At 50.4% G+C, this 56,704-nt stretch carries 58 protein-coding genes (1 of these 58 running past the window's edge); 27 read left to right on the forward strand and 31 right to left on the reverse strand.

Annotation, left to right across the window (positions count from 1 at the left end; translation table 11 throughout):
- A protein-coding gene (gene bioH, locus V7P87_RS08840; RefSeq protein ID WP_333797108.1) for a pimeloyl-ACP methyl ester esterase BioH crosses the window boundary here: on the reverse strand, positions 1-303 show its 5' portion. It extends 474 nt beyond the left edge of the window; the window shows 303 of its 777 coding nt (coding positions 1-303); it begins with the start codon at positions 301-303; its stop codon lies off the left edge, out of view.
- Between the two features lie 108 nt (positions 304-411).
- Here bioH and V7P87_RS08845 point away from each other — a divergent pair, with 108 nt between their 5' ends.
- Positions 412-1,101: a ComF family protein gene (locus tag V7P87_RS08845; protein ID WP_333797109.1), complete on the forward strand. Its 690-nt coding sequence runs from the start codon at positions 412-414 to the stop codon at positions 1,099-1,101.
- Here V7P87_RS08845 and V7P87_RS08850 read toward each other — a convergent pair.
- Positions 1,044-3,602, reverse strand: a complete 2,559-nt coding sequence (locus tag V7P87_RS08850) for a M14 metallopeptidase family protein (protein WP_333797110.1) — start codon at positions 3,600-3,602, stop codon at positions 1,044-1,046. The two genes, V7P87_RS08845 and V7P87_RS08850, sit on opposite strands and share 58 nt — an antisense overlap.
- Positions 3,603-3,727: 125 nt before the next feature.
- Between V7P87_RS08850 and nfuA the strand changes: the two genes are divergently transcribed.
- The 3 genes from nfuA to V7P87_RS08865 all read left to right on the forward strand — a co-directional run bounded on the left by nfuA (position 3,728) and on the right by V7P87_RS08865 (position 5,606).
- Positions 3,728-4,306, forward strand: a complete 579-nt coding sequence (gene nfuA / locus V7P87_RS08855; RefSeq protein WP_333797111.1) for a Fe-S biogenesis protein NfuA — start codon at positions 3,728-3,730, stop codon at positions 4,304-4,306.
- A 69-nt stretch (positions 4,307-4,375) separates the two neighbouring features.
- Complete coding sequence (locus V7P87_RS08860) at positions 4,376-4,543, forward strand: hypothetical protein (protein ID WP_333797112.1); 168 nt, start codon at positions 4,376-4,378, stop codon at positions 4,541-4,543.
- 16 nt (positions 4,544-4,559) lie between these two features.
- Positions 4,560-5,606, forward strand: a complete 1,047-nt coding sequence (locus V7P87_RS08865; RefSeq protein WP_333797113.1) for a polysaccharide deacetylase family protein — start codon at positions 4,560-4,562, stop codon at positions 5,604-5,606.
- Positions 5,607-5,633: 27 nt separating this feature from the next.
- Here the strand turns inward: V7P87_RS08865 and V7P87_RS08870 are convergent, their stop codons facing one another.
- From V7P87_RS08870 to V7P87_RS08890, 5 genes are read right to left on the reverse strand one after another with little or no spacing between them, the layout of a single operon-like run.
- A complete protein-coding gene (locus tag V7P87_RS08870) occupies positions 5,634-6,278 on the reverse strand; it encodes an SCO family protein (RefSeq protein ID WP_333797114.1) in 645 nt (214 codons plus the stop codon).
- A gap of 16 nt (positions 6,279-6,294) precedes the next feature.
- Complete coding sequence (gene cyoE / locus V7P87_RS08875; RefSeq protein ID WP_333797115.1) at positions 6,295-7,218, reverse strand: heme o synthase; 924 nt, start codon at positions 7,216-7,218, stop codon at positions 6,295-6,297.
- Complete coding sequence (locus V7P87_RS08880) at positions 7,215-8,213, reverse strand: COX15/CtaA family protein (RefSeq protein WP_333797116.1); 999 nt, start codon at positions 8,211-8,213, stop codon at positions 7,215-7,217. Before V7P87_RS08880 ends, cyoE begins: the two co-directional genes overlap by 4 nt.
- Complete coding sequence (locus V7P87_RS08885) at positions 8,210-8,731, reverse strand: hypothetical protein (protein WP_333797117.1); 522 nt, start codon at positions 8,729-8,731, stop codon at positions 8,210-8,212. Before V7P87_RS08885 ends, V7P87_RS08880 begins: the two co-directional genes overlap by 4 nt.
- Entirely contained in the window at positions 8,732-9,448 is a 717-nt protein-coding gene (locus V7P87_RS08890) for an SURF1 family protein (RefSeq protein WP_333797118.1), read from the reverse strand.
- A 26-nt stretch (positions 9,449-9,474) separates the two neighbouring features.
- On the opposite strand from V7P87_RS08890, the gene V7P87_RS08895 reads away from it, so the two are divergent.
- Positions 9,475-9,684 (forward strand): DUF2909 domain-containing protein, encoded by a 210-nt coding sequence (locus V7P87_RS08895; protein ID WP_296298066.1) that lies wholly within the window; start codon positions 9,475-9,477, stop codon positions 9,682-9,684.
- 87 nt (positions 9,685-9,771) lie between these two features.
- Here V7P87_RS08895 and V7P87_RS08900 read toward each other — a convergent pair whose 3' ends face one another.
- The 5 genes from V7P87_RS08900 to lexA all read right to left on the reverse strand — a co-directional run bounded on the left by V7P87_RS08900 (position 9,772) and on the right by lexA (position 14,901).
- Positions 9,772-10,653: a cytochrome c oxidase subunit 3 gene (locus tag V7P87_RS08900; protein WP_333797119.1), complete on the reverse strand. Its 882-nt coding sequence runs from the start codon at positions 10,651-10,653 to the stop codon at positions 9,772-9,774.
- Complete coding sequence (locus V7P87_RS08905; protein WP_333797120.1) at positions 10,646-11,224, reverse strand: cytochrome c oxidase assembly protein; 579 nt, start codon at positions 11,222-11,224, stop codon at positions 10,646-10,648. The genes V7P87_RS08900 and V7P87_RS08905 overlap by 8 nt, the downstream gene beginning before the upstream one ends.
- Positions 11,225-11,234: 10 nt before the next feature.
- Positions 11,235-12,830, reverse strand: a complete 1,596-nt coding sequence (gene ctaD, locus V7P87_RS08910; protein WP_333797121.1) for a cytochrome c oxidase subunit I — start codon at positions 12,828-12,830, stop codon at positions 11,235-11,237.
- A 3-nt stretch (positions 12,831-12,833) separates the two neighbouring features.
- Positions 12,834-13,982: a cytochrome c oxidase subunit II gene (gene coxB / locus V7P87_RS08915; RefSeq protein ID WP_333797122.1), complete on the reverse strand. Its 1,149-nt coding sequence runs from the start codon at positions 13,980-13,982 to the stop codon at positions 12,834-12,836.
- 289 nt (positions 13,983-14,271) lie between these two features.
- A complete protein-coding gene (gene lexA / locus V7P87_RS08920; RefSeq protein ID WP_296298072.1) occupies positions 14,272-14,901 on the reverse strand; it encodes a transcriptional repressor LexA in 630 nt (209 codons plus the stop codon).
- 155 nt (positions 14,902-15,056) lie between these two features.
- Here lexA and plsB point away from each other — a divergent pair, with 155 nt between their 5' ends.
- Positions 15,057-17,501, forward strand: a complete 2,445-nt coding sequence (gene plsB / locus V7P87_RS08925) for a glycerol-3-phosphate 1-O-acyltransferase PlsB (RefSeq protein ID WP_333797123.1) — start codon at positions 15,057-15,059, stop codon at positions 17,499-17,501.
- A 17-nt stretch (positions 17,502-17,518) separates the two neighbouring features.
- On the opposite strand, the gene tesB is transcribed toward plsB, so the two are convergent.
- Positions 17,519-18,394: an acyl-CoA thioesterase II gene (gene tesB, locus V7P87_RS08930; protein ID WP_333797124.1), complete on the reverse strand. Its 876-nt coding sequence runs from the start codon at positions 18,392-18,394 to the stop codon at positions 17,519-17,521.
- Between the two features lie 188 nt (positions 18,395-18,582).
- On the opposite strand from tesB, the gene V7P87_RS08935 reads away from it, so the two are divergent.
- Both V7P87_RS08935 and V7P87_RS08940 read left to right on the forward strand, forming a co-directional pair.
- The gene (locus tag V7P87_RS08935) at positions 18,583-19,041 is read left to right on the forward strand and encodes an EVE domain-containing protein (RefSeq protein WP_333797125.1); all 459 of its coding nucleotides are present in this window, start codon (positions 18,583-18,585) and stop codon (positions 19,039-19,041) included.
- Between the two features lie 58 nt (positions 19,042-19,099).
- Positions 19,100-19,339 carry a hypothetical protein gene (locus tag V7P87_RS08940; protein WP_260658111.1) on the forward strand — a complete coding sequence of 80 codons (240 nt, stop codon included), beginning with the start codon at positions 19,100-19,102 and terminating at the stop codon, positions 19,337-19,339.
- Positions 19,340-19,359: 20 nt separating this feature from the next.
- Here V7P87_RS08940 and V7P87_RS08945 read toward each other — a convergent pair whose 3' ends face one another.
- Positions 19,360-19,869: a hypothetical protein gene (locus V7P87_RS08945; RefSeq protein WP_333797126.1), complete on the reverse strand. Its 510-nt coding sequence runs from the start codon at positions 19,867-19,869 to the stop codon at positions 19,360-19,362.
- 162 nt (positions 19,870-20,031) lie between these two features.
- The gene (locus V7P87_RS08950; protein WP_333797127.1) at positions 20,032-21,759 is read right to left on the reverse strand and encodes a DUF885 domain-containing protein; all 1,728 of its coding nucleotides are present in this window, start codon (positions 21,757-21,759) and stop codon (positions 20,032-20,034) included.
- Between the two features lie 328 nt (positions 21,760-22,087).
- On the opposite strand from V7P87_RS08950, the gene V7P87_RS08955 reads away from it, so the two are divergent.
- The 12 genes from V7P87_RS08955 to hemB all read left to right on the forward strand — a co-directional run bounded on the left by V7P87_RS08955 (position 22,088) and on the right by hemB (position 32,055).
- A complete protein-coding gene (locus V7P87_RS08955; RefSeq protein WP_333797128.1) occupies positions 22,088-23,104 on the forward strand; it encodes a GGDEF domain-containing protein in 1,017 nt (338 codons plus the stop codon).
- 5 nt (positions 23,105-23,109) lie between these two features.
- Complete coding sequence (locus tag V7P87_RS08960; RefSeq protein WP_333797129.1) at positions 23,110-24,195, forward strand: DNA alkylation repair protein; 1,086 nt, start codon at positions 23,110-23,112, stop codon at positions 24,193-24,195.
- A gap of 85 nt (positions 24,196-24,280) precedes the next feature.
- A complete protein-coding gene (ubiE, locus tag V7P87_RS08965; protein ID WP_333797130.1) occupies positions 24,281-25,060 on the forward strand; it encodes a bifunctional demethylmenaquinone methyltransferase/2-methoxy-6-polyprenyl-1,4-benzoquinol methylase UbiE in 780 nt (259 codons plus the stop codon).
- A gap of 13 nt (positions 25,061-25,073) precedes the next feature.
- Complete coding sequence (locus tag V7P87_RS08970; protein ID WP_333797131.1) at positions 25,074-25,709, forward strand: ubiquinone biosynthesis accessory factor UbiJ; 636 nt, start codon at positions 25,074-25,076, stop codon at positions 25,707-25,709.
- Positions 25,710-27,338 carry a ubiquinone biosynthesis regulatory protein kinase UbiB gene (gene ubiB / locus V7P87_RS08975; RefSeq protein ID WP_333797132.1) on the forward strand — a complete coding sequence of 543 codons (1,629 nt, stop codon included), beginning with the start codon at positions 25,710-25,712 and terminating at the stop codon, positions 27,336-27,338. It abuts the gene before it with no gap.
- A gap of 92 nt (positions 27,339-27,430) precedes the next feature.
- Complete coding sequence (tatA, locus tag V7P87_RS08980) at positions 27,431-27,760, forward strand: twin-arginine translocase TatA/TatE family subunit (RefSeq protein WP_333797133.1); 330 nt, start codon at positions 27,431-27,433, stop codon at positions 27,758-27,760.
- Positions 27,760-28,149: a Sec-independent protein translocase protein TatB gene (gene tatB / locus V7P87_RS08985; RefSeq protein ID WP_333797134.1), complete on the forward strand. Its 390-nt coding sequence runs from the start codon at positions 27,760-27,762 to the stop codon at positions 28,147-28,149. Before tatA ends, tatB begins: the two co-directional genes overlap by 1 nt.
- Positions 28,115-28,894 (forward strand): twin-arginine translocase subunit TatC, encoded by a 780-nt coding sequence (tatC, locus tag V7P87_RS08990; protein ID WP_333797135.1) that lies wholly within the window; start codon positions 28,115-28,117, stop codon positions 28,892-28,894. Before tatB ends, tatC begins: the two co-directional genes overlap by 35 nt.
- Positions 28,895-28,907: 13 nt before the next feature.
- Complete coding sequence (locus tag V7P87_RS08995; RefSeq protein ID WP_333797136.1) at positions 28,908-29,474, forward strand: hypothetical protein; 567 nt, start codon at positions 28,908-28,910, stop codon at positions 29,472-29,474.
- Positions 29,464-30,267: a TatD family hydrolase gene (locus V7P87_RS09000; RefSeq protein ID WP_333797137.1), complete on the forward strand. Its 804-nt coding sequence runs from the start codon at positions 29,464-29,466 to the stop codon at positions 30,265-30,267. The genes V7P87_RS08995 and V7P87_RS09000 overlap by 11 nt, the downstream gene beginning before the upstream one ends.
- A complete protein-coding gene (locus tag V7P87_RS09005) occupies positions 30,264-31,067 on the forward strand; it encodes a GGDEF domain-containing protein (RefSeq protein WP_333797138.1) in 804 nt (267 codons plus the stop codon). Before V7P87_RS09000 ends, V7P87_RS09005 begins: the two co-directional genes overlap by 4 nt.
- Complete coding sequence (hemB, locus tag V7P87_RS09010; protein ID WP_333797139.1) at positions 31,051-32,055, forward strand: porphobilinogen synthase; 1,005 nt, start codon at positions 31,051-31,053, stop codon at positions 32,053-32,055. Before V7P87_RS09005 ends, hemB begins: the two co-directional genes overlap by 17 nt.
- Positions 32,056-32,108: 53 nt before the next feature.
- Here hemB and gppA read toward each other — a convergent pair whose 3' ends face one another.
- Positions 32,109-33,653, reverse strand: a complete 1,545-nt coding sequence (gene gppA / locus V7P87_RS09015; protein WP_333797140.1) for a guanosine-5'-triphosphate,3'-diphosphate diphosphatase — start codon at positions 33,651-33,653, stop codon at positions 32,109-32,111.
- The gene (gene rhlB, locus V7P87_RS09020; protein WP_260658127.1) at positions 33,619-34,890 is read right to left on the reverse strand and encodes an ATP-dependent RNA helicase RhlB; all 1,272 of its coding nucleotides are present in this window, start codon (positions 34,888-34,890) and stop codon (positions 33,619-33,621) included. Before rhlB ends, gppA begins: the two co-directional genes overlap by 35 nt.
- A gap of 185 nt (positions 34,891-35,075) precedes the next feature.
- On the opposite strand from rhlB, the gene trxA reads away from it, so the two are divergent.
- The 3 genes from trxA (at position 35,076) to V7P87_RS09035 (ending at position 38,337) form a co-directional block, all read left to right on the forward strand.
- Positions 35,076-35,402 carry a thioredoxin TrxA gene (gene trxA, locus V7P87_RS09025; protein ID WP_296298106.1) on the forward strand — a complete coding sequence of 109 codons (327 nt, stop codon included), beginning with the start codon at positions 35,076-35,078 and terminating at the stop codon, positions 35,400-35,402.
- Between the two features lie 201 nt (positions 35,403-35,603).
- Complete coding sequence (gene rho, locus V7P87_RS09030; RefSeq protein ID WP_260658129.1) at positions 35,604-36,872, forward strand: transcription termination factor Rho; 1,269 nt, start codon at positions 35,604-35,606, stop codon at positions 36,870-36,872.
- Between the two features lie 169 nt (positions 36,873-37,041).
- The gene (locus V7P87_RS09035) at positions 37,042-38,337 is read left to right on the forward strand and encodes an NAD(P)/FAD-dependent oxidoreductase (protein WP_333797141.1); all 1,296 of its coding nucleotides are present in this window, start codon (positions 37,042-37,044) and stop codon (positions 38,335-38,337) included.
- Between the two features lie 93 nt (positions 38,338-38,430).
- Here the strand turns inward: V7P87_RS09035 and V7P87_RS09040 are convergent, their stop codons facing one another.
- The 3 genes from V7P87_RS09040 to V7P87_RS09050 are packed head-to-tail and all read right to left on the reverse strand — an operon-like array spanning position 38,431 to position 43,033.
- Positions 38,431-38,730 (reverse strand): hypothetical protein, encoded by a 300-nt coding sequence (locus tag V7P87_RS09040; protein ID WP_333797142.1) that lies wholly within the window; start codon positions 38,728-38,730, stop codon positions 38,431-38,433.
- Entirely contained in the window at positions 38,730-41,903 is a 3,174-nt protein-coding gene (locus tag V7P87_RS09045; protein WP_333797143.1) for an efflux RND transporter permease subunit, read from the reverse strand. Before V7P87_RS09045 ends, V7P87_RS09040 begins: the two co-directional genes overlap by 1 nt.
- Positions 41,900-43,033, reverse strand: coding sequence for an efflux RND transporter periplasmic adaptor subunit (locus V7P87_RS09050; RefSeq protein ID WP_333797144.1), 1,134 nt, complete (start codon positions 43,031-43,033; stop codon positions 41,900-41,902). The genes V7P87_RS09045 and V7P87_RS09050 overlap by 4 nt, the downstream gene beginning before the upstream one ends.
- Before the next feature lie 366 nt (positions 43,034-43,399).
- On the opposite strand from V7P87_RS09050, the gene V7P87_RS09055 reads away from it, so the two are divergent.
- Positions 43,400-44,464, forward strand: a complete 1,065-nt coding sequence (locus tag V7P87_RS09055) for a DUF3083 family protein (protein ID WP_333797145.1) — start codon at positions 43,400-43,402, stop codon at positions 44,462-44,464.
- Between the two features lie 110 nt (positions 44,465-44,574).
- Here V7P87_RS09055 and thpR read toward each other — a convergent pair whose 3' ends face one another.
- The 5 genes from thpR to V7P87_RS09080 form a co-directional block, all read right to left on the reverse strand.
- Positions 44,575-45,162, reverse strand: a complete 588-nt coding sequence (gene thpR, locus V7P87_RS09060; RefSeq protein WP_333797146.1) for an RNA 2',3'-cyclic phosphodiesterase — start codon at positions 45,160-45,162, stop codon at positions 44,575-44,577.
- Positions 45,152-45,922, reverse strand: coding sequence for a 23S rRNA pseudouridine(2604) synthase RluF (rluF, locus tag V7P87_RS09065; protein WP_333797147.1), 771 nt, complete (start codon positions 45,920-45,922; stop codon positions 45,152-45,154). Before rluF ends, thpR begins: the two co-directional genes overlap by 11 nt.
- A 125-nt stretch (positions 45,923-46,047) precedes the next feature.
- Positions 46,048-46,851, reverse strand: a complete 804-nt coding sequence (locus tag V7P87_RS09070; protein ID WP_333797148.1) for a PhzF family phenazine biosynthesis protein — start codon at positions 46,849-46,851, stop codon at positions 46,048-46,050.
- Positions 46,852-46,853: 2 nt separating this feature from the next.
- Entirely contained in the window at positions 46,854-47,204 is a 351-nt protein-coding gene (locus V7P87_RS09075; protein WP_333797149.1) for a VOC family protein, read from the reverse strand.
- A 109-nt stretch (positions 47,205-47,313) separates the two neighbouring features.
- Positions 47,314-47,541: a ribosome alternative rescue factor ArfA gene (locus V7P87_RS09080; RefSeq protein ID WP_333797150.1), complete on the reverse strand. Its 228-nt coding sequence runs from the start codon at positions 47,539-47,541 to the stop codon at positions 47,314-47,316.
- 164 nt (positions 47,542-47,705) lie between these two features.
- Here V7P87_RS09080 and yjjG point away from each other — a divergent pair, with 164 nt between their 5' ends.
- On the forward strand, positions 47,706-48,380 hold the full coding sequence (gene yjjG / locus V7P87_RS09085; RefSeq protein ID WP_333797151.1) for a pyrimidine 5'-nucleotidase: 675 nt from the start codon (positions 47,706-47,708) through the stop codon (positions 48,378-48,380).
- Here the strand turns inward: yjjG and V7P87_RS09090 are convergent.
- Both V7P87_RS09090 and V7P87_RS09095 read right to left on the reverse strand, forming a co-directional pair.
- Positions 48,366-48,806 carry a hypothetical protein gene (locus V7P87_RS09090; protein WP_333797152.1) on the reverse strand — a complete coding sequence of 147 codons (441 nt, stop codon included), beginning with the start codon at positions 48,804-48,806 and terminating at the stop codon, positions 48,366-48,368. The genes yjjG and V7P87_RS09090 overlap by 15 nt on opposite strands.
- Before the next feature lie 132 nt (positions 48,807-48,938).
- Entirely contained in the window at positions 48,939-49,475 is a 537-nt protein-coding gene (locus tag V7P87_RS09095; RefSeq protein WP_333797153.1) for a lipocalin family protein, read from the reverse strand.
- Positions 49,476-49,657: 182 nt separating this feature from the next.
- Between V7P87_RS09095 and V7P87_RS09100 the strand changes: the two genes are divergently transcribed.
- Positions 49,658-49,963, forward strand: a complete 306-nt coding sequence (locus V7P87_RS09100) for an ArsR/SmtB family transcription factor (protein ID WP_333797154.1) — start codon at positions 49,658-49,660, stop codon at positions 49,961-49,963.
- A gap of 19 nt (positions 49,964-49,982) precedes the next feature.
- Entirely contained in the window at positions 49,983-51,047 is a 1,065-nt protein-coding gene (locus V7P87_RS09105; protein WP_333797155.1) for an alkene reductase, read from the forward strand.
- 148 nt (positions 51,048-51,195) lie between these two features.
- On the opposite strand, the gene V7P87_RS09110 is transcribed toward V7P87_RS09105, so the two are convergent.
- The 4 genes from V7P87_RS09110 to V7P87_RS09125 are packed head-to-tail and all read right to left on the reverse strand — an operon-like array spanning position 51,196 to position 56,581.
- A complete protein-coding gene (locus tag V7P87_RS09110; protein ID WP_333797156.1) occupies positions 51,196-51,723 on the reverse strand; it encodes a hypothetical protein in 528 nt (175 codons plus the stop codon).
- Positions 51,724-51,771: 48 nt separating this feature from the next.
- Positions 51,772-54,879, reverse strand: coding sequence for an efflux RND transporter permease subunit (locus V7P87_RS09115; RefSeq protein ID WP_333797157.1), 3,108 nt, complete (start codon positions 54,877-54,879; stop codon positions 51,772-51,774).
- Positions 54,880-54,881: 2 nt separating this feature from the next.
- Positions 54,882-56,039 (reverse strand): efflux RND transporter periplasmic adaptor subunit, encoded by a 1,158-nt coding sequence (locus V7P87_RS09120; protein ID WP_333797158.1) that lies wholly within the window; start codon positions 56,037-56,039, stop codon positions 54,882-54,884.
- Positions 56,036-56,581 (reverse strand): hypothetical protein, encoded by a 546-nt coding sequence (locus V7P87_RS09125; RefSeq protein WP_333797159.1) that lies wholly within the window; start codon positions 56,579-56,581, stop codon positions 56,036-56,038. The genes V7P87_RS09120 and V7P87_RS09125 overlap by 4 nt, the downstream gene beginning before the upstream one ends.
- Positions 56,582-56,704 lie beyond the last annotated feature (123 nt).

Here is a 56,704-nt window from a genome sequence, read left to right on the forward strand (position 1 = left end):
CAGCGCCAGCGCTTTGACTTTTTCCGGATGCTCCAGTGCCAGCTGTGTGGCTATTAAGCCACCCAAAGACCAGCCCAACACCAGACTCTGCGGCGGAATCGTGGCCGCCATTTCAGCAGCCACAGCACTGAGTGTATAAGGACTCGGGCACTGCTGATTCAAGCCAAAACCAGGCAAGTCAGGAGTCAGCAGCTGATAATCGTCAGCTAATAACGGAATAAGATGTTGCCAAACAGCATGATTTAACCCCCAACCGTGCAACAGTACCAGACTGGGTTTGCCTCTTTGCGGCTGAACTGCCATAGTGAACCTAAATGTTTATTTTTTGTGAAAATGCCAAGAATCATCTCTGTTGTGCACCAGTGCCTGCACCTGCTGTTGCCCAACTCTTGTTTGTGGTGCCAGCTACCGGTGCAACAGCCCGAGGCGCAGCTGTGCGATTATTGTAACTTGGCCTTACCCCGCTTGTCGCCGGCATTACCAACACAAAATGCCTTGTTATTACCCGCTGTTGCGCGTGGGCTGAAACCCCGTCACTTTGATGCCCTTTATAGCCTGAGCTGGTACCAGAATCCCTGGTCACACTGGATTGTGGCCTGGAAGTTCAACCGGGATCTGGCTTGTCGCGCCTTACTTTGTCAACAACTGGCCAGCGCAACAAAAAGTTATCAGGCACCAGCTGATGCGGCTGTGTGTTATGTACCTATGAGCAGCAACAGATACAAAGAACGAGGTTTTAATCAGGCGGAAGAGCTGGCGCGTGCCCTGGCAACCAGTCTGCAATTGCCGTTATTGTCGGTATTTTCCAGTAAAGCCGGTGTCAAACACCAGGTGGGGCTGAGCCGGGCACAGCGCAGGGCCAATCTGCGCCGCCAGTTCAGCTTACAAACAAAGCTGGAATTACCGGCGCATATGCTGTTGGTGGATGATGTGATCACCACAGGCGCAACGGTGAATCAGCTCTGCTTATTGTTAAAAAAACACGGGGTCCGGACTGTCGATGTCTGGACCCTGGCCGTCACTTCTGCCAAAAGGCAAAGGCGTTATTCAGCAGCCCCTTCATCGTCACCGGACGCCGAATCAAAAGCTTTGGCAAAATAAAGTGCGTTCACCAGAATACGGCTGGAACCGGTGAAATAACCGCGGAACACCGGGTTGTCTACCATCACAATGACTCTGCCTTTACCCATGGTCTGTGCCAGCAAGGCCGGACTTTCGCTGATCTGCCCAGCCAGCTCTGGTGCAACAAAACCCGCCAGCTGCTTACCACTGCGGTAAGTGCCCACTGTGACAAAATCTTTGTTGGCTGTTTTCAGTAACATCAGATCGTTTTTAAACACCGGCAATTCAGCTCTTGGCAAACCAAAACTCAGCGGATGACTTAAATCGAGCTCCAACTGGAAAATGGCACCGGCAATCCGTTGTTGCCCGGCCAGCTTTTCTTTGTCGTTGTAACGCAGCTCATCAAGCTTGACCAGCTGTTTCAGCTCTTCTTTATTGGCAACAGCACTGGCGATCCAACCTTGTTTGGCGACAAACTCCAGCGCTGATTTTTGCGCCCATAACACTCCACCGGCTTTAACCCAGCTTTCCAGTTTGGCAATATCACTTTCTTTCCAGCTTTGATATTTACCATCCGGCAACAGAATATGGCTGTAACGGCTTAAATCTATCTGACCAAGCCGCGCCGGCTCCACCAAACTGGGTGACACACCAGCCAACCGCTCCAGATTAAACCACAGCTCCCCCGCTTCACTGGAATTCACGCCAGGCCCGGCCATCACCAGTACTTGTGGCAGCTTTAGCTGCACCATTTGATTACTGCCTAAATCCTGCCCCATAGGTGTTAAACCTGAACTGATGGCCGCAAGAGATAAACCATGCTGTTGCTGGGCTTGCTGCAGCACACTGAACCAGTCACCTTGTTGTAAACCAGCCGGCACCAGCACAGTGCCGGCGGCAAACTGCTGTACACCTTCAGCCGTCTCTGCACTAAAGGCTTTACTGGCTGCTCTAAGTTGCAAACCTTTAGCCAGCAGTTGCTGCACCAGCACTGGAGCCCGTTGATCCTGCCAACGGATTGCATAAGCGTAAGCGCCGGCGGTGACAGGCGCTGCGACTGCAGCCGCAGGCTGCCACGGCGTTTTGCTCAGCGCTGCCGGTACTTTACGGCTGCTGGCAAAAGTGATGTTGTAGGCATAAGGTAAGGTCCAGGCCGACACATCATAAAAAGTATTGTCACGGAAATTGGTTTCTGTGCTGAACGCCGCTTTGAGCAGCCGGTATTGGCTTTGTTTTAACGGCACAAAATAACTTTGTCCGGCCGGGAACTGCTGCTCACCCTGACTGACATTTTCAGTTAACGCATAAGCTTTGATTTGGTGTTGTGCCAGCAACTGCAATAGATCCTGCAACCGGCTTTGATCAGCACTTTCGGTTAATAAATACCCCTGCACCGCATCATCGGCTGCCAGCGACTGACTGTCGCGGAAAAATTTGCGCTGCCACTGCTGTAATTCGGCTTTGTGAGCAACGGCGCCTCTTAAAGTCGACAAAGACGTCAGCAATTGATTTTCAATAGTGGTGGCAAAACTTAAGGGGCCATTGATGCTGTCCTGCAAATGGCCGCGGCTGCTGGCCTGCTCAAATAAAATGCCGATTGAACCATGCACGTCCGGATAGGTTGAACCCTTGCCAATATAAAAGTCATCAAAACTTTCTTCGGTGTAATACAACTTGCCTTTGTCATCAAAGGCTTTGGCATGGTACTGCGCCAATAATGCGGTTAATTTGTAGTTTTCATCCGGAGTGGCCGGATTGTTGCGGCTTGGAATACCTGGCTGGAAAAAATAACTGCTGTTGGTGCCCATTTCATGGAAATCCCCCAGCACCTGCGGCAGCCAGTGATGGAACTGGGCAATACGGGCGCGGCTTTCCGGATGCTGTAGCGGCAGCCAATCACGGTTTAAGTCAAACCAGTAGTGATTGGGCCGGCCATTCGGCCAGGGTTCCACATGCTCACGGTGTTGTGGGTCGGCCACAGGATTCAGCCCCTGGTGCATATTGGCCCAGTTGGCAAAACGGTCATGTCCATCCGGATTTAAACTGGGTTGGATCAGAATAATGGCCTGTTCCAGCCACTGATTTACTTCGGCAGTATCACTGCTCAGCAGATAATGCGCCAGCTGCATTGCGGCATTGGCGCCGCTGGGTTCATTACCATGAATACTGTAACCCAACCAAATCACCAGGGGCAGTTGCGCATCGGCCTGCTGTTCACCTTTTGCCACCGCCAGATGCTGCCGCCTGATGTCGTCCAGCTTTGCCATGTTGGCTTTGGAGCTGACCACCAGCTGTAACAGCGGTCTTTGCTCGTGGGTGCGACCTATTTCCTGCAGCAGTGCCCGCTCTGGCTGGCTTGTTGCAAGCTCACGGAAATATCGTTCAATCTGATCATGACGGGCATGCCACTGGCCCGGGGCAAAACCAAGAATTTTCGCTGGTGCAGGCACCTGCGCATCGCTCTGTTGCTGAGCAGCCAGGCCCCCTGCAGCAATACAGCCGGTCAAAGTTAAAGCGGCCAATAAAGTGAAATTTTTCATCACAACTCCTGTTACTTTGGCACCACCTTAACAATAAAGATTGGGATTGCTCAAGCGGGGTTGGCAGGGCTGCGCCCAAGGAGTATCATAGCCATTAACCTAGTAATTTAGTCAGGTACTAAGCAATGATTCATATCTCAGAAGCTGCGCAAGCGCACTTTGTTAAGTTGTTGGAAAAACAGGCGACCGGCACCAATATCAGAGTGTTTGTAGTCAATCCTGGCACGGCTCAGGCTGAATGTGGTGTGTCTTATTGCCCTGTTGATGCGGTGGAAGAATCGGATTTAAAAGTAGCTTTTAGCGGTTTTTCTGCGGTGATTGATGCCGACAGCAAACCCTTTTTGGTCGATGCTGAAATTGATTTTGTCACCGATCAGATGGGTTCACAGCTGACGTTAAAAGCGCCGAACGCCAAAGTACGCAAGGTTAATGACAATGCCCCACTGAAAGAACGGGTGCAATACGTCATTGACGCTGAAATTAATCCACAACTGGCCAACCATGGTGGCCGGGTGTCTGTGGTTGAGCTGACCGAAGAAGGTGTGGCTGTGCTGCAGTTTGGCGGCGGCTGCAACGGTTGTTCTCAGGTGGATTTAACCTTAAAGGAAGGCATCGAAAAAGAGTTGCTGAACCGCTTTAGCGGTGAGCTGAGTGGTGTGCGGGATGTCACCGACCACCAGCGTGGTGAACACTCTTATTATTAAGTCTTGCCAATGCGGCTAAACATCACCTTACCAACGGCTGCCCAATGCGGCCGTTGTTTTATCTGGGGAATGGCAGGATTCTGGCTGCTTTTGCTGGTGTTTATGCTGTTACCGGCAGAACCACTCTGGTTACTGCAAACTGTGATTCTGTTATGGTTGGTGAGTTTTATCATCACTTTTGGCAGTTATCTATTGCTGTTGCTGCGTCGTATTGGCATTTTGCCCAAGGACGAATAGTTTTAAGGATCTGTTGATGCGTTGTCTGTTTTTGTCTGCGTTGCGCTTTATCTTCACCACAGCTTTAACTATCACCGCGCTTAGCACCACAACAGCGCAGGCTGCTATTATTCTGCAATACCATCATGTGGCCACTAATACCCCTAAAACCACCAGCGTCACCCCGGCTGAATTTCGCCAGCAAATGCAGCTGCTCAAAGAGCAAAAGATGAAAGTGGTGAGCCTGGAACGGCTGATTAACCAGCTTAAAGCCGGCGAGCCTTTGGCAGACAATGAAGTGGCCATCACTTTTGACGATGGTTTTGAAAATGTCTTCACCCATGCCCGTCCTATCCTGCGGGAATTTGGTTACCCTTACACCATGTTTTTAGGGCCGGCGTTAATAGACCGCAAAGAAGGCCCGGTATTAAGCTGGCAACAAATTCAGACCATGCATAACGAAGGCGTGATTATTGCCAACCACAGCTCTTATCACCACAGATTGGCAGTGCCGAATAAAGGCGAAAGCAAAGCGCAATGGCGGCAAAGGGTTAAAACCGACATTCTGCTGGCCGAACAACAACTGGAAGAAAAACTGGGCGTGCGCCGCCAATGGCTGGCTTACCCTTATGGTGATTTTAGTGCTGAGCTGGAAGCTCTGGTAAAAGAGCTGGGTTTTATTGGCATTGGCCAGCAATCCGGCGCTGTTGGCCCTGGTGTTTCTTTAACCCGTATCCCACGTTACCCATCGTCCAGCCAGTTTGCCGCGTTAAAACATTTTGGCCCTAAGTTAAAAACCCTGGCCTTGCCGGTCACAGACTACAGCGGCGCTGACCCCGTCAGCAAAACCAATCCGCCCAGCCTGAAGTTAACAGTTGATGCCAAAGACTTTAAAACAGCACAGCTCAACTGCTTTTTTAATGGAGAAGCGATACCGCTGACCTGGCTGGACGAGCGTACCTTTGTTGCCAAAGCCAAAGTACCGCTCAAACTCAGTCACAACAGATACAACTGCACAGCACCCAGCCTCAGTAAAAAAGGGTATTTTTACTGGTTCTCCCAGCCCTGGGTGTTTTTGCTTTAGCCGCCTGAATGCTGCTAAGGCATAGCCTTACTGCAGTTTGGCCATCACCAGCGGGAAGTCCGCCAGTAACATTGTTTTGCTCACCAGCGGCACTTTGCCGGCTGCCATTTCTGGTTTAAAGACAGCCGCCAGCTGCGCATCCGGGTTGATCAACACAATAGAAGCACTGTGATCCACCAGATAATCCGGCTCTGTAGTGCTGCTAATGGCATACATCAGCCCCAAGTCCCGCACAAAAGGAAATAACTGATCATGGCCTGCGGTCACGCCGGTAATGGCCGGTTGCTGAAAATAACCGACATAACTGTTGAGCTGATTGACAGTGTCACGCTGTGGATCAGCTGAAATAAACCAGATTGCCAGCTTGGCGTCCGCAGGCAACATTTGCTTTAACTGGTTATAGCTGCCAGACAAAGTGGCCATAGTCATAGGGCAAATATCCGGGCAATAGGTGTAACCGACAAAAGCCAGCGTCCACTGACCACGCAAATCTTGCCGACCCAAAGTAGTACCCAGATGGCTGCTTAGTTTAAACTCCTGCAGGTCGCGTGCTTTTGGGTACACCAAAGCCGACACCGGCTCGTCCACCTTTTGTAAATGTTGATAACTCAAGACACCGGCCAGCATCACCAGTATTAACAACAACGCCACCACAACTTTTTGTATTTTCACAACTTCATTCCCTGCATCAGTTCAGTGCTGAAAAAGCTGTCCATTTTGCATAATGGTCCAGCATCAGCAGCAAGAATAACAACATCAGGTGCACAATGGAAAACCTGAATGTTTTGATGGCGGTATCTGCTTTGGCATTAAATTTCAGCTGCCATGCCCAGGCCATAAACCACAGGTTTAACACCACAGTGCCCAGCAGGTAGATCACCCCTGTCATACCCACCAGATAAGGCAATAAACAGACTAAAAACAAAATCAGTGTATAAAGGAAAATGGCGGTTTTGGTAAATTCTATGCCATGGGTTACCGGCAGCATCGGCATATTGACCTTGGCATAATCGTCACGCCGGTGAATGGCCAGCGCCCAGAAATGTGGGGGTGTCCAGGCAAAAATAATCATCACCAGTAACAAGGGTTCAGCGGCAATTTCACCAGTCATACTGGTCCAGCCCAGCAGCGGTGGCATGGCCCCCGCCAGACCACCAATCACAATATTCTGGGGGGTGGCTCTTTTTAAATACAGGGTGTACACCACGGCATAACCAAACAAACTCGCCAGCGTCAGCCAGGCAGTCAAAGGGTTTACCATGCTGTATAACAACACAAAACCTGTGCCGGCCAGAACAACAGAAAACAACACGGCTTTTTCGGCACTGATGCGGCCACGCGCCACCGGCCTGTGATGGGTTCGTACCATTTGCGCGTCAATGCGCTGATCCAGCACATGATTAAGTGCAGCTGCCGCCGACGACAAGAGCCCAATGCCCAGGGTGCCAAAAATCAATAAATCAATGGCCGGCAAACCGGGCTGCGCCAATAACATGCCTACCCAGGCAGTTAACAACAACAATGCCACGACTTTGGGTTTGGTCAGCTGATAATAATCACGCCATACACTCTGGGTTCTGCCAATGACCGTTATTGTTTTCGCTTGGGTCATGCTGACCTCCTTTGTTGTTGTAACCGGGCACAAATCAGTGTCAACACCATCAGCAGGTTGGCTGCAACAAAGTTATGCGCCACGGCATTGCCCAGTGGCAACAACCACCAGATATTGGCCACTCCTAAACTAAATTGCAGCAGCAATAAAGCGCCCAGCAACATGGGTAATCTCGCCATGCCAATTTGCTGGCGTTGTTGCCACAAACGCAGTGCAAACCAGCCAACCGCCAGCAGTGTCAGCACAGCGCCAATACGGTGACTGATATGAATGGTTTGCCGCGCTTCAGCGCTCATCACACCAAATTCGTAATTGTCATGTCCCAGATGTAAGTCAAAAGCTTCGGGGAAATTCAGTTGTTGTTGCCAGCCGCTGTGGCAGATCGGCAACTCAACACAGGCCATGGCCGCATAGTTAGCAGAAGTCCAGCCACCCAGAGCAATCTGACCAACCAGGATCAGCAGCACCAGCCAGCCAGCTCTGGCCAGGCTGGCGGGCGCCTGATATTGCAAAAGCTCAGGCCGCAATTGTTTTGACAGTTGCCAGCGATACAACATCAACAGTGCCAGCAAACTAAAACCACCCAATAAGTGCCCCATCACCACCAGCGGGAATAAATTTAATGTCACTGTCCACATGCCAAGCGCAGCCTGAAATACCACTAAGGCTAAAAGCACTGTTGGCAGTACTGTGACTTTTTGCTGTAACCGCCAGCTAAGGAAAAAAATTCCCGCAATTAACAAACCCAGGCTGCCGGCAAAATAACGGTGGATCATTTCATTCCAGGCTTTGTGCGCCTCCACTGGCCGCTCAGGAAAACGGGCTTCAGCGATGGCCACATGGGTTTCGTGTTGCGGCACTTTCAGAAAACCATAACAACCTGGCCAATCCGGACAACCCAGTCCAGCATCGGTTAAGCGGGTATAAGCACCTAAAATAATCACCAGCATGGCCAGCACTATGGCCATACTCACCAGCATCCTTAACAGTTTCATACCGGCCCCCGGTCAAATTTCATCAGCTTCTGTAAATCAGCCATCACAGCTTTGCCCGTTAACGGCAGCTGTTGTAGCTCCTGTGGCATTGCATATTGCAGTAAGGCCAACCCCTGATGTTCGACCAACACCAGCTCGCCTATGCCGATACTATTGCCGCTGATGTTGCCGCTATTGTGCTGGAACTGCAGCGGCCGCTGTAACTGCGCTGGTGCCTGCTCAGCCAGCACCCAGAGTGTCAGTTGATCTTGTTTGCGGCCAAGGGCGGTGTGAATTTGTGTCATCAGGCTTAACACCTGCTGGCAATGTTGCAGGCAAGGGCTAGGCGCTAAGTACACCAAACGCCAGTGCGGCTCTGACGCGGGTACTGCCGGCAACAACCGGACTTCTTCACTAAGCCACTTACCTTTACTACTGGCGCCTGCGGAAAACCAGCCCTGAGTCAGTACCAGTTGCGCCAGCGCCACCGGCACCAGACAAACCATGGCAAACAACCAGATAAACTTCTTTTTTGGCATTCAGGCATCCTTCTGATAGCTGGCAGCAATTGCCACAATTAACACGGCAATAGCCAATAACAACCACTGCACTGCATAAGCCCGGTGTTTTTCCGGTGGCAGTACCACGGCTTTGTAATGATAAATAAAAGGGGTTTGTTGCTGATAAAACACACCACTGTAGAGTTGCAGCCCAATCTGACTTTCCAGCAACTCCGGCTCCACTGTTTGTAAACGCATGGGCCACTGCCCCTGGTCTTCCAGATTTTGCCCAAGCCGCAAACCAGCCAATCTGGTGCGTAGCACACCATCGAGCACAAATTCAGCGGGCACTTTAATGTGTGGCAGCTGGCTGCGCCCAGCCGGAGCAGCCACCCAACCAAGGTTGACCAATAACACCGGCGTATTGTGACTGAGCTGTACCGGCACTAACACGTCGTAACCGGCCTTGCCTTGCCAGATTTGGTTATCGATCAGCCAGACAAAAGGCGCTAACCAGTGTGCAACACCTTGCAGCGGCGCACCGTCGATTTCTGCGGAAGATTTTTGATAAGCATCAGACCAGGATAAAGGTCCTTGTTGCTGCCAGCTTTGAATTTGCTGTAGTTGTGCTTCTTTTTCGGCGGAACGCTGCCATTGCCACCAGGCCAGCTTGATTAACAGCAAAAAAGCGGCCAGAGTAATCAACACTAACCACCAACGCAGCATAAAGATCTGATTAAACAAGCGGATCTGCATCTGCATCTCCGCCAAACTGAGGTTGTATGCTGGTCAAACTGATACTCATAGCGTTACTGCTCTTTATCGTTTTTAACCTGTTCCGCGCTTTGTGGCTGATGCTGAAAAACGATCCCAATAAAGTCAGCATGTCGAAATATCTGGGCCGGCGCGTGTTATTTTCCGCCATTGTGATGGCGCTGCTTATTCTGGCGCTGGCGATGGGCTGGATAAGCCCACATCAACGCCCTTATTAAAAACTTCCCCAAACTTTCCCAAGAGCCCTGAGGCTGTCAGGCTTCCCAAACAAGACAGCTGGTCGCAGCAAGCGGCCAGCTTTGTGGCTATAAAACGTAGACAAACACAAATAAACACAACCAGACCACATCAACAAAATGCCAGTACCAGGCAGCCGCCTGAAAGGCAAAATGGTTGTGGGCGGTAAAGTGGTTTTTCAGCAAAATCCGAAGCAAAATCACCAGCAGGAAAATGGCCCCCAAAGTCACATGCATACCGTGAAAACCGGTCAACAGGAAAAAGGTATTGCCATAAATACCAGAATCCAGTTTTAAGCCCAGGTCACGATAAGCATGGATATATTCATAAGCCTGACAGGCCAAAAATGCCACGCCCAGCAGTACTGTCAGAGTCAGCATTAACTTCAGCTGCACACGTTTGCCTTGCTCCAGCCCAACATGGGCAAAGTGCAAGGTCACTGAAGAGGTCAGCAGAATTAAGGTGTTATAAAGCGGTAATCCCTGCCATGGCATAGCTGTGGTTTCGGTACCGCCCGGTGTTTTGGTCATAGGCCAGTGCGCGCTGAAATCGGGCCATAACAGTTGTGCTGTCATAGCGTTGTTACTTGCGCCGTCCAGCCAGGGCATGGCAATGATCCGGGCATAAAATAAAGCACCAAAAAAGGCCGCAAAAAACATCACTTCAGAAAAAATAAACCAGCTCATACCCTGCCGGAACGACCTGTCCATTTGTTTGCTGTACAAACCATGCATGGATTCATCGATGACGTTACGAAACCAGCCCACCAGCATAAACAACAACACGGCCACACCGGCCAGCAGCAGATAACCGCCATACCCTTCTTTGTTGCGGGTGACTTCATTGACAAAGTTACCGGCACCAAAAGCTATCATAAAAAGCGCCACAGCCCCGACTATCGGCCACGGGCTTTGTTCAGGTACATAATATTTGTCGTAAGTTTTACTCATCATTGCCCCCTGTTGAGACTTGCGCTGTCACTGTTTCAGCAGGTGCATGTTTTGTCATGTCATACAACGTGTAAGACAAAGTGATGGTGCTGAAATGCTCCGGCAGTGCAGGATCCACATAAAATTGTAATGGCATCAGTAGTTTCTGACCTGCAGTCAGAACCTGTTGGTTAAAGCAAAAACATTCCATTTTATTAAAGTACAAGGCAGCCTGACCCGGTGATACCGAAGGCACCGCCTGGCCAGTCATGGTTGCTGCCGTTGGATTTTGCGCTTCGTAATACACCAGTTTGATTTCACCCGGATGTACCGTCATTTTTTTTGTTTGTGGCGCAAACAACCAGGGCATGTCGGCATTGGGCATGGCCAGAAACTCGATAGTGATGGTTCTTTTGGCATCAACCACAGCTTTGTCGGCCGTTGCCGCCATAGTGCTGGTTTTGCCATTAATACCGGTTAAGTCACAAAACACGTCATACAGCGGCACCAGCGCAAAACCAAAACCAAACATCAGCGCAGTTGCCAACAACAGACGTTTAATTAAAGGTAGATGATCAGGTTGCCGCTGCATCAGACTGCTCCTATTTCACTTCGGGTGGCGTGGTAAAACTGTGATAAGGCGGTGGTGACGATAAAGTCCACTCCAGCCCTTCAGCCCCTTCCCACACCTGATCCGTTGCTTTTTCACCACCTTTAATACACTTCACCAGCACCCAGACAAACAACAGTTGTGACAGGCCAAAGGCAAAACCGCCGATGCTGATAAAGGCATTAAAATCAGCAAATTGCAGCGCGTAGTCTGGGATCCGTCTTGGCATGCCGGCCAAACCGACAAAGTGCATCGGGAAAAACAACATATTGACGGAAATCAGCGAACACCAGAAATGCCATTGCCCGAGTGTCTCGTCGTACATATGGCCTGTCCACTTCGGCAGCCAGTAATAAGCGGCGGCAATAATGGAGAAAATAGCCCCTGTGACCAGCACATAATGGAAATGTGCGACCACAAAGTAGGTGTCGTGGTACTGGAAGTCTGCCGGTGTAATGGCCAGCATCAAACCGGAAAAACCACCTATGGTAAAGAGCACAATAAAGGCCAGCGCAAACATCATCGGCACTTCAAAGGTCATGGCGCCTTTCCACATGGTGGCCACCCAGTTAAACACTTTGACCCCGGTCGGCACTGCAATCAGCATGGTGCAATACATAAAAAACAGTTCAGCAAAGACCGGCATGCCGGTAGTGAACATATGGTGCGCCCACACCAGGAACGACAACAAAGCGATACTTGAAGTGGCATATACCATAGAGGCGTAACCAAACAACGGTTTGCGCGCAAAAGTAGGCACTATGCTGGAGATGATGCCAAAGGCCGGTAAAATCATGATGTAGACTTCCGGGTGACCAAAAAACCAGAAAATATGCTGGAACAACACAGGATCACCACCACCAGCGGCATCAAAAAAGCTGGTGCCAAAGTACTTGTCGGTCAGCACCATAGTGACAGTGCCTGCCAGTACCGGCATCACCGCGATCAGCAGAAAAGCAGTAATTAACCAGGTCCAGACAAAGAGCGGCATTTTCATCCAGGTCATGCCAGGGGCACGCAGGTTAAAAATGGTCACAATGACGTTAATTGCGCCCATAATCGACGAAATACCCATGATATGCACAGAAAACACAAAAAGTGCTGTACTGTCACCACTGTATTTAGTGGATAAAGGGGCGTAAAAAGTCCAACCAAAGCCTGGTCCGCCACCTTCCATAAACAAGGACGCCAATAAAATGGCAAAGGCAAATGGCAAAATCCAGAAGCTCCAGTTGTTCATCCGTGGCAGCGCCATGTCAGGTGCGCCAATCATCATCGGAATTAACCAGTTAGCCAAACCGGTAAAGGCCGGCATCACAGCACCAAACACCATGATCAGGCCATGAACTGTGGTCATCTGATTAAAAAAGTCTGCCTGAACCAACTGTAAACCCGGCTGAAATAACTCAGCGCGGATCACCATCGCCATGGCGCCACCGATAAAAAACATCGTCAGGGCGAACAGCAGATACAAAGTGCCGATATCTTTATGATTGGTTGTATATAACCAGCGTTTTAAACCTGAAGGCGCATGGTGATGGTGTTCACCATGATGCGCAGTGTCGTGATCATGAGTCACTGTGCTCATCTGCTACTCCTTTTTACCGGTTTTGGCGGCGTGAATATCAGCGGCCTGAATCAGGTCACCGGTATTATTGTCCCAGGCGTTACGCTCGTAGGTAATGACAGCTGCTATTTCCTGCATCGTCAGTTGTTTACCAAAAGCCTGCATGGCCGTACCGGCTTTACCATTGAGCACTATGTCGATATGGGCAGCTTTACCTTCGGCTGTTGTCGCCATTTTGCTGCCCTTCAGTGCCGGGAAAGCGCCAGGTAAACCACCACCACCAGCCTGATGACAGGCAGCGCAATAACCAAGATAGGTTTTTTCACCCAGAGCCATGGCTTCATCCATGCTCATATTCATTGCAAGCAGTTCCTGTTCAGCCGCTTTGGCTTTGGCCTGAATATCAGCCTGCTCTTTGATCCACGCCTCAAAGTCTGCCGGCTCTTTGGCCACCACCACCACCGGCATAAAACCATGATCCTTACCACAAAGCTCAGCACACTGACCGCGATAGACACCGGGTACATTCACTTTGGCCCAGGACTCATTGATAAAACCGGGGTTGGCGTCTTTTTTCACAGCAAAGGCTGGCACCCACCAGGAGTGGATCACGTCATCTGAAGTGGTCAAAAAGCGGACTTTTTTACCTGTTGGGATCACCAGCGGCCTATCCACTTCCAGCAGATAGTTTTCGCCTTTGGCGATTTTGTTGTTGATTTGCTTTTGAGGTGTTGCCAGCAGCGAATAATACTCAACTGGATAGTCGAGATATTTGTAATGCCACTTCCACTGCGAGCCTGTGACCAGCACTGTCACTTCGGCGTCTGTGGTATCTTCCATCGCAATCAAGGTCTTAGTGGCAGGAATAGCCATAATGATCAAGATGAACACCGGGATAGCTGTCCAGAGAATCTCAACTCTGGTGCTTTCATGGAACTGTGCCGGCTGTACTCCTTTTGCCTTGCGATGATGGAGAATGGCCCAGAACATAGCGCCAAACACCACCAGGCCAATTGCACAGCAGATATAAAATATCGTCATGTGCAGGTCATACACCTGCTGACTGATATCAGTGGCACCCTGAGTCATATTCAGGGGCATTTCTGCGGCAGAAGCCATTTCGACAAACAGCAAGGATAGCAGCGAGCAGCGATAACGACTCGTTTTCGCCACGTAACGTCTCCTCTGTCATTTTGCATAATTAGCAAATTGTCAGAACCAGACACTACAACCCACTCACCGTATCTTGTTCTGCAATTTATTGTTTTTTATTATGTAATCCCACAAGTACCCAATATTAAAACTACCACTGAACTATGTTTTTATCGGGCACAGGCTAAGAATTGACCACAAAGCCCGATCTGTAAACCCCATAATGCAAAAAGCACCGGCAAACCAATCAGGTCATACCAGTGCTTTTAGCAGAAACATATTGAGTTTATTTAACTTTTATCCGCTTTTATTACCAGGTTTGGTTGCGAATTACACCAACAGCCAAACCTTCAATTGCAAAAAACTGCTGCGTTAAATCCACTTTTATCACATTAAAGTCGCTGTTTTCGGGGTGTAAGTACACAAATTGACCATCACGCCTGAAACGTTTCACTGTGACTTCATCTTCCACTCTGGCAACCACCACTTCACCTTGCCTGGCTTCTGTGGTTTTGTGTACTGCCAGTAAGTCGCCGTCCAGAATACCAATGTCTTTCATACTCATGCCGGACACTTTTAACAGGAAATCTGCTGCCGGATGAAACAGATTGGCATCGAGCTGATAATACTGATCGATATGTTCAGTCGCCAGAATAGGCTGGCCTGCAGCTACACGGCCAATCAGCGGCAAACCGCTGTATTCAGGCTCATTGGCTACCACATCATCGTCTTCCAGCAAGCGGATGCCACGGGATGTGCCCGGCATCATTTCAATAAAACCTTTTTTTGCCAGCGCTTTTAAATGTTCTTCAGCGGCATTGGCCGATTTAAAACCCAGCTGACTGGCAATTTCTGCCCGCGTTGGCGGCATGCCTGACTGCGCCTGATAATCCTTAAGTAATTGTAATATTTCGGCTTGTCTTGGAGTTAGTGGTCGCATGATGCTGAATGCCTATACAGTGAATACTGGGAGTATATACAGTGAGTTTCTGCCTGCCAAGCAGGGAATCGTAGAAAATAGGCAAATTTGTGCGAAATTGGCGGGAATTTCATTCCATGGTATCTTAGCCGGCTGTTTTTGACTGCAGGTAACCTATGTTTGCGCGATTAAAGTGGTTTGCCAGTGTATTACAATGGCCATTAAGGCCGCTGGTAAAATATAAAATCATTCCGGCCCAACCGGTCAGTAGCCTTGAATTAAATCTAAATAAGCCGCTGTTTTATATCAGCAGAGTGGCTTCTGCCAGCGATCTGGCTACGCTGAAACGCGCCTGCCTGCAACTGGGTTTACCCGATCCCACCGAACATGTCAGCATAGGTAATGTCACTTTGCCCCGAACCTTGTTTTTGCAACGACCCACGCCTTTGTGGGGCGCCCCCAAAGCGTCGCTGGCGTTGCAACAAGGTCAAAAGTTACTACAGGCTCATTTAAATCAGCCTGAGCAGGACGCGCAGCTGGTGCCGGTGGCCATCAGTTGGGGCCGCGCACCGGGCAAAGAAGCCAGTGTCAAATCTGTGATAGGCGAAGCTGCAGCTCCCGGCTGGCTGCGCAAATTATTTGTGGTCCTGATTTCCGGTCGCCATACCCTGGTGCAGTTTTCCCGTGCCGTTTCGTTAAAAGACATGGCAGCCGAACATGGTGCCAGTGAAGAAAGCTCACACAAACTATTGCGGGTGGCCCGTTTTCACTTTTACCGCCAGCAACTGGCCGCCACAGGGCCGCGTCAGCCAAACCGCACCGCACTCTTTAATGCTCTGCTGGGCTCGGAAGCACTGAAAAAGGCCATCGCCGATGAAGCCAAAAGTAAAAATATCAGTCTGGAACAAGCACGGCAGGAAGCGCGCAATTTACTGGAAGAAATCGCAGCGGATTATCGTGAATCGACACTCAGAGTGGGCGACAGATTATTAAGCTGGTTATGGCGTAAGTTATTCAGCGGTATCAAAATTCACAATGCTGAAGTGATCCGCGATTTAGCACAACGTGGCCATGAAGTGGTGTATCTGCCTTGTCATCGCAGTCATATGGATTATCTGCTGCTCAGTTATGTGATTTACCAGCAAGGCCTGGCAGCACCGCATATTGCCGCAGGCATTAACCTGAATTTCTGGCCTATCGGCAAGTTTTTCCGTCGTGGTGGTGCCTTTTTTATCCGGCGCAGTTTTAGCGGTAACAAACTGTATTCAGCGGTATTCCGTGAATATTTGTCGCAGTTATTCCGCAAAGGGTACAGCGTTAAATACTACAGCGAAGGCGGCCGCAGCCGCACCGGCCGTTTACTGCAACCCAAAACCGGCATGCTGGCCATGACAGTGCAGGCGTTGCTGCGCGGCATCGACCGCCCTGTCACTCTGGTGCCTGTGTATCTGGGGTATGAGCATGTGATGGAAGTCAGCACTTATCTGCGTGAACTCAAAGGCTCTGCCAAAACCAAAGAATCGGCTTTAGGTATTCTGCAGGCAGTGCGCCAACTGCGCGACTATGGCTACGGTTATGTGAATTTTGGCGAACCGATTTCACTGAATAGTTATCTGCAGCAACATGCCCCCGACTGGCGCCAGAGTATTAATCCTGTTGAACCCCAAAAACCACAATGGCTGAACCCTGTGGTCGCCAAACTGGCGCATGAAGTGATGACCAGGGTGAACCAGAGTGCAGCGCTCAATGGCATTAATCTGATTGCCACCACCTTACTGGCAACAGAACAGCATGTACTGACCCGCAAAGCGCTGGTGGCGCAGCTGGATTTATATCTGGCGTTACAGCAACATGCGCCTTATCACAGCTCTGTTACCCTGCCTGAAGGTACAGGGAGCAGCCTGGTGCAACATGCGCTGGACTTACACAAAATTCACCTGCAACAGGACGAATTTGGCGATTTAATTCAGCTCAGTGCCGAAGAAGCTGTAGTGATGAGCTATTACCGCAATAACATCAGTCACCTGTTTGTGATCCCAGCCTTGCTGGCCACAGCGCTGCTGCAACATCGCAGCCTCAGCAAAATGCAGCTGCTGAATATCTGCCAACAGTTACAACCGCTGTTACAACAGGAATTGTTTTTAGCATCCGATGATTTAAGCCGTTATGTCGAACAAGTGCTGGTGTTTTTACAGCAACAAGGGCTGATTGAGGAAAAAGAGCAGGGTTATCAGTGCACCGACAATCAGAATCCGGCTTATCACCAGCTGCAACTGTTGGCACATAACAGTGATGCTATTTTGCAGCGTTATGCCATGGTGCTGAATCTAATAGCGCTGGAAGCGCCCGTGCAGCGGGCTGAACTGGAGCAACACAGCCAGCAGCTGGCGCAGCGCCTGTTAAAATTGCATGGCATTGAATCGCCTGAATATCACGATAAACAACTGTTTGCGACTTTGGTCAATGCACTAAAAGAAGCGCATTACATTCAGCTTGATGAACAATATCAGCTGACCAGTGGCCAGAATTTCCAGCCGCTGCTTGCTACAGTCAACGCTTTATTACAACCTGAAGTGTTGCAAAGTATCCGGCAGATCACCGCAGATAAAAGCTCCGGCTAAACCGGAGCTGTTGCTGTTTATTCGTTACGGGCTTTGTCGTAACTGCGGATCACCCCTTCCTGCATGGTTGACGCCACCAGTACACCGGCGCGGTTAAAAAATTGACCGCGCACCAGACCCCGGGCCCCGGACGCGCTCGGGCTGTCTACCGCATATAACAACCAGTCATCAAAACGAAAATCCTGATGAAACCACATGGCATGGTCAATAGTGGCGACCTGCATATTCGGCGCCATAAAAGACTTGCCGTGCGGCTGCAGCGCAGTGGGCAGGAAATTAAAGTCTGAGGCATAAGCTAACAGATATTTATGCACCCTTAAATCGTCGGGCATAGCACCATTGGCCTTAAACCAGACATAACGTTTGGCGTTACTGACCTGAGGTTTAAAAGGGTTGTGAAAGGCCACAGGACGCATTTCAATAGGTTTTTCACAGATAAACTTGCTGCGCAGGCTTTGTGGGATCAGGTCAGCGTGTTCACGGTAAAACTCCAGATCAGACACTAGCTCTTCAGGAGGAGGTACCTGCGGCATTAAATCCTGATGTTCAAAACCTGCTTCGTCAGCCTGAAAAGACGCCGTCATATAAAAAATGGGTTTGCCAAACTGAATGGCGCTGACACGTCTGGTACTAAAACTTTTGCCATCGCGGATATTTTCTACTTCATAAACGATAGGGCGGGAGGCGTCACCAGGACGCAAAAAATAAGAGTGAAATGAATGCACTTTGCGGTCTTCAGGTATGGTTTCTTTGGCAGCCGACAACGCCTGCCCCATTACCTGACCGCCAAATACCGCTTTAAAGCCTAAATCCTGACTTTGGCCACGGTACAATCCCAACTCGATAGTTTCCAATTTTAATAACGACAATAAATCGGCTAACACCTGGCTCATCATGGGCTCCAAAAATGCTGACACAATGCTGCATTGTGCAGCAGTGCCGTAAAAACTGCAAAACAGAGGTAAGACAACATACTGCCAACTCGCCTGGCGAAAATACCCCCAAATTCACAACAAAGCTGCTGGCTGCGGCGTAAAAAGCACGGCATAATCGCGCCAGCTTGCACAAAGGAGCCATTCAAATGGCCTGGCTGTTTAAAACAGAACCCAACGAATGCAGTATTGATGATATAGCCGCTGCCCGGGACGGTGTGATCTGGGAAGGGGTGCGTAATTATCAGGCACGTAATTATCTCAGAGATCAGGTAAAAACCGGTGATTTGGTCTTGATCCACCATTCAAGTTGTAAACATATTGGTTTAGCCGGTCTTGCCAAAGTCGTGGTACCAGCCTTTGCTGATCCAAGTCAGTTTCAGCCGCGTAGCCCTTATTACGACGCCAAAGCCAGTGCTGATCGCTGGCCCTGGGTTGCTGTTCAGGTCCAGTTTGTAGAAAAGTTTAGAAAAATCATTACGATGGATGAATTAAGAACACAGCCAGCTCTGGCACAGATGCAATTATTGAAAAAAGGTAACAGGTTATCGGTGATGCCAGTAACAAAAGAGGAAATGGAGCTTGTACTTTTTTTAACCAGCGCATAGAGTATAAACAATCCACGCAGCCTGCTTGCAGGTACAGTCCTGAGAAGGGGTAAGACAGATGGCAGCACTACTTCAAGAACGTCGCGACCAGACCAAAGATGTGAATTATTTTTGGAATGAGCTGAATATGGCGCAAAAATTTTCAGTCGCTGAATTGCAACGTTTTGGTTATGAGCTAGCGTTTGTGCGCCGTAGCCCCAGTTTTAGCCTCGCGGTGCTGCGTGCCGGTGATCGGATTGCAGCTGTGGATCAGGACGGTCAAATCGACACTGAACCTAAAGTGGTGATCCGGCATTAACATCGGCCACAATTCAGGATTCAGGCCGGTTCCGACAGCGGACGTGACGTTTTTCCAAATTCTTTATAACTCTGTTCTTTAACCAGCATCACCCCAGACTGACACAACTGTAGATAACCCGCCAAAGAGTTTTTCTGCCAGCCTTGTATTAAACGGCCATGGCGGTTAATAAAAGCTTCCAGCTCAGCATATTCCACTGTCAGATTACGATTGCAGTATTTTTTCAGCGCCTGTGGCAATGACTGTTGTTTTTGCGCCAGTTCTTTGCAGATCACCGGAATAGCCTGACATAAAGTTTCAATACAAAACACTTCGCTGGCTGGCAACCTGCTGTTGATTTTATCCTGCAGCAGCTGTTGTAACAGGATTTGGCAGCACTCTTCGGCCAGCTCATAAGTCAGCTGCAGTATATGAGACGACTCCTGATCCCGCAATTTGTATTCCATCACCATACGTTTATGGGCTTTGCTGAGGCTGTCAATTTTAATCACCAGCAGCACAACAACGATAAAAAAAACAATAAATATCAACAAGGTCCACATATACAACTCAGAATATTCGACAACCAATCCGGTCCGAAAACACCACCAAAAAAACGCCATACGTCAGGCACGGCGACGAGTATACCACTGCGTTGCTACAATCCAACGACGCCTGAGCGAATTTCACTGCAGGCGTGTTGGCGTGATTTATTAGTTTTTTTGCTTACGTTTGATGTAGTTATTAATTTGCTGTTCCAGGATCGGTAGCGGCAGACTGCCGTTTTGCAGCAGGGTGTCATGAAACTCCCGTACATCGAAGTCAGCGCCAAGCGCCCGCTCAGCCTGTTTTCTTAAACGTTTGATGGTAATTTCGCCCAGTTTGTAAGACAGCGCTTGCGCTGGCCAGCTGATATAACGATCAATTTCGGTGGTGACATTATGCAAGGACAGAGCACTGTTGTTGGCCATAAAATCGATCGCCTGCTGTCTGGTCCAGCCCATAGTGTGCATACCTGTGTCCACCACCAGTCGGGCCGCACGCCACATCTCATAAGTCAGCCGGCCAAAGTTACTGTATGGGTCCTGATAAAAACCCACTTCCAGCCCCAGATATTCAGAATACAACCCCCAGCCTTCGCCAAAAGCCGAAGTGTAAAAACTGCGACGATATGAGGGTAAATCAGTTTGTTCGTTCGCCAGCGCGACCTGCAGGTGATGACCAGGCACAGCTTCGTGAAGTGTCAGGGCTTCCAGCTCATACAGCGGACGCCGGTCCAGCGCATAAGTGTTTACCCAATAAAAGCCTGGCTCACCGTCACCGCGGCCACCGGCATAACGGCCAGTGGTGTATTTAGGCGCAATTTCGGCCGGCACTGGCTCCACCCCATAAGGCGTGCGCGGTAATTTTTTAAACAGTTTTGGCAACTGGGCGTCAATTTTTTTCGACAGATAAGCCGCTTCTTTCAGCAGCTGATCCGGGGTTGTCACGTAAAACTGCTTGTCGGTGCGTAAAAACTGAATAAATTCAGCAAAACTGCCGTTAAACCCGGTGTCACTGATCACTTTGGCCATTTCTGCCCTGATCCGCGCCACCTCATTTAGACCAATCTGATGCACCTGTGCTGGTGTCATTTTCAGTGTGGTGTAATGCTCCAGCCGATTCTGATAAAACTCTGCGCCCAGCGGCAACGCGATAGCAGCTATATCGTCGCGTGCGCCTGGTAAATATTGCTGCACAAAAAAGTCATGGTATTGCTGATAAGCGGGGAAAATCTCTTTGTTGATCAGGTTTTTTGCCTGTTGCTGATATTGCTGCCACTCAGCGTCAGTCAAACCCGTCACAGGTTTTTGTAACGGCCTGAAGAATACCGATTGCCCAGCGTCTTTGGTAATAAAAGAGCGGATGCCTTCGGCATAACCATTCAGCACTGCTTTGGGCTGGGTATAACCTTTGGCCAGCCCCTCGCGCATCCACTGCGTTTGCTGTTGCATATATTTGGGCACTGACGCCAGGCGCTGCAGGTAATTCTCAACATCTTTTTTGTTTTTCAGCGCAGCGCCCGCCAGCATAAAAGTCAGATCGCTGTGAAAGCCCGATTCGGCGGTCAGCGGCATATAATGCGCACCGTAACGATACTCATCAACATCGTTTTGCAGCCGGTACACTAAAATCGCGTGGTTGATCTGCTGTTGCTCCGTCAGTCGACTCACATCAACAGCTTTTAATTGAGCCAGCAGCTGTTGTCTTTTTTCATCAGCCAGCGCCAGTGCCTGAGGTGACATATCGGGCAGACTGGTTTCACTGCGCGGACTAATCTCCTGTGCCTGTTGCCAGATTTTATCGGCAAAAGTATTAAAGTCTGTGCTGGCCGCAGGCGGCTGGTTGGCACAGGCGGTTAAAGCGGCTGCGCAGAACAACACCAGTAATTTACGTTTCATAAAAAGATCCCAAAGAGAAGTTGCCAGCTGATTGTATACAATTCTCTACGTGGCGATGAAACCGCCCGCCTGACAAAATTGCCGTTTGAGCCGATTTTATATCAACAAATTGGGCAAAGCCGGAGCAAAAAGCAGCAAACAGCTGATAAATTTGTAAAAAAACCACAATTTTTAAAAAAAATCTTGGCGTATGGCAGCGCTGTCGTTATTTTAAAGATGCGAGAAGCTCAAGATGCGCGCCAACCCTTGCGTTCAACCGGCATTTACGTAACATAAGGGCATTCATTTGCGCTAAGTCTATGCAGTATCCATTGGAGTTTTACTTGGCATGATGTATCAGGATTCAATCGATCAGGCGAGCGAAAAAGCTGCTCTTGCAATGGCTTTTTTGCAGCGGCATCGTTTGGCAGCACACCCGGTAAACTTCACCGTCGCTTACGAATATATCAGTGGCGTTCACGCTGCCTTATGCCAGACCATAGAACAGAAACTCGAAGCCCGCATCCATTTTGATGACTTTGTAATGATTGAGCTGTACAGCAATTACATTGTTACCACCAGCAAAGAAAACGAACAACTGGTCAGCAGAGTAAATCAGATTGTCAGCAAGTTAAGCGGCACCGCTGATCTGGCCAGTGAAACCATCAACGAATATATCGAAGTGCTGGATCAAGGCTTACAGCTGCTGAGCAGCGACAGCCTGGTTGACCCTAAAATCACTATGCAACGTATGATGGATGCGACTGTTGAGCTGCGCAGCAGTCAGGAAAAATTACGTGACCAGCTGCAGCACTCAGCTGAGCAAAGCCAGATTTTACGCACAGAGCTGGAACAGCTGAAAAAAAGCCGTCAGGTAGACGCACTGACCGGTTTGTATAACAGGCTCAGCATGCAGGAACATGTGGATGACTGGCTCACCCAGGACCCACAACGCCGTATTGCCGCTATTGCCGTTGATCTCGACCATTTCCGCCAGTTTAACCACGATTATGGTTTTAATATCGGCGATGTTATCTTGTCGAAAGTGGCGAAAAAAATCAGTGCTTATGTGCAGGAAAGCGGTTTGCCGGTGCGTGCCGGTGGTGAAGAATTTTTAATTCTGCTACCTGATGTGGATTTACGCACCGCCAGCGAAATTGCCGAACAGGTGCGTCGTGGTGTGGAAAAACTGCGTTTTGTATCGTCCCGTAGTAAAAAAGCCTTACCTAAAGTGACCATTTCGCTAGGCGTGACGCTGTATCAGTCGGAAGAAAACTGGCATCAGTTTCTGGCCCGCACCAGTCAGGTGTTGACCGTGGCAAAAAGACGCGGTCGCAATCAGGTTGCCACTGAAGCCATGCTGTAAACACCATGGCTGCCGCGCTGCTAAAAGAGCAAATCAACAGCACTTTATTAAACGCCATTGCAGCGCGTTGTCAGCAGTATTATCCAGCCTTTGATACCGCGGCTTTTTTACAAAAGTTCAATGACGATTTTCACACACTTGAACTGAAACAACGCATCAACCACACCTCCACCAGCCTGTATCAGACACTGGATTTGCCATTCGGGAAGGCCTGCGCAGTGCTAAAGCCAGTCAGTAGCCATTTTAGTGGTATTCCTGGTTTTATTTTCCCCGAAATTGTGGCGCAGTTTGGCTTAGAACAACCCGAAGTGGCGCTGGACGCACTGGGCCATTTCACCCGTTTTTCCACCAGCGAATTTGCCATCCGGCCTTTTATCCAACGATATACGGCAAAAACCTTTGCCCAGCTGCTGGCATGGGCTGAGGCCGACGACCATCATCTGCGTCGTCTGGCCAGCGAAGGCTGCAGACCACGTTTGCCCTGGGGCACGGCGTTAAAGGCCTTACAACGGGATGCCAGCCCGATTTTGCCCATACTGGAAAAACTCAAAGCCGACCCTTCGGATTATGTACGGCGCAGTGTGGCCAATAACCTGAACGACATCAGTAAAGATCAGCCAGAACTGGTGCTGGCACTCGCCGCCCGATGGCAAGGGAACAATGACAGAACTGACTGGATCATCAAACACGCCTTGCGCACCCTGCTGAAACAGCGTCACAGTCAGGCACTGGCTTTGTTTGGTTATCAAACTCCGGCTCTGCACGCCAGCCTGAGCCTCGACTGCACACAAGTACGGATGGGCCAGCAGCTGCAGTTTCAGGTACAGCTTCAAAGCCAGGCGCCGCTTGGCAAACTACGGCTGGAGTATGCCATCGATTTTACCGGCAAAAACGGTAAGAGCCGGCACAAAGTATTTCAGCTGTTAGAGCGCACAGTGACCGAACCAACACTGCAATTACAACGTAGTTATCGTTTTGTCGACATGACCACACGCAAACATTATCCGGGGCCACATCAGCTACATCTGTTTATCAATGGCCAGCCTTATGCGTCTGCCCCTTTTGAGTTACAACCAGCACAAAGTAGCTAATTTGCAGCATTTACCGCCTTTTGATTGGCGTAGCCGGACGGATCTTTTACACTAGCGCCAGTTTCGAGCTGGCAAAGGCCTTATCATGACAGAGCAGCATCAGGATGCAGCAACAGCTGCAGAGCAAAACACCACCCATTTTGGTTTTAAAACAGTCGCAGCCCAGGAAAAAGTCTCTTTGGTTGCCAACGTCTTTCATTCAGTTGCCGCCAAATATGACGTGATGAATGACCTGATGTCCCTTGGCATCCACCGGCTGTGGAAAAGATTTACCATCGATTGCAGTGGTGTCCGCCCTGGCCACAAAGTGCTGGATTTAGCCGGCGGCACCGGCGATTTAACCGCATTATTCTCCAAAAGAGTCGGCCCGACTGGTCAGGTGATACTTGCTGATATTAACGAGTCGATGCTCAATGTCGGCAAAGACAAACTGCGTGATATGGGGCTGGTCAATAACATCAGTTATGTGCAGGCCAATGCTGAAGCATTACCATTTGCCGACAATAGCTTTGATATTATCACCATTGCTTTTGGCTTACGGAATGTCACCAATAAAGACGCTGCGCTGCGCTCAATGTTCAGAGTGTTAAAACCGGGCGGCCGTCTGCTGGTGCTGGAATTCTCCAAGCCAACCGAAGCCTGGCTCAGCAAAGTTTATGATCTGTATTCATTTAAACTGCTGCCGGCCATGGGGCAACTGGTGGCCAATGATCGGGAGTCTTATCAGTATCTGGCTGAGTCTATCCGGATGCATCCGGATCAGGACACGTTAAAACAGATGATGGAAGATGCCGGTTTTAGTCAAACCAGCTACCACAATTTAACGGGCGGTATTGTCGCGCTGCACCGCGGTTATAAATTTTAACAGGGCACTGCAGATGCAAAAAGCCGGTTTGCTGCCGTTTTTTCCGCCGCTGTTGCCACAGTTGCTGCTGAGCATCGCCGAACCCGTACTGAATAAAGTGATCAGTATGGACCCGGATGCGCCGGCGCGACTGCAACAACTGCAAGGCCGGCAACTGGCAGTGGAGCTGACCGATGTTAAATTACGACTGGTGCTGACGGTACAACCAAACGGTGTCTGGCTGAATCAACATCAGGAAAAAGTAGATTGTGCACTGATCACTAACCTGAGCAGCCTGCGCCAGTTAAAAGACCCCAGCCAGCTGACCCGGCTGATCCGCGAAAACGCACTGGATATCGAAGGTGATCTGCAGCAACTGCAACAATTTAATCAGTTTTTTGCCCGCTTAGCGCCTGAATGGGCGGAGCATTTATCCGGTTATATTGGCGACGCCGCAGCCCACAAAGTCAGCCTGATGCTCAAACAAACACAGTTATTATTCAGTGCCAAACTCTCTGAAACAGAGCAGATGCTGACCGAGCTGGCGCAGGATGAATTACAACTCAGCCCACATCCGGCGCAGCTGCAACAATTTAGTGCCGAAGTCAGCCAGCTTAGTGCCCGCACTGAACAACTGGCGCGTCAGCTTGCGCTTATCAAGGGGAAATAAGTGAGTCTGAGCCGTTTTTACCAGATCAAAAAAACCTTATTGCAATATGGGCTGGATGAACTGATCCCAGCACAGTGGCAGCCCTGGTGGGCCAGAGGCGCCAGACTATCGCTGTTTTGGCTACGCAACCAGCATCCAGACAAAAGTCTGGGTGAACGTCTGCGTTTAGCTTTACAAAGCCTGGGACCGGTTTGGGTGAAGTTTGGCCAGATGTTATCTACCCGCCGCGATTTATTCCCGCCTGAACTCGCCGACGAACTGGCCAAGCTGCAGGATAAAGTGGCGCCATTTGACGGTCAGCAGGCACAACAGCTGATTGAACAAGCGCTTGGCCTTACACACATCAGCCAATTATTCAGTGAGTTTTCGGTCACGCCATTAGCTTCTGCTTCTATTGCCCAAGTGCATGCCGCCCGCTTATTGCAGGCCGATGGTACAGAAGCCGATGTAGTGGTTAAAGTGATCCGCCCTGGTATCGAAGCACAAATTCTGGCTGATCTGGACCTGATGGCCGACATTGCCGGTGCAGTGGCGCGCTTTTTACCGGACGGTAAAAGACTCAGACCCCGTGAAGTAGTTGCGGAATACCGTAAAACCATTCTGGATGAGCTGGATTTACAGCGTGAAGCTGCCAACGCCATTCAGCTGCGCCGCAACTTCACCAACTCAGATTCGTTATATATTCCCTTTGTGTACAGCGATCACTGCCGCCCGAATGTGATGGTGATGGAGCGGATTTACGGCATTCCGGTGTCTGATATTGCCGCTTTGCAGGCGCAAGGCACCGACATGGAGCTGCTGGCTAAACGCGGGGTTGAAGTGTTTTTTACCCAGGTGTTTCGCGACAGTTTTTTCCATGCCGATATGCACCCTGGCAATATTTTTGTATCGCGCGACACACCACACAACCCCAAATATATTGGCATAGACTGCGGTATAGTCGGCACGCTGAATCGTGAAGATAAAAGATACCTGGCGGAAAATTTTGTGGCCTTTTTTAACCGAGACTACCGCAAAGTCGCTGAACTGCACGTGGACTCAGGCTGGGTGCCTTATGACACCAGCATTGAAGAGTTTGAAAGTGCCATCCGCACTGTGTGTGAACCTATTTTCCAGAAACCACTGGCCGATATTTCTTTTGGCCAGGTGCTGATGAACCTGTTTAACACAGCACGGCGTTTTAATATGCAGGTACAGCCACAGCTGGTGTTACTGCAAAAAACTCTGCTTTATATTGAAGGTTTAGGCCGGCAGTTATATCCGCAACTGGATTTATGGAAAACCGCTAAACCCTTTTTAGAAAACTGGGTAAAAGAGCAGATAGGCCCAAGAGCCATGTTCAGGCAAATTAAAGAAAACCTGCCGTTCTGGGCGGAAAAGCTGCCGGAAATGCCCAATTTATTGCATGGTTATTTGCAGCAACAACCTAAAGCACAGCAGGCTCTGCTGCAGCAAATGCAACAACTACAACAACGTCAGCTGCAGCAGAGCCAGGCACTAAAACTGGCGGTATTGGCCAGTGGCGCTGCTGTCAGTGCGGCAGTATTGCTTGCCATTGGCTGGCCTGTGCTTGCTACAGCTTTAGCTGTTGGCGCTATGTTTTTTGCGGCAAAAGCGGTATTGTCATAATTCTTTCTTACAATACAGCGGACAACTGCCGGACGCTATAAGCACAGAGTCTGGTTTCTGACAAAACAACTGATAATACAAGGGTCTTCTATATGGGTTTTGGTGGTATTAGTATTTGGCAACTGCTGATTATTCTGGTGATTATTGTGCTGTTATTCGGCACCAAAAGACTGCGCAATATCGGCACTGATTTAGGTTCAGCAATTCGTGGTTTTCGCAGCTCATTAAAAGAAAACGACACCGAAAATACAACGGAAACAGACGCCACTTTTCCTGAAGTACGTAAAGAAGTGAGCAACAACCAGACTACCGCTGCACCTGCGGCACAAGCGACGCCTGTTGCCCCTGCAACAACCACAGCGACACCTGCGCAGCCGGCGCAACCTGTCGTGAATAACAACAGTGGCACAGAAAAACACTAATGAGCTTCTGGGAACTGGTGTTATGTGGTGTAGTGGCGCTGATAGTGCTGGGGCCTGAGCGGTTACCCGGTGCTATCCGCAGTGTCAGCCAGTTTATCAATGGCGTGCGCCAATTTGGTCAGCAAATGAGAGCAGAGCTTGGTGACGAGCTTAGAGCGCATGAACTGCATCAAAAACTCAAAGAAGCGGAAGAAAAAGGCCTGTTAAACCTGACACCGGCCGAGCTGACCGCACTGGCCGAGCTGCGTCAGGCAGCCGCCGATGTGACCAACCCTTACGCCGGTACACAAACCGGCACCACAGCCCCAGCCACTGAATCCACAGCGGAACAAACTGCAGTCACAACTGAACATAATGAACAAAAAAACGACAAGCCCGCACAACCCTAACAGCCTGATGGGCCATTTGATTGAACTGCGCAACCGCTTGCTGAAAAGTATCGCTGCAGTGGTGCTGATATTTCTGTCGCTGGCTTATTTTGCCAATGATATTTACCACTTGCTCAGTTTGCCATTGATGAAAGTACTGCCACAAGGCACCAGCATGATAGCCACTGATGTGGCCGCGCCTTTTTTTGCACCTTTTAAACTGACTTTTATTGTGGCCTGTATTCTGGCTGTGCCTTATATCCTGTTTCAAATCTGGCGTTTTATTGCGCCTGCTTTGTACAGCAGAGAAAAACACCTGATAGCGCCACTGATTGCCTCCAGCACTATTTTGTTTTATGCCGGCATCGCTTTTGCGTATTTCCTGGTATTTCCGCTTATTTTTGGCTTTTTTACCAGCGTGGCACCAGAAGGCGTCACCATAGCCACCGATATCAGCAGTTATCTGGATTTTGTGTTAAAGCTGTTTTTTGCCTTTGGCCTCAGCTTTGAAATCCCGGTGGCCATTTTGTTGCTGATTTGGACAGGCGCCATGAGCCGGCAGGACTTGATTGAAAAACGGCCTTATTTTATTGTCGTAGCCTTTGTCATCGCGATGTTTTTGACACCGCCAGATGTGTTGTCACAAACCTTGTTGGCCGTGCCTATGTGCCTGCTGTTTGAACTTGGTATCTGGATGGGGCGTTTTTATCAGCCTAAAGCTAACGAAACGGAAACTGACGAAGAAGCGGAACCACCGCATCAATAACACAAGGATTTTTATGAAGTTAAAACTAAGCGTTTTGCTGTTTTGCCTGATGTCATCCGGTGCCCACAGTGCCGATTTAGCCAGTCAGTTGGCGGCCTGCCAAAAACTCAGTGACGAAAACCAGCGTCTGGCCTGTTTTGACCGCATCAGTAAAACCACAATGCCTGTGACTGCACCAGTGTCGTTGCCGCCACCAGCCGAAGCTCAAACTGCGGTATCAGCACCTGCTCCTGTAGCAGCACCAGCACCAGCACCAGCACCAGCACCAGCAGCTTCACCGGTGGCAGTGGAAAAAACCACTCCTGCTGCCGCACCAGAAGAATTTGGCGCTGAACAGTTAAAAAAACCAGAACCTGTTGAAGCTACCGAACTGCGCAGTGAAGTGGTCAAAATTGAAAAAGATGCCCGCAAGAGAATGGTGTTACATCTGGCCAATGGCCAACAGTGGTTGCAATTGGAAGTGGAATATTTTTACGTCAAGCCAGGTGACACCGCCATTATCCGCCGCGCCGCATTAAGTTCATTTTTATTGGGAACCGATCGGGTGTCAAAAACCATCCGGGTTCGTCGTGTTAAATAACCAGTACAGCTGGTTTGATGCCGGCGTAAATTTATTTAGCGCCCAATATGACACTGACCGGGCGCAGGTGATGCAAAATGCCAGCGCTGCCGGTGTAGGCACCATGCTGCTGATTAGCAGCGATTTGGCCGAAACGGCCGATAATCTGAGCTGGTGCCAAAACTATGACAACTGCCTGACCACAGCAGGTGTACATCCCCATCAGGCAAGCGCTATTGCTGCAGACTGGCAAACACAACTTGAGCAGCTGCTTAGGCTGGAGAAGGTCGTGGCCGTGGGAGAATGTGGCCTCGATTTTAACCGGATGTTCTCGCCACAGGCGCAGCAAATTCAGGTGTTTGAAGCCCAGCTCCATCTTGCCAAAAGTACAGACAAGGCGGTGTATCTGCATGAAAGAGACGCTTTTGATACCCAAATCAGTTTGCTGAAACAACATCAAATCAGTCGTGGCATCGCCCATTGTTTTACCGGCGATTTCACACAACTAAAAGCTTATCTGGATTTAGGTTTATATATTGGCATTACCGGCTGGCTTTGTGATGAACGCCGCGGTCAACTGCTGCAACAAGCCATGACTTATCTGCCGGCCGACCGGCTTATTTTAGAAACAGACGCACCATATTTGCTGCCGCGTAATCTGGACAATAAACCCAAATCTCGGCGCAATGAACCGGCATTTATCAGCGCTATTGCAGCACAGTTATCCAACCTGACCGGCTGGTCGGTCGCTGATATCGCCAAACACAGTGAATACAATGCCCGCCAGTTATTTCACCGGGAGCAAAGCCAATGACGATGCCGGATTTTGCGCTGTTATTACGGCCGCTGCAGCTTTACCCCTGGCACTTTGTGGTGTTAACCCTGTTAGCGGCTTTGTTTGGCGCCGCTTTGTTTGCTGTGCTGGTGTATCGCCGGCAACTGAAATGGCAACAGGAAACTGCCGAACAGCTGGAAGAGAATATTCAGACCCGCACCTTCGAGTTGCAGGTGGCGTTAAATGAGCTGGCCGACAAAAACCGTATTCTGGAAGAACAAAATACCCAGGACGCCCTGACCGGCGTGCGTAACAGAGCTTATTTTGACAAAAAAATTCAGGCTGAACTCAAACGCAGCCGTCGTGAACAAAGGCCGTTGGCGCTGGTGATGCTCGACATCGACCATTTTAAACAAATTAATGATAACCACGGCCATTTGGCCGGTGATGCCGTGATCCGGGGTGTGGCAGAAAAAATTGCCCAGTTACTCAAACGCAGCAGCGACCACGTCTGCCGTTATGGCGGGGAAGAATTTGCGCTGATTTTGCCCAACACTGACGCTCACGGTGTTGTTGAACTGGCCGAACAAATCCGGCTCAGTATTGCCGCCAGCCCTTTTGATACCGAAATTGGCCCATTGCCGGTGCAAATCAGCGCCGGTTGTTATGCTGCAGTGGCAGCACCTGACATGGTCAGTACAGATTTTATTCACGCAGCTGATCAGGCGCTTTATCAGGCAAAAACGGCCGGCCGCAACCAGGTGATCCTGGCGGCAGCTTCCGACGCTGCTACGCCTGTTGCTGCTTCAGAAGGAAACACCGATGAACTCGTCCAGTAGTTATTTCCCCGCCAGCCGCCTGCGCCGGATGCGCCAACATGACTTCAGCCGCCGCTTGATGGCTGAACATCAACTGACGGTGAACGACCTGATTTACCCTATGTTTATTATTGAAGGCGACAACAAACGCGAAACTATCGCTTCGATGCCGGGCATTGAACGCCTGACGCTGGATTTATTGCTGGAAGAAGCCAAAGAGCTGGTGGCGCTTGGTATTCCGGCGATAGCGCTGTTTCCGGTTACACCACTGGATAAAAAGTCATTAATGGCCGAAGAAGCCTACAACCCGGATGCTCTGGCACAACGTGCTGTGCGTTTGTTAAAACAGCATGTCCCTGAACTTGGTATTATTACCGATGTGGCGCTGGATCCTTTTACCACCCACGGTCAGGACGGCATTATTGATGAAAGTGGTTATGTGCTGAATGACGTCACCACCGACATTCTGGTAAAACAGGCGCTGTCCCATGCACAAGCCGGCGCCGACATTGTTGCCCCTTCAGATATGATGGATGGCCGTATTGGCGCTATCCGCGAAGCTTTGGAAGCCGAAGGTTTTCATAACACCCGCATTCTGGCGTATTCCGCTAAATATGCTTCAGCCTATTACGGCCCCTTCCGCGATGCGGTAGGCTCTGCCGGCAATTTAAAAGGCGGCAATAAAAAGTCGTACCAGATGGACCCGGCCAACAGCAACGAAGCGCTGCGCGAAGTGGCTTTGGATCTGGAAGAAGGCGCTGATATGGTGATGGTTAAACCTGGCATGCCCTATTTAGACATAGTGCGCCGGGTGAAAGACGAGTTTGGTGTACCGACATTTGCTTATCAGGTCAGTGGTGAATATGCCATGCATATGGCCGCCATTCAAAACGGCTGGCTGGCAGAAGAAGCTGTGGTGATGGAGTCCTTATTGGCCTTTAAAAGAGCAGGCGCCGACGGCATTCTGACTTATTTTGCCAAAAAAGCGGCTATCTGGTTAAAAGGCTAACACGGCTGCCACCAAATCGTCCTGACCCAAAAAAAGCGCCTTCAGGCGCTTTTTTATTTCAGCTGCAACAACCAGCCGGCCTGTTGCTGATACGCCACTTCCTGCTCCAGCTCAGCGCGCATCAGTGGATGCTGCTCCAACCAGCCGCCAGGCAAAGTTAAAGTCAGACTTTCCGCCTGGGCGCTGATTTGCACTTCCGGCAGCACTTCATGGCGGCGACGCATCGACAACACCACAGCTAAGCGCAGTAACCGGGTTAAACGCACAGCGAGCAACACTGAAGTCATGGTCTGACGGGCAATAATGTCGCGGTTAATATCAGCCCTGTGGTTATACACCAGCGCCATCAACAGCTGTTGTTGCGCCCGGGTAAACCCAGGTAATTCGGTATGGCTGATAATATAAGCACCGTGATGATGATGGTTTTTGTATTCGATCAGCAGGCCAAGCTCGTGCAATAGAGCGCCCGACCTTAGCATACTCAGGCCTTCAAATTTACTCAGTTGCCACTGCGCCTGTAACTGCAATGCCAGCTGCAACGCCATATCGGCTACTCTGTTGGCGTGTTGCTCGTCAATATAATAACGCACCATTAAACTGGCGATGGTTCTGTTGCGCACATCACTGTGTTGCAGCTGGGGCAACATGCTGTACAACACCCCTTCGCGCAGAGCGCCCCCCGACAGAGTCATACCGGGAATATGCAGTTTGCGGAATAAGGCGATTAAAATGGCAAGGCCGGACGGAAAAACCTGTTTGCGCTCCTGCGCCAGTCCAACCAGGGTTAAATGCTCCAGCTGACCACAGACCAGCGCCTGCTGCATAATACTTTCCAGCCTGGCCAGCGTAATGACTTCATCCTGCCCCTGCGCCACCAGAATTTCCTGCATCGCCTGCACTGTGCCCGAAGCGCCCACCGAAATTTGCCAGCCTGCTGCCAAAAAGGAAGTCGCTATGCTGTCGAGCTCCTGCTCTGCCGCGGCAATAGCGGCATTAAAATTATCTTCGGTGAGCAGGCCGTCGGTAAAATATCTGTCCAGATAAGTCACACAGCCCATATTCAGGCTGGCAAGCAATAAAGGGGAAAAACCGCTGCCGATCACCATCTCAGTAGAAGCGCCGCCAATATCAATGACTAACCTGTTGGCTTCACAGCTGGAGGTATGGGCAACTCCCAGATAAATCAGCCGGGCTTCTTCTTCACCGCTGATAATTTCAATATGATGACCGAGGATTTTTTCCGCTTCATTGAGGAACGTTTTGACATTACGCGCCAGGCGCAATGTGGCTGTGCCAACAATACGGATATTTTGCGATGGAATGTCCTGCAACCGCTCGGCAAAAAGTGCCAGGCACTCCCAGCCGCGGGTCATGGCTTTTTTACTGAGCACCAGGCTGTCATTCAGACCAGCGGCAAGCCGGACTTTTCGTTTCACCCGGCCTATCACCTGCACACTGCCGCCAACCACTTTCACCATCAACATGTGAAAGCTGTTGGAGCCAAGGTCAATCACAGCATAAATATCTTCATGCTGTGATTGTTCCGGTGTGCTGATGCCCGGCTTAACGTGGTCTGGCGCGCTGCGGTCTTGGTCCATTCGGATGAGGTCGTCCTGCACTGCGGGCCTGGCCCGGACGGCGGCGTACACGCGCCTTCGGCTGGGTTAAATCCGTTAATAAAGCGGAAGGGTCGTATTGACTGACCGGAATTGGATGTTTGATATAGTCTTCAATAGCGGTCAGGTTCAGCGCATAACGCTCACAGGCAAAACTGATAGCTTTGCCGCTTTCACCGGCACGGCCGGTGCGGCCAATACGGTGTACATAGTCTTCACAGTCATCCGGCAGGTCAAAGTTAAATACATGACTCACTTTTGGAATGTGTAAACCACGGGCTGCAACGTCTGTCGCCACCAGAATATCCAGTTTGCCACTGGTAAAATCGTCGAGGATTTTTAAGCGTTTTTTCTGCACTACGTCACCGGTGAGCATGCCAACACGATGGCCGTCGGCTTCCAGCCAGGCAAAAATGTCTTCACACCAGTGTTTGGTATTGGCAAAAACAATGGCTTTATCCGGCCATTCTTCTTCCATCAGCGTCAGCAATAACTTCATTTTATGTTCGTTAGACGGATAAAACAGTTCTTCGCTGATGCGGCTGCCGGTCATTTGCTCAGGCGCAATATGGATATGTTCCGGCTGATTCATTTGTTCAAATGCCAGCTCCTGTACCTTGTACGACAAAGTGGCAGAGAACAGTAAACTTAAACGTTCGGTGGCAGGCGGCATCCGGTTAAACATATAACGAATGTCTTTGATAAAGCCTAAATCGAACATACGATCGGCTTCATCCAGCACCACCACCTGAATTTGTTTCAGGTCGTACAGGCCTTGTTTCATGTAGTCGATCAGGCGGCCTGTGGTACCAATTAAAATATCAGCACCTTTTTCCAATAACTGGCGTTGAGAATCGTAACCTTCGCCCCCATAAATCAGAGCAAGCTTTAAACCGGCATGTTTTGCCAGTTCAACAGCGTCCTGATGGATCTGAACTGCCAGTTCCCGCGTAGGAGCCATAATGATGGCACGCGGCTGGCCTGAACCTTTAGGTTCATGGGTCAGCAGATAATGGAAAGTTGCCGTCAGAAAGGCCAGGGTTTTCCCTGTGCCGGTCTGGGCTTGTCCGGCAATGTCTTTACCGGCCAGTGCCAGTGGCAAACACTGTGACTGGATCGGTGTGCAATGAGTGTAACCTTGCGCATGAAGTGCGGCAAGGACCTGAGGTGCCAATGCAAAATCGGCGAATTTATGCTGAGTGAGGTGTGTTTTATTCATACCGGGTTAGCATAACCGTTACGCTTGCAATAAGGAACAGTCAGGATAAAATTGATGCCAGTTTTTTCACGGGTCGGTTCATCCGCAAAGCAGCGCCAGTACAACAGCGCAGCCCCCTTGCCGGTGGTTCCAACCCAAAACGCTGAATAACGCAGTAACCCTGCCCAGCCCTATCGGAGAATATAATGAGCGAACATATTTTACAGGTTTCTGATGACAGCTTTGAAGCTGACGTTTTAAAAGCTGCCAGCCCTGTGTTGGTGGATTTCTGGGCAGAATGGTGTGGTCCATGCAAAATGATCGCCCCAATCCTGGATGACGTGGCCAAAGAATATGCCGGCAAAGTGACAGTAGCCAAAGTAAACATCGACCACAACCCGGGCACACCACCAAAATTTGGTATCCGTGGTATTCCAACTTTACTGTTATTTAAAAACGGCCAGGTTGCCGCCACTAAAGTTGGCGCTCTGTCAAAAACTCAGTTAAAAGAGTTTCTGGACAGCAACATCTGAGCTTGATCCGCACAGAGAAAATCAGGCGTATATTTGTACGCCTTTTTTTATGGCGCCGCTGGACGGCCAAAACTTATCCTGCTATGGTGTAGCTCAGCAACTTCTCTAATAACCCGCTTGTTCGTTGACTAATTCATTTCCAAACCTAAATTGCTCAGCGAAAAGCTATCTTTCTGTTTTGATACACAAGAACCCATCAATATGCATTTAACCGAACTGAAGCTGAAGCCGATTAACGAGCTGGTTGATCTGGCTGAGTCCATGGGCCTGGAAAACATGGCCCGTCTGCGCAAGCAAGATATTATTTTCGCCATCTTAAAATCACATGCGAAAAACGGTGAAGAGATTTACGGCGACGGTGTGGTCGAAATTCTGGCCGATGGCTTTGGCTTTTTGCGCTCATCTGACAGTTCTTATTTAGCAGGCCCGGATGACATTTATGTGTCGCCAAGCCAAATCCGCCGCTTTAACCTGCGCACCGGCGACAGTATTTCTGGCCTTATTCGTCCGCCAAAAGAAGGTGAGCGTTATTTTGCGCTGCTCAAAGTAAACGAAGTGAACTTCGGTCGCCCTGAGCAAGCCCGTAACAAAATTCTGTTTGAAAACTTAACCCCTTTGCATGCCAATTCACGGCTGCGGATGGAACGTGGCAATGGCAGTAAAGAAGACATCACGGCGCGGGTGCTGGATTTAGCTTCGCCTATCGGCCGTGGTCAGCGTGGTTTGATTGTGGCACCACCAAAAGCAGGTAAAACCATACTGCTGCAGAATATTGCCCAGTCTATTGCCTCAAATTACCCTGAATGTGTGTTGATGGTGCTGCTGATTGACGAGCGTCCGGAAGAAGTGACCGAGATGCAGCGCATGGTTAAAGGTGAAGTGGTTGCTTCAACCTTCGACGAGCCAGCCAGCCGCCACGTCCAGGTTGCCGAAATGGTGATTGAAAAGGCCAAACGTCTGGTTGAACACAAAAAAGATGTGATCATCCTGCTCGACTCTATCACCCGTTTAGCCCGTGCTTATAACACTGTGATCCCAAGTTCAGGCAAAGTACTGACCGGTGGTGTGGACGCCAACGCGCTGCACAAACCAAAACGCTTTTTTGGTGCCGCCCGTAATGTGGAAGAAGGTGGCAGCTTAACCATTATCGCCACTGCGCTGGTGGACACTGGTTCGAAGATGGACGAAGTGATTTACGAAGAATTTAAAGGTACAGGTAATATGGAACTGCACCTGTCGCGTAAAATTGCTGAACGCCGGGTGTTCCCAGCCATCGACTTTAACCGCTCTGGCACCCGTCGCGAAGAATTGCTGGCGTCGCAGGAAGAACTGCAGAAAATGTGGATCTTACGCAAAATCCTCAATCCAATGGACGAAACCGATTGTATGGAATTTTTGATCGACAAGCTGTCGATGACCAAAACCAACGATGAGTTTTTTGAGTCCATGAAACGGCAAAAAAACAGCTAAGTTGAAGCCGGCCTTGTGGCCGGCTTTTTTTTGCTTCTTTTCCGCCAGCCCCTGTGTTTCTGACCGGCATTTGCAGCCGATGTTTTGATCCCTGGCGGCAAATCGGCAAAGGCCGTGGGCCCGGCCAGATGTGCCCGCACAGAATTTATATTTATCAGGGTAATTCACCATGGCACTTGCACGTATTGTCATTATTGGCGGCGGCGCCGGCGGTTTAGAGCTGGCCACCCGTCTTGGAAATAAACTCGGCCGTAAAAACAAAGCTGCTGTCACGCTGGTTGACCGCAACGCCACCCATATCTGGAAACCGCTGCTGCATGAAGTAGCCACCGGAACTCTGGATGTGGATATCGATCAGGTCACCTACCGCGCTCATGCCGCCGCCCATGGCTTTGATTTTCAGCTTGGCACCATGACAGGGCTGGATCGCGAGCAACGTCAGGTGATTCTGGCACCCCTGTATGATGAAAATGGTGAAGAAATTTTGTCAGAGCGCCGGTTAAGTTACGACTATCTGGTGCTGGCAATTGGCAGTGTGTCGAATCATTTTGGCACCCCTGGTGTGGTGGAAAACTGTATTTTCCTCGACAGCCCAGCGCAGGCCAAAAGGTTCCACCGCCGTTTGCTGGAAGCTTATTTAAAACTGAACTCACCAGGCCACCCCAAAGACAATCTGAATATTGCCATAGTAGGTGCCGGTGCTACCGGCGTGGAACTGGCCGCCGAGCTGCATCACGCCGCTGCTGAGCTGAACTTATACGGTTTTAGCGATATGAAACGCGACCGGTTAAAAATCAGTGTCATTGAAGCAGGCCCGCGTATTCTGCCGGCATTACCTGAGCGTATTGCCGCTGCCGCCCATAAAGAGCTGGTGAAACTGGGCGTCACTGTACGGGTGGCGACGAAAGTCACAGCAGCAGATGAACATGGATTACAGCTGGGTGATGAACATCTGGACAGTGAATTAATGGTCTGGGCGGCTGGTATTAAAGCGCCTGATTTTCTTAAAGATTTGGCTGGTCTGGAAAACAATCGCATCAATCAGCTGCTGGTGTTACCCACTTTACAAACCACCCGCGATTCGCAGATTTATGTGATTGGTGATTGTGCCGGTTGCCCGCTGCCTGACAATAAATGGGTGCCACCACGGGCTCAGTCAGCGCATCAGATGGCTGAGCTGGTGGCCAAAAACCTGATTGCCGCCGTCAGTGGTAAACCGCAGCAGCAATATCATTACCGGGATCACGGTTCCTTAATCTCACTGAGTCGTTTTGGCACTGTTGGCAGCCTGATGGGCAATCTGGTTGGCGGCGCTATGATGATTGAAGGTCGGATTGCGCGGATGGCATATATTTCGTTATACCGCATGCATCAGGTGGCTTTACATGGCTGGTGGCGCACTCTGATGATTTCGGTAATAGGCCGTATTAATAAAATTATCCGGCCAAGGCTAAAGCTGCACTAACAACACTCACAGCACATCCCCACCATAGACAACAAAGGCAGCTGTACATCAGCTGCCTTTTTTACCGCCACACAAATTCACAACAGCCGCATCTTAACGCCGGCGTGAAATGGCCGGCTCATCAAAATAATCAAACTGACCGTCAGCCAGGGCCGTTTTACGTTGTTGCTGGTAATCCAGCCTTTCGCTCAGCGCATACCCAAAAACTTCCAGGTGTGCCTCGGCCATTAGCTGCTGCAACTCGGTTTTATCGGTAAGCCCCAGCAGCTCACCGGCATATAAAAAACCTTCAGCCCGGTGTTTTTCTACTGTCACTGTGTCTCTGGCTTTGCTTTTTTGAAAAATCAGCAAAAACTGCTGTTTGGCCTGCTGCAAAAATAAACCTTTATCCATCAGTGTTCTCCGCTTTGTACCGCTGCGGCATTATTGCTTTTGTTGCTGCTAAACAGGCTCTTAACGTCATCCAGAATCACATACAAGGCCGGGATCAGCAGTAAAGTAATCATAGTGGCAAACAAAATACCAAAGGCCAGCGACACTGCCATCGGCACCACCACTTTGGCCTGCAGACTGCGCTCCAGCACAATAGGTGCCAGGCCAACAAAGGTAGTCAGCGAGGTCAGTAAAATAGCCCTGAACCTCTGAGTACCCGCATCCACCACGGCTTTGGTAAGGGCTACACCTTCAGCTCTGGCTCTGTTGACAAAATCAACCATGATCAGACTGTCATTCACCACGACGCCGGCCAGCGCAACCAGACCAAACACCGACATAATGCTCATGCTAAGCCCAAGCACCAGATGCCCCAGCACAGCACCCACCAATCCAAATGGGATCACACTCATAATAATCAGCGGCTGACTATAAGATTTCAGCGGAATGGCCATTAAACCGTAAATACAAAACAGCGCAAACACTGCACCTTTGAGCAGTTCAACCATTGCATCTGCTTCATCCTGCGTGTTGCCTTCCAGCTCAGAAGTCACACCCGGATATTTTTCACTGATTTGTTTTAGCGTGCTTTCACGGATTTCTTTAACCACTTTTGACGGTTCAATCAGGCTTTTATCGGCTGCAGCATTCACCGACACAGCTCTCATCCCATTCACCCTGTTAATTGCACTGTAGCTGGGCTGCAACCTGTAAGTTGCCACCTGTGAAAATGGCACAACGCCGCCGTTGGCGGTGCGGATCCGCATATTTTCCAGGTTGCCAATCGATGAGCGCTCATCTCGCGGATAACGCACCATCACTTTAATTTCTTCACCGTCACGCTGCACACGCTGAGCTTCAGCACCGTAAAAACCATAACGCACCTGCTGCGCCAGATTCTGCAGACTGATACCAAGCGCATCGGCCTCGGGTTTAAGCTGCAACACAATTTCGTCATTGCCGCCAAGCAGGTTATCTTCAATGTCAAAAACACCGTTGTAGCCGGCCAGCGCAGTTTTTAGTTCGCGGGTAGCTGCCTGTAACTGATCTAAGTCGTTGCCGCGTAACTGAAAAGAAATATCAGCGCCGGCACCACCGCCCATGGAATTGGCATTAATTTTAAAAGACTTCAGACCCGGTATTTCCGGTACTTCTTCGCGCCAGCGCTTGGCGATTTCAAAACCGTCAATTTCACGACCTTCACTTTTTTCCAGTTCCACCACAATTTGACCTGCAGTATCAGAGTTCAGGAACATCAGCCGGTGCTTTACCACGTCTTCACCTTCCTGCTGCCGCATTTTATCGTTAGCACGGATCAGCGCCTGTTCAATCTGTTGCATTGCCAGCACTGTGGCTTTATTGGATGCACCTTCTTCCATCTTCACATTGGCCTGGATAAAGTCGCTTGGCAGTTCAGGGAAAAACACCCAACGCACAAATCCACCAGACATCAGGCCGCCCATCAGGATCAGCATGGCAACAAAACTACTCATAGTGACATAACGATGGCGGATACAAATTTCGATAAAGGGCCGGTATTTCTGTTCAATATAGTTTTCCAGCCAGCCTGAAACAGCTTCACGCACCTTTTTTAGGCCATTGCTGCCGGAACGTCCTAGCCGATAAAAAAAGCCGGTCCGGGCCGGATCCCAGGGTTTGGTGTCCATTTTGACCAAATGGGCCGGTAAAATCAGTTTGGATTCGACAATAGACAACAACAAACACAACACCACCACCCAGGCAATAGAACCCCAGATAGCAGACATAGTGCCGCCCACCATCAACATAGGCGCAAAAGCAGCCACTGTGGTCAGCACACCAAAAGTGGCTGGCATCGCTACTTTTTCGGCACCGCGGATCACGGCTTCGGTACTTTTGCCATATTTTTCGATCTCACTGTACGCACTTTCGCCGATAATAATGGCGTCATCAACCACTATGCCCAGCACCAGAATAAAACCGAATAAACTAATCATATTGATAGACACGCCAAACCAGGGCAATGGCAACAGGGCAAGTGCGCCGAGGAAACACACCGGAATGCCCACCATGACCCAAAAGGCGATGCGAAACTCCAGAAACAGCGTCAGCGCCAGTAACACCAATAAAGCGCCCATCAGCATATTGTCTGTCATTAAATCCAACCGGCCCTGCAGGTAATAACTGGCGTCACCCCAGGTCGCCAGTGTTACGCTGGCGGGCAATTGTTGTTTTTTCTCTGCAACATAGGCTTTGACGGTTTCGGCAATTTTTAGGGTGTTGTCATCACCTACAGCGTCAATTTTTATCGACACCGAGTTTTTGCCATCAAAAGTGGCCAGCCGCTCCCGCTCAATAAAACCGTCGGTAACTACAGCAATATCACCCAGCAATAACTTACTACCGTCAGCAAACTTCAGCAGCACTATGCTGGCAAAGTCGGCAAAGTCGTAAGCCTGACCTTTGGTACGCAATAAGATATTGCCGCTTTCAGAACGGATAGAACCACCAGGTAAATCCACTGAGCTGCCACGGATAGCACTGACCACCTGTTCAAAGGTCAGGCCGTACTCTTTGAGTTTGTGTTCAGACAACTCAATGGCAATTTCATAAGGACGGGCAGCAACCACTTCCACTTTGCTGACGCCGGGTTTGGCTTTGAGCTCATCACGGATATCTTTGGCCAGCTCTTTGAGGCTATGCTCGGGTAAATCACCGTACAAAGACACCCACATCACATTGCTCTGAAAACGTACCCGGTACACCACAGGTTTTTCCGTTTGTTCAGGCAAAGACGAAATGGAATTGACCTGGGTTTTAATTTCCTCCATCACTTCACTGATGTCATAGCCGTTGGCAATTTCCGCCTGCACTGTGGCTAAACCCTCAACAGCGTTAGAACGGATCCTTTTAATACCGTTGACACCACGCAGGCTTTCTTCAATTTTATCAATAACACCACTTTCCACTTCCTGTGGCGCCGCCCCCAGGTACGGCACCCGGATATTCACCTGTTCCAGCTGGATTTCCGGAAAAACCTGTTTTTTGATGGTTAACACTGAGGCCAGGCCGGCCAGTAACAACACCACCATCAGCAGATTGGCTGCCACACTATTGCGGGCAAACCAGCTTAAGATACTCTGATTACCGGTCATGACTGATCTCCGCCCTTCGCCACAGTGTCCGCAGTTTCTTTGTCGGATTTTTTAGCTGTAGCTTTGCTGTTGTCTGTACTTAACCGCACCTGCAAGCCGGGCAACGGGTTGGTGACAGGTGAAACCAGAATTTGATCACCTGGCGAAAAACCCGCTGCAATATAAGCTTGCTGCTCGTCAGCTCTGTCCAGCTCCATGGTTCGCAGCTGTAGTTTCTGCTCAGCGTCCACCACCAGCAACTGATTGGCTGGCCTTAATAAATGCCGCGGTACTACGACAACCTGTTGCGCCTGACGGCCGGCAATACTGGCTTTGACAAAACGACCAAAGCGCAGCGGTTCAACATTTGGCACCCCCAGCTGATAAGGATTTTTCACTTCAGCCACGGCATGGATCACCCTGCTGCGCTCATCCAGCACGCCTTCGGTACGCACCAGTGCAGCCTGCCATGTCAGCGTTTTACCAGCCACTTGCGCACTCAGTTGTACCGCAGGCGCCGGATTGCCCGGTTTTAAATCGATATAAGCCAGGTCATGATCCGTCAGTGGCAACCGGACTTCCGCCACATCAGTGCCATAAATCATACCTATGCTGCTGCCGCGGCTGACAAACTGGCCTAAATCCACACTGCGGTTTTTCACCATGCCGGCATAAGGGGCGCGGATTTCTGTGCGGCTTAAATCACGTTTGGCTCTGTCAAGATCGGCTTCAGCTGAACGTACTTTGGCCAGAGCACTGGCCAGCTGCGGCCGGCGTAAACCTAATGCCGGCGCCTGTCCAGCTTTAAAAGAGCGCCAGTCTTCTTCTGCCACCCGCACTCTGGCTTTTTCTTCTTCCAGTGCCGCCTCAGCTGTTGCCAGCGCCGCTTCGGCCGCTTTCACTGCGGTCAGGTAGTCACTGCGTTCCAGTTGTACCAGCAAATCACCCTGCTGAAAAAAACCACCTTCCACAAAATTGTCGGCAAGCTGCACCACCCGGCCATTTACTTCAGATACCAGGCTGGTTTCCAGCTTTGGGATCACCGCCCCTTGCGACTCAATCAGATAATTTAAATCCTGCGGCTGCACTTGTTGCACTTCCACCAATAGCGCTTGCTTGGTTTCAGCCTTTTTTTCCGGCGGTTTACGCATTGCCGCCAAACCTGCAGCAATCAAGGCTGCAGACAGCAAAATGACAGTGGGAACGGCAATTTTTTTGAATGTGGCGGCCATATTAAATTTCCATCTCATCAATGCCGAAGCCCAAGAGCTGCGGACATACCAGAAGTTAAAGTATTGATTATTGCCAGACTAACAGGTCTGGCGTTTTGTGACAGCAATTGCAGTAGCAACAAAATGTTACTGAAAGTTACAACCAAGCCTGGTACGCAGCAACCCCATAGTTAACCTTTGGCAGCCTCTGTGGGATCAGGGGAAAGATTGCGCTGGAACAATGTTTTGGTCATATAGCAAGACTAGAATGGCGCCGTCGAAAAATGCATCTACAAGGAAATTCTGATGGCTATCAGCACCCAACACAAAGTGTACATTCCGGATACCGCCAAAGATAACCAGTATATTTTGGCCGAGCTGCAACTGAGCGAGGGATTTTTTGCCAGCTACGCCGACACCTACAGCTGTTATCAGCAGCTGAGCCAGCAGTTTTTCCTGCTTTGTGAGCTAGCAGGCTTAAAAAACGTACATTTTATTGCCAACGATAAACTGCCGGTGGTGCGTTTTCACACTGAGGCTTTTAGTTTTCAAACCGCCGACCAGATGTTGTTTTTTTATAACCCGGCCTACCACGAAGCGCAGCACAGCCACTTTGACCCCAACTACCGCGCCCGCAAAATCAGTTTGTTATGCCTGGCGACGGGCAGCGAAATCCGCAATCAGGCGGCCGCCTTTCACCGTACAGTCAAAGCAGTGTTGCAGGAGTTTAAAGCCCGGTTGCCTGTAGCTGTACCGCTGAAAATCCGCGACCACCAGCATTTATCTTATGATTTATTTGCCCGCGCTAAAGGCTGTGACAGCAGCTTTGGCTACAAATTACGTTCTATTTCAAATCGTTATATGGCACGTGATGTAGAAATTCCAGCTATTCATCAGGCCATGACTTATGCCGCCGCCACTGTGCCACTAAGCCGCAAACTGGTGCAGCAACTACAGCACAACAGCAGCGCACCTTTTACTGAACTCTACCAGCAGCTGGAGCAGCGTTTTATCAGCGCCGCCACAGCCCATCACCTGACCCGGCTGGCACTGGTGGCCGATGGCAGCACACCGCTGGTGCGCAGCAGCCAGATTGAAAAACCCAAACGCAGTCAGGAACTGCATATGCTGAGTTTTGATTTAACATCGGATAAAGCCCAGGTATTCAGTCACTGGCTGCCGGATCAGCGCATGGAAACTGCTCACTTATTATTGGTGGCAGGTCAGGACGATCAAACAGAGTTTGGTTATGGCCGTTTTATGAATCAGGTGGAGCAGGCGTTAAAAGCGCTGGCGCAACAACTGGAAATGGACCCGGCCAAAGACGATTTAATAGTCCGTTTTCATCAGCACATTAGCTACCAGCTGTGATGTTTTAAGGCCAACAAGCCGTCTCCTCTGTCGTGCTTGTATTGCTGTGCCACACCGCGTCTGCCAAGTCCCGGCTGACGCGGTTTTTTGTTGCCCCCGGCAACGCCTGGTCAGCGCTGAAGCGGCAAACTGGCCAAAGGCAGGTAACGAACTCCGGTAGGAGTTGACAGCGAATGGTACAACCTCAGCTGGCTGGGTGTTAATAACAGCGCTGGTGTTTGTGGTGCAGGCTCCGGCGGCAGTTTGGCTTTGCGCGCCAGCGTAATATGAGGGCGCAATGCATGCTGGGGCGGTAAAAAACCAGCCTGTAACGCTGCTTGTCGCAGCACAGTATCCAGTTGTATCAGCCCGGGATGCTGTAACACACCGGTCAGGCAATACACAGCTGGCCCGGGCCATAATTCCAGCTGGTCCAACAATACTTCAAAAGCCGGTAACTGTTGTGTTTGAAGTAGCCGCCACAACAACTCTGTTTGTACCGCGCTGCTTTGGCCTAAAAATAATAACGTCAGATGTAAATTGGCAGGAGTCACAGGCTGCAATGGCGGCTTAAGCTGCTGCAGCAAAGCGGTGAGCTCTTCTTGTTGCGCTGCTGAAGGTGCTACGCCAATAAAAAGCCGACGTTCTCCCGGCCAATTAAATTCTGCCCCATCAAAATCGGGCCCATCAACATCAGGCCAGCCAGACTCAGTCTTCATCCGGCAACTGCGATGGGGTTAATCTGGACGCTTCTTCGGTTTTGCTCGAGCTTAATAACATGGTTTCCAGCTCAGCCATTTCGCTGGCGGTTAATTCACGCCACTGTCCGGGGGCCAGCCCGACCAGCCGCACATTCATAATGCGCACCCTTTTGAGTTTAGTGACATTAAACCCCAGATATTCGGTCATACGACGGATTTGCCGGTTTAAGCCCTGACGCAGCACAATATTAAACGTATGCCGCGATTTTTGTGTGACCTGACAAGGCAGGGTCACAGTGTCGAGAATAGGCACGCCGGCGGCCATTTTGCGGATAAAAGCATCGTGAATAGGCTTGTCGACTGTCACTACATATTCTTTGTCGTGGGCGTTACCGGCACGCAGAATTTTATTGACGATATCACCGTCATTGGTCAGGAAAATCAGGCCTTCAGATTCTTTATCGAGCCGGCCTATCGGAAAAATCCGCTCCGGATATTTCACCGCATCCACAATATTGCCTTTGACATGCAGCTCTGTGGTACAGGTAATGCCCACCGGCTTGTGGTACGCCAGATACACTCTTCTGGGTTTATTTTTTAGTGGTTTACCGGCGACTTCCACCTGATCAGTGGCCGCCACTTTAGTGCCCACCAGCGCCACTTGCCCGTTCACTTTCACCTGACCAGACTCAATCAGCTTGTCGGCTTCACGTCTGGAACAAAAACCAGTGTCGCTGATAAATTTATTTAAACGAAAAAGCTCGGTAGATGCTGTCAACTGGAGTACGCCTGTGGCAAAAAATGATGGAAAGTTTAAGGCTCCGTCAGGCTAAGGGCAAGCTTGGGCTTTGATTGGCGTAAAAGGTAAAGATTTAACAAGCCAGCGTTGTTGCCTTCGCGTGCTTATGGCAATAACAAATGGCTGACCCCAGAATACCTGGCCATCGCGGCTATCTGTACTAAATCACCGGTGCTCTGTGGCAATAACTGCAAAACAAACTCGCCCCCTGTTGCTGACAGCTGGCGGGCACCAATAGGTCCATGGCCCAGCCTGCTTGTCCAATAAGGCATCAGTGAGCAATGGGCCGAACCTGTCGCCGGATCTTCGTTAATACCAATTTTGGGTGCAAAATACCGGAAGACATAACCGCCTTGTGTTGCAGCCGCCGTCAAAATCACAGCGTGCCATGACAATACACAGATAGCTGCAAAATCCGGCTGATAAGCCGCTACTTCAGCTACAGTCGCAAACTCCAGAATAAGGTCTCTGCCGCTGGCCGCAGCAATAGCACCCTGGGTGATGGCCGTTGTTAAAGAGTCCAGAGCTTGCGCTTGCAAGGCAAAAGCATTCAGCGTCAGACAAAAATGCTGTTGTTGTTTTGCCACTGTGATAGTGCCAAAAGGGCTAGAGAAGGCTAATTCATTGCTTTGGCGGGTGTTTTTAAGTTCATTAAATAGCACAGCAGCAGCGGCCAAAGTGCCGTGGCCACATAAATTGATTTCGGTACTGCTGCTAAACCAGCGAATGTGATAACCAACTTGCGCCGGGCATAACATCACAGTGACCGGCTGCTCGGTGGCAGCCGCCAGCTGTTGTAATAGCTCTGTTGGTGGAAATTCATTAAATACAACCACAGCGGCAGGGTTACCGGCACAAGTTGCACTGCTAAAAGCCTGCACCAGATGAACTGCAAACAGCTGCGGCATAGCTATTCCGCCCAGATAGCAAATTCATTACCGCCTGGTTCCAGAAACTGAAAACGCCGGCCACCTGGGAAACTAAAAATGGCTTTAGTGATGGTTGCTCCGGCAGCCTGCACTGCCGCTAAACTTTGTGCCAGATTGTCGCTTTTTAACACCACCAAAACACCCCCCTGGGCCGTGGTCGCCACCTGAGTAGCGCGGTAAAAACCACCTTCCAGACCGGCATCAAAAAATGCCAGATAATCAGGGCCGTAGTCGACAAAACGCCAGCCAAACACAGAGGTAAAAAAAGCTTTGCTTTGTTCAGGCTGCAAGCTTGGCAGCTCAAGATAATTAATCTGATCAGGGCGGGTCATGGCGTTTCCTTGTTGAAATAACACACTGTGGCGAGAAAGAATTCTGAGGCTAACAAGGGGTTGGGATTTAGGCAATCACAGCAAGGGGTTGGCTGGTAAAAAATGCAGCCTAAATCAGAAAAACTGTCAGTGAATACAACAAACAACAGGCCCCAAATGCATCAGGGGCACCCTGTAAGTGCCCCTGACGGTTCTGTTTGCGGCTGTATGCGCCTTTGCCTTTTTTGGGTTTTTCCACTTTGCTGCGAAATAACGGGCTGGTGACTAAAGCCGCGAGAGCATTGTGGTGGATGTCACCACGGCCATGGGCAACTTTGCCCTTTGCTGATTTTTTCATTGCCTTTCCTTTTTGGTTAAAAAACGAGCGCATTGTAACAACAATGGCAGCAGCTACAAGCGGTTTTTTGCAGTGGCATTTTTGCGCTGAACCATGTCTGGCGCCGCCGCTTTCTGCCATAATGCAGCGCCTGCTATTTCAGTGAGATTAACTGCGGAAAAGCCATGTTATACAACTGCATTTTGTTCGACGCCGACGACACGCTGTTTCATTTTGACGCCTTTGCCGGTTTAAGCCGGTTGTTCAGCCGGTATGAACTGGCCTTTGATCAGGCGGAATTTCAGCGTTACCAACAACTGAATCTGCCACTCTGGCAACAATATCAGGCCGGTGATATTAACGCCGAACAACTGCAAAGCCGCCGTTTTCTGCCTTATGCCGAAAAGTTGGGCCTGAATGCAGCCGAGCTGAATGATGAGTTTTTGCTGACCATGGCCGATATCTGCACTTTATTGCCTGGTGCCCTTGAGTTGCTGCAAGCGCTCAGCGGCAAAGCACAACTTGGCATTATTACCAATGGTTTTACCCGGATGCAGCAGCTGCGGCTGGAACGTTGTGGTGTGGCGCATTATTTTGACAGTCTGGTCATTTCCGAACAGGTGGGCGTGGCCAAACCCCATCCGGCTATTTTTGATCATGCACTGGCCAGTCTCGGTTATCCGGCCAAACACAAAACTCTGATGGTCGGCGATAATATTCTGGCTGATGTGCAAGGTGCACAACAAGCCGGCATGGCCGCCTGCTGGCTCAATCATCAACAGCAACAGGCACCACAGGGCATTCAGCCAGACTACACAGTACAGTCTTTGTCTGAGCTACAGCAATTACTGCTGGCCTGAGCTGGTTGGCCGTTCTTCGCTTTGACCACTGGTGCCGTTTTGCGCCAGGTTGTGCTGCGCTATCGCCTGCTGTTCGTTTTCATATTGCATCAGCAATAAGGTCAGATAAATTTTAGTGGGCAAAGACAAAATCAGCCCCAAAGCACAACAAAGCGCCACGATAATAATGCCCTGCACGCCCATGGTTTCCGGCAATTTTGCCCCCAGCCACAAATAATGGCCAAAAATAATCAGTGTGATGCCACTCAACATCACCAGCTTTAACCAGAACATTAGCCTTTTGCTGGCAGCTAGAGCGGCGGTTTGCGGCCTGGCCACTGCGTCGTATTGTTGTACTGTGGCTGCCGGCGCACTTTCAGCCGGCGCACTCTCTCCGAGTGTGTTCTGCACACCAGTGGCAGGATTTGGCGCTGACGCTGGATTCATGCTTCAGGCTCCGCAGATCTGTCTCTGCTTACTATAAAAGCCTGTGGCCAGCAGTACTTGATCCAGCACAACAGAGTTGCGGATCAGGCGCAAAATTCCTCTGGTGTTTATTCGCTGTGCTGATTGCGACTGTTATTGGCAAGTCTGAATTTTAATCCAGTCTTTTTCTGCAATGCCAAGGGCTGCGGCCGCTTGATAAAACTCAGCACATTGTGCCGCAGCAGGTTTATCACTACGCGCCAGCAACCAGGCATAACTGAGATCAGGCCCCACCACCAGCGCCATACTGTAGTCCGGCGCCAGTTTGGCGATATTGTAAGCACCGTAAAATGGGCCAAAAAATGATACTTTGAGCCGGCCTTCATTCTCAGGGCCAACAAATTTAGCTACCCCTTCGGCTTCGTCCCATTGTTGGTGTTCTTCGGAAAACCCCCGGTTCAACACTTTGACATAACCATCTTCCCGCAGGCTGTAGGTTGCGCTCACCTGGGTTAAACCCCGCTCAAAGCTGTGGTCCAGCCGGGCTATTTCATACCACTGCCCCAAATAACGCTTTAACTCAAAAGGCGTGACCGGCGTCACATTTTCCGGCACGCCGGTGCAGCCTGTCAGGAGCAAACCAGCCAGCAACAGCGTCCAACCTGTCATCATAACGTTGAATTTTCTCATGTTTTTCTCCTGTAGCCCCAAGCAGCACTACTGCTGGATACGCAGCCACCACATAAATAGCGCAACGACCGGCAAAAAATAATGACAGTTGCTGCGCTATTGATTGTTGAGCTGCCCTTGAATATCGATTAATAACGATATATATTTCGAAATATCGCGATACAAGGATATTGGGATCCCAAATGAATACCACAGAATTTGATGAACTGATCAAAGCGCTGTCACACCCGGTCAGGCGCGACATCCTGCTCTGGTTAAAAACGCCGGAGCAGTATTTTGCCGACCAGGAACACCCGCTGTCGTTTGGGGTTTGTGCCGGCAAAATTGATCAAAAAACCGGGCTGTCGCAGTCCACAGTGTCGAACCATCTGGCCATTTTGCAAAGAGCTGGTTTTATCAGCAGCAAAAAAGTAGGTCAGTGGAACTTTTTTTCGCGAAACGAAGCGGCTATTCAGGCGTTTTTGCAGCGCCTGCAACAGCAGCTTTAAGCAATAAGGCTGAATTTTGATGACTACACCAACTTTGTTTGCTCCGCTGCAACTGGGCAGCCTGACGTTAAAAAACCGTATTGTGATGGCGCCGTTAACCCGCTGCCGCGCCAGTGAAGGTCGGGTGCCTAATGCACTGATGGCCGATTATTACCGCCAGCGCGCCAGTGCCGGTTTAATTTTATCTGAAGCCACTTCAGTGACCCCTATGGGCGTGGGTTACCCCGACACCCCAGGCATCTGGTCTGACGAACAGGTGCAAGGCTGGAAGCTGGTGACAGACGCTGTGCACCAACAAGGCGGACTGATTTTCCTGCAGCTGTGGCATGTCGGCCGGGTGTCCGACCCCTATTATTTAAACGGTGAATTACCTGTTGCACCCAGTGCAGTCAAACCGGCTGGCCATGTCAGTTTATTAAGACCGATGAAAGACTTTGAAACGCCAAGAGCCTTAACGCTGGACGAAATTAACGAGGTGATTGCGGCCTACCGTCAGGGCGCTATCAATGCCAAAGCGGCCGGTTTTGACGGTGTGCATGTGCATGGTGCCAATGGTTATCTGCTCGATCAGTTCCTGCAGGACAGCACCAATTTGCGTACCGATGAATACGGTGGTTCGCTCGAAAACCGCGCCCGTTTATTGCTGGAAGTGACAGACGCCTGTATTGAGGTTTGGGGCAAAGACAGAGTGGCAGTGCATTTAGCGCCCAGAATGGACGCCCACGATATGAAAGACAGCCAACCGGCTGATACTTTTGGTTATGTGGCGCGTGAACTGGGTAAACGCCAGATTGCCTTTATTTCAACCCGCGAGCATGCCGCAGACGACAGCTTAACGCCGATGCTCAAACAGCAGTTTGGCGGTGTAGTGATTGCCAACGAAGGCTTTAATAAAGCCCAGGCCCATGCCTGGCTGGCTGAGGGCAAAGCAGACGCTGTGGCTTTTGGTGTGCCTTTTATTGCCAACCCGGATTTACCGGCGCGGTTGCAACAAGACGCACCACTGAATCCACCGCGTAAAGAGCTGTTTTACGCCAAAGGTGCTGAAGGTTATACCGACTATCCAAGCCTGCAGCAGGCTTAATCACAGCCGAAATTAGCTGCTGATAATCAAAAACCACCGGCGACGGTGGTTTTTTATTGTTAAAGCCTGGTTGCTGTTTCAGGCGCTGTATCAGACAGATGGCACAAGCCCAAATCCAGTACAGACCTCAATCCATACGCTGTCTTGATCAGTGGTGATGGCTATGGTCTTCAGCTTTTTCAGCGTCATGCTGATGTTTTTCACCATGTTCATGATGATCATGATCTTTGGCCGCTGCCGCCGTTGGTTTTAATGGCTCAAACTTGGCTGTTTGTGCACTTTGGCCTGGCATAGTGACATTGGCCACCACTTTCATCTCAGGTACAGAAGCGTATACAGCCTCCCCCACCAGGGCATTGTTGCCTTCTGGTTTTAACTCCACCTTGGCTTTTTGTTTGCCGGCCACCAGCACCAAATTGGCGGTGGCGCCTGCTGTTGCGACCGGCGTGTTGGCATGGTCCATCACAAAGACTTTAATGGCATTTTTTTTAGCCTCAACGCTGTCTTTGACGACCAGCAATTCAAAATGATAGGCACCGGCCATCCGCAATTGACCCCCATTAGGGCCCACCACAGTGTCCAGATATTCATCGGTATGCGCCTGTGCTGCACCTGCGGCAACCATAGCCAACAGCGCCGCTGCTTTGGTCAGTTGGGAAAAAGTGGTTCTGAACATAATAATCTCCAAAAACTGTTAGTTAAAAAATTAGTAAAAACAATAACTTTAATAAAGTTGTGTTTGGTCGGTCTCGGCCATTAACCGCTCCAGCGGTGCCTTACCCCATAACCAGAACATCAAAGGTGTCAGCACAGTATCCAAAATAGTGGAGCTGACCAGGCCACCAAAAATCACCACAGCTACAGGGTGCAAAATTTCTTTGCCCGGCGCGTCGGCCGAAAATAACAAAGGCAACAGCGCAAAAGCCGCCACCAAAGCGGTCATCAGCACAGGTGTTAATCGCTCGAGCGAGCCACGGATAATCATCTGAGTGCCAAACACCTCAGCTTCAAACCGGCATAAGTTGATGTAATGGCTGATTTTTAAAATGCCATTTCGGGTAGCAATACCGGCCAGTGTAATAAAGCCCACCAGCGCCGCCACCGACAGCGGCTGATCAGCCCACCACAACGCCAGCACAGAGCCAATCAGCGCCAGCGGAATATTCGCCATAATAATCAGCGTTAACCGAAGCGACTGATATCTACTGTACAACACCAGCAAAATGGCAATCAGGGAACCCAGCGCCAGCAAAGTGATCAGGTTCGCCGCTTCTTCCTGCGCCTGGAACTGGCCTTCCAGCGCGGTAAAATAACCTTCAGGCAACTGGGTTTGCGCCAGTACAGCCCTGATATCGGTAATGGCATGGCTTAAATCCCTGCCCTCCACATTAGCCGATAGAACTATACGACGCCGGCCATTTTCACGGCTGATTTGGTTAGGCCCGTCTGACTCCAGCACCTGCGCCAGCATACTCAGCGGCACTGTTCCTTTGGGCGTTTGGATCAGCAGCTGCGCCAATGCCGCAGGGTCACGTGCGCTGTCGGGCAAGCGCAACAATAAATCAAAACGCCGCTCATTACTGATTAGCTGACTGAGTTTTACCCCATCAATCTGTTGCTGCAGGCTATGCAATAAAGCGCCGGGCGCCACACCATAAGCAGCAGCTTTTTGATAATCCACCTGAATTTTTACCTGTGGGATCAACACCTGTTTTTCCAGGCTGAGGTCGGTAACCCCTGCCACTTTGCTAAGCTCCTGCTGCAGGTTATTACCAAGGGCGCGCAGGGTGGCAATATCATCGCCAAAAACTTTAATGGCTATTTGTGCCCGCACACCTGACAACAAATGGTCCAGCCGGTGTGAAATTGGCTGACCTACACTGACACTGCCCGGCAGTACCGAAAGTACCCGGCGGATCTCGGCCAGCACTTCAGACCTTGGCCGCTCCAACGCCTGTAAATCCACATCAATTTCGGTGTAATGCACCCCTTCGGCATGTTCATCCAGCTCGGCACGACCAGTGCGGCGGCCCACCTGCGTCACTTCCGGCACCTGCAGCAGCAGTTGCTCAGCCAAAGCGCCCACTTTATTGGATTCACTGAGCGCAGTGCCGGGCTGCAACATCAGATTGATGGTTAAAGTGCCTTCGTTAAAAGGTGGCAGAAAACTTTTGGCAAAAAACGGCACCGAAGCAGCAGCAACGGTGACGGCCAGCAGCGCGGCCGCCAGCAAAGAGCGGGCATGGCCAAAAGACCAGCGCAGCAACTGCTCATCGCGTTTTTTCAACATACGCACCAGCGCACTGTCGCCATGTTGCTGCTGGGCTAATTTTGGCAGCAGGTAATAACAAAGCACAGGGGTGACGGTAATAGCCACCATCATACTGGCCAGAATAGAGGTGATATAAGCCACACCCAGCGGGCTGAATAACCGGCCTTCAATACCGGACAGTGCAAAGAGCGGCACAAACACCAGCACTACAATTAAAGTGGCGTACACCACGCCACTGCGCACCTCACCGGATGCTGCAGCTATCACTTCCAGCACAGGTTTAGGTACTGCCAGCTGCCGGTTTTCTTTTAACCGGCGCAGCACGTTTTCCACATCCACTACTGCGTCGTCTACCAGTTCACCCAGCGCAATGGCCAGGCCACCCAGCGTCATGGTGTTGATCGACAAACCAAAATAACGGAACACCAGCACAGCGGCTAATAAACTCAGGGGTATCGCCAGCAGCGAAATTGCGGTAGTGCGCACATTCAGCAAAAACATAAACAGAATAATGGTGACCATAATGGCACCATCACGCAGCGCTTCTTCAACGTTATTGATGGAATTTTCAATAAAGTCAGCTTGTTTAAACAAAAACTGCGGTGCCTGCACCCCATCAGGCAAGCCTTTGCCAAGTTCTGCCACCGCAGCTTCAATCTGTCGCGTCAGTTTTACACTGTCACCGGCCGGTTGTTTTTGCACCGACAAAATCACTGCCGCTTTGCCTTTATAACCGGCATCCCCTCTTTTGGTTGCAGCCACAATATTGACATTAGCCAGCTGCTGTAATAACACCGGCTGACCATCTTTGACCGCCACCACCAGCTGCTGTAAATCTTCCAGCGCTTTGGTGCGGCCAATATTACGAATGAGCCACTCACGGCCCTGGGCTTCGAGAAAACCACCGCTGGAATTGACACCAAAATCGGTCAGCGCCTGCTCAATTTCATTGAGGCTGACGTCAAGCGCCGCCAGTTGTGAAGCAATAGGCTCGACTCTGTATTGGCGCACTTCACCGCCAATAGGGATCACCTGAGCCACGCCCGGAATACTCAATAACCTGGGCCGCACCACCCATTCGGCAAATTCGCGTACCGCCATAGGGCTGACCTTGGCCGGATCGGCCGGAATGGCCAGCAGCAGAATTTCCCCCATAATGGATGACACTGGCCCCAGCTGCGGCATCACACCATCGGGCAGTTGCTCCTGCGCCAGGCTCAACCTTTCGGCCACCATCTGGCGGTTGCGGTAAATGTCTGAGCCCCAGTCAAATTCGATATACAGCACCGACAGACCCACACCGGACACTGAACGCACCCGACTCACTCCCGGAATACCATTCATGCTGGTTTCCAGCGGGAAAGTGACCAACTGCTCGACTTCTTCCGGCGCCATACCACCGGCTTCAGTCATTAAAGTAACAGTAGGTTTATTTAAATCAGGAAATACATCCACCGGCAGCTGCTTCAGGCTCATACTGCCAAATACCAGCAGTAACAAAGCACAGCCCAGTACAAACAGCCGTTGTTTTAAACTAAAGCGGATCAGCGCATCAAACATGCTTACCTCACCTGCGCCAGCAACGAAGCGGCCTGTACCACCACTCTGTCACCGTCATGTAAACCACTGACAATCACCACTTCATTGGCATTCAGCGGCAACGGGCTCACTTTTTGTGCAATAAAACGTTCCGCCGACTGATGCACCCAAACTGCGGTTTCACCTGTGTCGAGTTTTTGCAAAGCTGTTCTTGGCACAGCCCAGCCGGAAAGCAGCTCACCTGTTGCCAGCACCACAGTTAAAGGCTGACCTACGCTCAGTTGTGGTGTGATGTTTTCTGTGGTGTTTGCTGCCTCAGGCTCTGGTTTAAACCACAAGGGCCTGGCCTGCTGTTGTAACTGCAAACCTTGCCCCTGGAATAACAGCGGGAAACCTGAGCCTGTGTTGTTGCCCGCCAGCAAAATGGCGCTGGCGCTGGGTGTTGCCGGCAAGGTCAGGCTGTTGTCATACAACCGGGCGGCAATTAACAGCTCGGCCGGGTCGACAATCTGAAATAACGCATCCTGACTTTCCACCACCTGACCACGCAGTTTATACACCTGACTGATCACACCCGACACTGGCGCCACCACAGGCACCAGCTGGCCTGCACCTTTGGCCGCAAATTCACGGCGTTTTTTCAAGCCGGCCAAATCGATATTCAGTGCGTCCAGCTCATTGGCCGGCACCAGTGTGCCCAATTGTTTAAAACGACGGATACGGTCCTGCGTTAATGCGATCTGCGCATCCAGCTCCGCCAATAAGGCTTGCTGATTGCTGCGATCTAAACTGGTATCGAGCGGCGCTATCGCCGCCAGCACCTGACCGGCACGCACCTGCTGGCCCAAAGTTGGCCAGCCATCCGGCCCGGCTTGTAGCTGCCCCAACTGGCCGGCTTCAATCAAACCGCCAAAAGCCGGATCCAGGATAACCTCCGCCTGTAATTCAATACTGCGCTGATGCTGCGCCTGTTGCACTTTGCGGGTACGCAATTGCCACTGATGTTGCGCCGCTTTAGGAATAAATAAACTGCCGTCTGTTAACCGGCTGGGTTTATCACCACTGACCTGCACCTGCGGGGCTTCATCATGGGAATGATCTTCGCCGCCATGGGCCAACAGCTGCGCGGAAAAACCGCCCGACAGCAGGCCGACCAGCAGCCACTTTAATGTATTATTCATGATAATTCTCCCTGGCGACGACTGGATGCCAGGCGCCAGACCACCAGCGCCAAGAGCAAAATGCCCACAGCAAACCACAACTGGGTGCTGTACTCAGTCCAGCTATGATCGTGTGGCACTTCTGTGCTGACCGGCGTTAAATCCAGTGCTGTGGTCAATAAATCCAGGTCCTCACCTGCTTCAATCGTCAGGGTCACACTGTGGCGCTCAGCTGTCAGTGCCGGTGTTTTCAGCTGGTAAAAACCCGGCTGCACCATAGTGGCTTTGCCAGAAAAACCAGCCAGATCCAGCTCAATCACGGCGCCTTCCACCGGGCTGTTATCGGCAAAATAATCCAGATAAATACTGAGTTGTTGCTCAGCACTACCGGCAGCAGGCGCAACCAGCACCAGCTCAAATAATTCCGAACTGGCATAAGCGCGGCTACCGCTACTGGCAGGCATAGCTGCAGCTGTTTTTTGTTCTTCCTCGCCATGGTCTTCACCACCATGCGCCCAAAGCTGCAGCGGCAAACAAAACAAGATGATCCAGAGAAATTTCATCGTGACCCTAACAAAAAAATTATTGATGGCAGCAGTTTGTCAGAACAGAGGCAACAGCAGCCTGACCGCCAGATTACAAATTTGTCATCTGGGCTTTTAGTGATGTGATCGAACCTTCAGGCA

It is taken from the genome of Rheinheimera sp., from assembly GCF_036782235.1.
Lineage (GTDB): Bacteria > Pseudomonadota > Gammaproteobacteria > Enterobacterales > Alteromonadaceae > Pararheinheimera.

Coding starts and splice junctions, on each gene's coding strand:
- V7P87_RS08850 (WP_333797110.1), bottom strand. CDS start 3,602: ATGAAAAATTTCACTTTATTGGCCGCTTTAACTTTGACCGGCTGTATT.
- nfuA (WP_333797111.1), top strand. CDS start 3,728: ATGATTCATATCTCAGAAGCTGCGCAAGCGCACTTTGTTAAGTTGTTG.
- V7P87_RS08860 (WP_333797112.1), top strand. CDS start 4,376: ATGGCAGGATTCTGGCTGCTTTTGCTGGTGTTTATGCTGTTACCGGCA.
- V7P87_RS08865 (WP_333797113.1), top strand. CDS start 4,560: ATGCGTTGTCTGTTTTTGTCTGCGTTGCGCTTTATCTTCACCACAGCT.
- cyoE (WP_333797115.1), bottom strand. CDS start 7,218: ATGACCCAAGCGAAAACAATAACGGTCATTGGCAGAACCCAGAGTGTA.
- V7P87_RS08880 (WP_333797116.1), bottom strand. CDS start 8,213: ATGAAACTGTTAAGGATGCTGGTGAGTATGGCCATAGTGCTGGCCATG.
- V7P87_RS08885 (WP_333797117.1), bottom strand. CDS start 8,731: ATGCCAAAAAAGAAGTTTATCTGGTTGTTTGCCATGGTTTGTCTGGTG.
- V7P87_RS08890 (WP_333797118.1), bottom strand. CDS start 9,448: ATGCAGATCCGCTTGTTTAATCAGATCTTTATGCTGCGTTGGTGGTTA.
- V7P87_RS08895 (WP_296298066.1), top strand. CDS start 9,475: ATGCTGGTCAAACTGATACTCATAGCGTTACTGCTCTTTATCGTTTTT.
- V7P87_RS08900 (WP_333797119.1), bottom strand. CDS start 10,653: ATGAGTAAAACTTACGACAAATATTATGTACCTGAACAAAGCCCGTGG.
- V7P87_RS08905 (WP_333797120.1), bottom strand. CDS start 11,224: ATGCAGCGGCAACCTGATCATCTACCTTTAATTAAACGTCTGTTGTTG.
- ctaD (WP_333797121.1), bottom strand. CDS start 12,830: ATGAGCACAGTGACTCATGATCACGACACTGCGCATCATGGTGAACAC.
- lexA (WP_296298072.1), bottom strand. CDS start 14,901: ATGCGACCACTAACTCCAAGACAAGCCGAAATATTACAATTACTTAAG.
- plsB (WP_333797123.1), top strand. CDS start 15,057: ATGTTTGCGCGATTAAAGTGGTTTGCCAGTGTATTACAATGGCCATTA.
- tesB (WP_333797124.1), bottom strand. CDS start 18,394: ATGAGCCAGGTGTTAGCCGATTTATTGTCGTTATTAAAATTGGAAACT.
- V7P87_RS08935 (WP_333797125.1), top strand. CDS start 18,583: ATGGCCTGGCTGTTTAAAACAGAACCCAACGAATGCAGTATTGATGAT.
- V7P87_RS08940 (WP_260658111.1), top strand. CDS start 19,100: ATGGCAGCACTACTTCAAGAACGTCGCGACCAGACCAAAGATGTGAAT.
- V7P87_RS08950 (WP_333797127.1), bottom strand. CDS start 21,759: ATGAAACGTAAATTACTGGTGTTGTTCTGCGCAGCCGCTTTAACCGCC.
- V7P87_RS08955 (WP_333797128.1), top strand. CDS start 22,088: ATGATGTATCAGGATTCAATCGATCAGGCGAGCGAAAAAGCTGCTCTT.
- V7P87_RS08960 (WP_333797129.1), top strand. CDS start 23,110: ATGGCTGCCGCGCTGCTAAAAGAGCAAATCAACAGCACTTTATTAAAC.
- ubiE (WP_333797130.1), top strand. CDS start 24,281: ATGACAGAGCAGCATCAGGATGCAGCAACAGCTGCAGAGCAAAACACC.
- V7P87_RS08970 (WP_333797131.1), top strand. CDS start 25,074: ATGCAAAAAGCCGGTTTGCTGCCGTTTTTTCCGCCGCTGTTGCCACAG.
- tatA (WP_333797133.1), top strand. CDS start 27,431: ATGGGTTTTGGTGGTATTAGTATTTGGCAACTGCTGATTATTCTGGTG.
- tatB (WP_333797134.1), top strand. CDS start 27,760: ATGAGCTTCTGGGAACTGGTGTTATGTGGTGTAGTGGCGCTGATAGTG.
- tatC (WP_333797135.1), top strand. CDS start 28,115: ATGAACAAAAAAACGACAAGCCCGCACAACCCTAACAGCCTGATGGGC.
- V7P87_RS08995 (WP_333797136.1), top strand. CDS start 28,908: ATGAAGTTAAAACTAAGCGTTTTGCTGTTTTGCCTGATGTCATCCGGT.
- V7P87_RS09005 (WP_333797138.1), top strand. CDS start 30,264: ATGACGATGCCGGATTTTGCGCTGTTATTACGGCCGCTGCAGCTTTAC.
- hemB (WP_333797139.1), top strand. CDS start 31,051: ATGAACTCGTCCAGTAGTTATTTCCCCGCCAGCCGCCTGCGCCGGATG.
- gppA (WP_333797140.1), bottom strand. CDS start 33,653: ATGGACCAAGACCGCAGCGCGCCAGACCACGTTAAGCCGGGCATCAGC.
- rhlB (WP_260658127.1), bottom strand. CDS start 34,890: ATGAATAAAACACACCTCACTCAGCATAAATTCGCCGATTTTGCATTG.
- trxA (WP_296298106.1), top strand. CDS start 35,076: ATGAGCGAACATATTTTACAGGTTTCTGATGACAGCTTTGAAGCTGAC.
- rho (WP_260658129.1), top strand. CDS start 35,604: ATGCATTTAACCGAACTGAAGCTGAAGCCGATTAACGAGCTGGTTGAT.
- V7P87_RS09035 (WP_333797141.1), top strand. CDS start 37,042: ATGGCACTTGCACGTATTGTCATTATTGGCGGCGGCGCCGGCGGTTTA.
- V7P87_RS09040 (WP_333797142.1), bottom strand. CDS start 38,730: ATGGATAAAGGTTTATTTTTGCAGCAGGCCAAACAGCAGTTTTTGCTG.
- V7P87_RS09045 (WP_333797143.1), bottom strand. CDS start 41,903: ATGACCGGTAATCAGAGTATCTTAAGCTGGTTTGCCCGCAATAGTGTG.
- V7P87_RS09050 (WP_333797144.1), bottom strand. CDS start 43,033: ATGCGTAAACCGCCGGAAAAAAAGGCTGAAACCAAGCAAGCGCTATTG.
- V7P87_RS09055 (WP_333797145.1), top strand. CDS start 43,400: ATGGCTATCAGCACCCAACACAAAGTGTACATTCCGGATACCGCCAAA.
- thpR (WP_333797146.1), bottom strand. CDS start 45,162: ATGAAGACTGAGTCTGGCTGGCCTGATGTTGATGGGCCCGATTTTGAT.
- V7P87_RS09070 (WP_333797148.1), bottom strand. CDS start 46,851: ATGCCGCAGCTGTTTGCAGTTCATCTGGTGCAGGCTTTTAGCAGTGCA.
- V7P87_RS09075 (WP_333797149.1), bottom strand. CDS start 47,204: ATGACCCGCCCTGATCAGATTAATTATCTTGAGCTGCCAAGCTTGCAG.
- V7P87_RS09080 (WP_333797150.1), bottom strand. CDS start 47,541: ATGAAAAAATCAGCAAAGGGCAAAGTTGCCCATGGCCGTGGTGACATC.
- yjjG (WP_333797151.1), top strand. CDS start 47,706: ATGTTATACAACTGCATTTTGTTCGACGCCGACGACACGCTGTTTCAT.
- V7P87_RS09090 (WP_333797152.1), bottom strand. CDS start 48,806: ATGAATCCAGCGTCAGCGCCAAATCCTGCCACTGGTGTGCAGAACACA.
- V7P87_RS09095 (WP_333797153.1), bottom strand. CDS start 49,475: ATGAGAAAATTCAACGTTATGATGACAGGTTGGACGCTGTTGCTGGCT.
- V7P87_RS09100 (WP_333797154.1), top strand. CDS start 49,658: ATGAATACCACAGAATTTGATGAACTGATCAAAGCGCTGTCACACCCG.
- V7P87_RS09105 (WP_333797155.1), top strand. CDS start 49,983: ATGACTACACCAACTTTGTTTGCTCCGCTGCAACTGGGCAGCCTGACG.
- V7P87_RS09110 (WP_333797156.1), bottom strand. CDS start 51,723: ATGTTCAGAACCACTTTTTCCCAACTGACCAAAGCAGCGGCGCTGTTG.
- V7P87_RS09115 (WP_333797157.1), bottom strand. CDS start 54,879: ATGTTTGATGCGCTGATCCGCTTTAGTTTAAAACAACGGCTGTTTGTA.
- V7P87_RS09120 (WP_333797158.1), bottom strand. CDS start 56,039: ATGAATAATACATTAAAGTGGCTGCTGGTCGGCCTGCTGTCGGGCGGT.
- V7P87_RS09125 (WP_333797159.1), bottom strand. CDS start 56,581: ATGAAATTTCTCTGGATCATCTTGTTTTGTTTGCCGCTGCAGCTTTGG.